Origin of the sequence: Streptomyces sp. NPDC020362, assembly GCF_040642095.1 — a bacterium.
Lineage (GTDB): Bacteria > Actinomycetota > Actinomycetes > Streptomycetales > Streptomycetaceae > Streptomyces.
Window position 1 is genome coordinate 150,968 of the sequence record NZ_JBFAET010000001.1, and the last position, 54,536, is coordinate 205,503.

General features: G+C 71.5%; 57 protein-coding genes and 3 pseudogenes (2 of these 60 running past the window's edge). 33 read left to right on the top strand and 27 right to left on the bottom strand.

Annotated elements, in window-relative coordinates; genetic code table 11:
* On the bottom strand, window positions 1–391 hold the 5' end (the start) of the coding sequence (locus tag AB0H32_RS00615) for a TerD family protein (RefSeq protein WP_361111870.1). The gene continues 920 nt to the left of window position 1, outside the view; 391 of the gene's 1,311 nt are visible here — the first part of the coding sequence; the start codon lies at window positions 389–391; its stop codon lies off the left edge, out of view.
* 278 nt (window positions 392–669) lie between these two features.
* Between AB0H32_RS00615 and AB0H32_RS00620 the strand changes: the two genes are divergently transcribed.
* From AB0H32_RS00620 to AB0H32_RS00640, 5 genes are all read left to right on the top strand, one after another.
* The gene (locus AB0H32_RS00620) at window positions 670–1,113 is read left to right on the top strand and encodes a DUF6643 family protein (RefSeq protein WP_361111873.1); all 444 of its coding nucleotides are present in this window, start codon (window positions 670–672) and stop codon (window positions 1,111–1,113) included.
* A 43-nt stretch (window positions 1,114–1,156) separates the two neighbouring features.
* On the top strand, window positions 1,157–1,981 hold the full coding sequence (locus tag AB0H32_RS00625; protein ID WP_361111876.1) for an MOSC N-terminal beta barrel domain-containing protein: 825 nt from the start codon (window positions 1,157–1,159) through the stop codon (window positions 1,979–1,981).
* Between the two features lie 180 nt (window positions 1,982–2,161).
* Entirely contained in the window at window positions 2,162–2,767 is a 606-nt protein-coding gene (locus tag AB0H32_RS00630; RefSeq protein ID WP_361111879.1) for a hypothetical protein, read from the top strand.
* A gap of 111 nt (window positions 2,768–2,878) precedes the next feature.
* Window positions 2,879–5,317, top strand: a complete 2,439-nt coding sequence (locus AB0H32_RS00635) for a right-handed parallel beta-helix repeat-containing protein (protein WP_361111882.1) — start codon at window positions 2,879–2,881, stop codon at window positions 5,315–5,317.
* 202 nt (window positions 5,318–5,519) lie between these two features.
* The gene (locus AB0H32_RS00640) at window positions 5,520–5,837 is read left to right on the top strand and encodes a VOC family protein (protein WP_361111884.1); all 318 of its coding nucleotides are present in this window, start codon (window positions 5,520–5,522) and stop codon (window positions 5,835–5,837) included.
* Window positions 5,838–5,843: 6 nt separating this feature from the next.
* On the opposite strand, the gene AB0H32_RS00645 is transcribed toward AB0H32_RS00640, so the two are convergent.
* Window positions 5,844–8,108: a hypothetical protein gene (locus tag AB0H32_RS00645; RefSeq protein WP_361112233.1), complete on the bottom strand. Its 2,265-nt coding sequence runs from the start codon at window positions 8,106–8,108 to the stop codon at window positions 5,844–5,846.
* A gap of 384 nt (window positions 8,109–8,492) precedes the next feature.
* Here AB0H32_RS00645 and AB0H32_RS00650 point away from each other — a divergent pair, with 384 nt between their 5' ends.
* Both AB0H32_RS00650 and AB0H32_RS00655 read left to right on the top strand, forming a co-directional pair.
* A complete protein-coding gene (locus AB0H32_RS00650; protein WP_361111887.1) occupies window positions 8,493–9,323 on the top strand; it encodes a DeoR/GlpR family DNA-binding transcription regulator in 831 nt (276 codons plus the stop codon).
* 71 nt (window positions 9,324–9,394) lie between these two features.
* The gene (locus tag AB0H32_RS00655; RefSeq protein WP_361111890.1) at window positions 9,395–9,859 is read left to right on the top strand and encodes an SRPBCC family protein; all 465 of its coding nucleotides are present in this window, start codon (window positions 9,395–9,397) and stop codon (window positions 9,857–9,859) included.
* Between the two features lie 26 nt (window positions 9,860–9,885).
* Here the strand turns inward: AB0H32_RS00655 and AB0H32_RS00660 are convergent, their stop codons facing one another.
* Window positions 9,886–11,010, bottom strand: a complete 1,125-nt coding sequence (locus tag AB0H32_RS00660) for a PLP-dependent cysteine synthase family protein (RefSeq protein WP_361111893.1) — start codon at window positions 11,008–11,010, stop codon at window positions 9,886–9,888.
* Window positions 11,011–11,386: 376 nt separating this feature from the next.
* Between AB0H32_RS00660 and AB0H32_RS00665 the strand changes: the two genes are divergently transcribed.
* A complete protein-coding gene (locus AB0H32_RS00665) occupies window positions 11,387–11,710 on the top strand; it encodes a hypothetical protein (RefSeq protein WP_361111896.1) in 324 nt (107 codons plus the stop codon).
* 205 nt (window positions 11,711–11,915) lie between these two features.
* Window positions 11,916–12,503, top strand: coding sequence for an ATP-binding protein (locus AB0H32_RS00670; protein ID WP_361111899.1), 588 nt, complete (start codon window positions 11,916–11,918; stop codon window positions 12,501–12,503).
* A gap of 41 nt (window positions 12,504–12,544) precedes the next feature.
* Here the strand turns inward: AB0H32_RS00670 and AB0H32_RS00675 are convergent.
* Window positions 12,545–14,284: pseudogene (locus tag AB0H32_RS00675) on the bottom strand (ABC transporter permease); the annotation flags it as partial.
* A 36-nt stretch (window positions 14,285–14,320) separates the two neighbouring features.
* Here AB0H32_RS00675 and AB0H32_RS00680 point away from each other — a divergent pair.
* The 6 genes from AB0H32_RS00680 to AB0H32_RS00705 all read left to right on the top strand — a co-directional run bounded on the left by AB0H32_RS00680 (window position 14,321) and on the right by AB0H32_RS00705 (window position 17,431).
* The gene (locus tag AB0H32_RS00680; RefSeq protein ID WP_361111902.1) at window positions 14,321–14,884 is read left to right on the top strand and encodes a TetR/AcrR family transcriptional regulator; all 564 of its coding nucleotides are present in this window, start codon (window positions 14,321–14,323) and stop codon (window positions 14,882–14,884) included.
* Window positions 14,885–14,901: 17 nt separating this feature from the next.
* The gene (locus AB0H32_RS00685) at window positions 14,902–15,291 is read left to right on the top strand and encodes a cupin domain-containing protein (RefSeq protein ID WP_361111905.1); all 390 of its coding nucleotides are present in this window, start codon (window positions 14,902–14,904) and stop codon (window positions 15,289–15,291) included.
* Between the two features lie 14 nt (window positions 15,292–15,305).
* Window positions 15,306–15,890 carry a DUF4865 family protein gene (locus AB0H32_RS00690; protein WP_361111908.1) on the top strand — a complete coding sequence of 195 codons (585 nt, stop codon included), beginning with the start codon at window positions 15,306–15,308 and terminating at the stop codon, window positions 15,888–15,890.
* Window positions 15,887–16,795: a phosphotriesterase gene (locus AB0H32_RS00695; RefSeq protein ID WP_361111911.1), complete on the top strand. Its 909-nt coding sequence runs from the start codon at window positions 15,887–15,889 to the stop codon at window positions 16,793–16,795. The genes AB0H32_RS00690 and AB0H32_RS00695 overlap by 4 nt, the downstream gene beginning before the upstream one ends.
* Before the next feature lie 119 nt (window positions 16,796–16,914).
* A complete protein-coding gene (locus tag AB0H32_RS00700) occupies window positions 16,915–17,103 on the top strand; it encodes a DUF1272 domain-containing protein (protein WP_361111914.1) in 189 nt (62 codons plus the stop codon).
* Between the two features lie 154 nt (window positions 17,104–17,257).
* The gene (locus AB0H32_RS00705; protein ID WP_361111918.1) at window positions 17,258–17,431 is read left to right on the top strand and encodes a hypothetical protein; all 174 of its coding nucleotides are present in this window, start codon (window positions 17,258–17,260) and stop codon (window positions 17,429–17,431) included.
* 189 nt (window positions 17,432–17,620) lie between these two features.
* On the opposite strand, the gene AB0H32_RS00710 is transcribed toward AB0H32_RS00705, so the two are convergent.
* The gene (locus tag AB0H32_RS00710) at window positions 17,621–18,862 is read right to left on the bottom strand and encodes an ROK family protein (protein ID WP_361111921.1); all 1,242 of its coding nucleotides are present in this window, start codon (window positions 18,860–18,862) and stop codon (window positions 17,621–17,623) included.
* Between the two features lie 47 nt (window positions 18,863–18,909).
* On the bottom strand, window positions 18,910–19,560 hold the full coding sequence (locus AB0H32_RS00715; RefSeq protein WP_361111924.1) for an alpha-ketoglutarate-dependent dioxygenase AlkB: 651 nt from the start codon (window positions 19,558–19,560) through the stop codon (window positions 18,910–18,912).
* 78 nt (window positions 19,561–19,638) lie between these two features.
* Here AB0H32_RS00715 and AB0H32_RS00720 point away from each other — a divergent pair, with 78 nt between their 5' ends.
* The gene (locus AB0H32_RS00720) at window positions 19,639–20,775 is read left to right on the top strand and encodes a methyltransferase (protein ID WP_361112236.1); all 1,137 of its coding nucleotides are present in this window, start codon (window positions 19,639–19,641) and stop codon (window positions 20,773–20,775) included.
* Here AB0H32_RS00720 and AB0H32_RS00725 read toward each other — a convergent pair.
* Together AB0H32_RS00725 and AB0H32_RS00730 are read right to left on the bottom strand one after the other, a co-directional pair.
* Window positions 20,762–21,634 carry a class II fructose-bisphosphate aldolase gene (locus AB0H32_RS00725; RefSeq protein ID WP_361111927.1) on the bottom strand — a complete coding sequence of 291 codons (873 nt, stop codon included), beginning with the start codon at window positions 21,632–21,634 and terminating at the stop codon, window positions 20,762–20,764. The two genes, AB0H32_RS00720 and AB0H32_RS00725, sit on opposite strands and share 14 nt — an antisense overlap.
* 50 nt (window positions 21,635–21,684) lie before the next feature.
* A complete protein-coding gene (locus AB0H32_RS00730) occupies window positions 21,685–22,566 on the bottom strand; it encodes an SIS domain-containing protein (protein WP_361111930.1) in 882 nt (293 codons plus the stop codon).
* Between the two features lie 122 nt (window positions 22,567–22,688).
* Here AB0H32_RS00730 and AB0H32_RS00735 point away from each other — a divergent pair, with 122 nt between their 5' ends.
* A complete protein-coding gene (locus tag AB0H32_RS00735; RefSeq protein ID WP_361111933.1) occupies window positions 22,689–23,468 on the top strand; it encodes a DeoR/GlpR family DNA-binding transcription regulator in 780 nt (259 codons plus the stop codon).
* Between the two features lie 2 nt (window positions 23,469–23,470).
* Here the strand turns inward: AB0H32_RS00735 and AB0H32_RS00740 are convergent, their stop codons facing one another.
* The 3 genes from AB0H32_RS00740 to AB0H32_RS00750 all read right to left on the bottom strand — a co-directional run bounded on the left by AB0H32_RS00740 (window position 23,471) and on the right by AB0H32_RS00750 (window position 25,941).
* On the bottom strand, window positions 23,471–23,866 hold the full coding sequence (locus AB0H32_RS00740) for a luciferase family protein (protein ID WP_361111936.1): 396 nt from the start codon (window positions 23,864–23,866) through the stop codon (window positions 23,471–23,473).
* A gap of 292 nt (window positions 23,867–24,158) precedes the next feature.
* Window positions 24,159–24,884: a DUF899 domain-containing protein gene (locus tag AB0H32_RS00745; RefSeq protein WP_361111939.1), complete on the bottom strand. Its 726-nt coding sequence runs from the start codon at window positions 24,882–24,884 to the stop codon at window positions 24,159–24,161.
* Window positions 24,885–24,915: 31 nt separating this feature from the next.
* On the bottom strand, window positions 24,916–25,941 hold the full coding sequence (locus tag AB0H32_RS00750; RefSeq protein ID WP_361111943.1) for a sigma-70 family RNA polymerase sigma factor: 1,026 nt from the start codon (window positions 25,939–25,941) through the stop codon (window positions 24,916–24,918).
* 250 nt (window positions 25,942–26,191) lie between these two features.
* Between AB0H32_RS00750 and AB0H32_RS00755 the strand changes: the two genes are divergently transcribed.
* From AB0H32_RS00755 to AB0H32_RS00765, 3 genes are all read left to right on the top strand, one after another.
* Window positions 26,192–26,941 (top strand): DUF2182 domain-containing protein, encoded by a 750-nt coding sequence (locus AB0H32_RS00755; RefSeq protein WP_361111946.1) that lies wholly within the window; start codon window positions 26,192–26,194, stop codon window positions 26,939–26,941.
* Window positions 26,942–26,963: 22 nt separating this feature from the next.
* A complete protein-coding gene (locus AB0H32_RS00760; RefSeq protein WP_361111949.1) occupies window positions 26,964–27,650 on the top strand; it encodes an SDR family oxidoreductase in 687 nt (228 codons plus the stop codon).
* Window positions 27,651–27,894: 244 nt separating this feature from the next.
* On the top strand, window positions 27,895–29,061 hold the full coding sequence (locus tag AB0H32_RS00765) for an MFS transporter (RefSeq protein ID WP_361112239.1): 1,167 nt from the start codon (window positions 27,895–27,897) through the stop codon (window positions 29,059–29,061).
* A gap of 142 nt (window positions 29,062–29,203) precedes the next feature.
* Here AB0H32_RS00765 and AB0H32_RS00770 read toward each other — a convergent pair whose 3' ends face one another.
* Window positions 29,204–29,851, bottom strand: a complete 648-nt coding sequence (locus tag AB0H32_RS00770; protein WP_361112242.1) for a class I SAM-dependent methyltransferase — start codon at window positions 29,849–29,851, stop codon at window positions 29,204–29,206.
* A 33-nt stretch (window positions 29,852–29,884) separates the two neighbouring features.
* A pseudogene (locus tag AB0H32_RS00775) lies at window positions 29,885–30,151 on the bottom strand (DUF2218 domain-containing protein); the annotation flags it as partial.
* A 121-nt stretch (window positions 30,152–30,272) separates the two neighbouring features.
* On the opposite strand from AB0H32_RS00775, the gene AB0H32_RS00780 reads away from it, so the two are divergent.
* A complete protein-coding gene (locus tag AB0H32_RS00780; protein WP_361111953.1) occupies window positions 30,273–30,860 on the top strand; it encodes a winged helix-turn-helix domain-containing protein in 588 nt (195 codons plus the stop codon).
* 130 nt (window positions 30,861–30,990) lie between these two features.
* Window positions 30,991–31,260, top strand: a complete 270-nt coding sequence (locus AB0H32_RS00785; RefSeq protein ID WP_361111957.1) for a glutaredoxin domain-containing protein — start codon at window positions 30,991–30,993, stop codon at window positions 31,258–31,260.
* A gap of 221 nt (window positions 31,261–31,481) precedes the next feature.
* On the opposite strand, the gene AB0H32_RS00790 is transcribed toward AB0H32_RS00785, so the two are convergent.
* From AB0H32_RS00790 to AB0H32_RS00825, 8 genes are all read right to left on the bottom strand, one after another.
* Window positions 31,482–33,515, bottom strand: a complete 2,034-nt coding sequence (locus AB0H32_RS00790; protein ID WP_361111960.1) for a nitrate- and nitrite sensing domain-containing protein — start codon at window positions 33,513–33,515, stop codon at window positions 31,482–31,484.
* 466 nt (window positions 33,516–33,981) lie between these two features.
* Window positions 33,982–34,635 (bottom strand): dihydroxyacetone kinase subunit DhaL, encoded by a 654-nt coding sequence (gene dhaL / locus AB0H32_RS00795; protein WP_361111963.1) that lies wholly within the window; start codon window positions 34,633–34,635, stop codon window positions 33,982–33,984.
* Between the two features lie 57 nt (window positions 34,636–34,692).
* Window positions 34,693–35,685 carry a dihydroxyacetone kinase subunit DhaK gene (dhaK, locus tag AB0H32_RS00800; RefSeq protein ID WP_361111966.1) on the bottom strand — a complete coding sequence of 331 codons (993 nt, stop codon included), beginning with the start codon at window positions 35,683–35,685 and terminating at the stop codon, window positions 34,693–34,695.
* A 17-nt stretch (window positions 35,686–35,702) separates the two neighbouring features.
* Window positions 35,703–37,388, bottom strand: coding sequence for a putative PEP-binding protein (locus AB0H32_RS00805; protein ID WP_361111970.1), 1,686 nt, complete (start codon window positions 37,386–37,388; stop codon window positions 35,703–35,705).
* The gene (gene dhaL / locus AB0H32_RS00810; RefSeq protein WP_361111973.1) at window positions 37,385–38,026 is read right to left on the bottom strand and encodes a dihydroxyacetone kinase subunit DhaL; all 642 of its coding nucleotides are present in this window, start codon (window positions 38,024–38,026) and stop codon (window positions 37,385–37,387) included. The genes AB0H32_RS00805 and dhaL (AB0H32_RS00810) overlap by 4 nt, the downstream gene beginning before the upstream one ends.
* Before the next feature lie 136 nt (window positions 38,027–38,162).
* On the bottom strand, window positions 38,163–39,161 hold the full coding sequence (gene dhaK / locus AB0H32_RS00815) for a dihydroxyacetone kinase subunit DhaK (protein WP_361111976.1): 999 nt from the start codon (window positions 39,159–39,161) through the stop codon (window positions 38,163–38,165).
* A complete protein-coding gene (locus AB0H32_RS00820) occupies window positions 39,158–39,928 on the bottom strand; it encodes an aquaporin (protein WP_361111979.1) in 771 nt (256 codons plus the stop codon). Before AB0H32_RS00820 ends, dhaK (AB0H32_RS00815) begins: the two co-directional genes overlap by 4 nt.
* A 336-nt stretch (window positions 39,929–40,264) precedes the next feature.
* A complete protein-coding gene (locus AB0H32_RS00825) occupies window positions 40,265–41,044 on the bottom strand; it encodes an IclR family transcriptional regulator (protein WP_361111982.1) in 780 nt (259 codons plus the stop codon).
* Window positions 41,045–41,105: 61 nt separating this feature from the next.
* Between AB0H32_RS00825 and dhaM the strand changes: the two genes are divergently transcribed.
* From dhaM to AB0H32_RS00845, 4 genes are all read left to right on the top strand, one after another.
* Window positions 41,106–41,498 carry a dihydroxyacetone kinase phosphoryl donor subunit DhaM gene (gene dhaM / locus AB0H32_RS00830; RefSeq protein WP_361111986.1) on the top strand — a complete coding sequence of 131 codons (393 nt, stop codon included), beginning with the start codon at window positions 41,106–41,108 and terminating at the stop codon, window positions 41,496–41,498.
* Window positions 41,482–41,811, top strand: a complete 330-nt coding sequence (locus tag AB0H32_RS00835; protein ID WP_361111989.1) for an HPr family phosphocarrier protein — start codon at window positions 41,482–41,484, stop codon at window positions 41,809–41,811. Before dhaM ends, AB0H32_RS00835 begins: the two co-directional genes overlap by 17 nt.
* Before the next feature lie 97 nt (window positions 41,812–41,908).
* Window positions 41,909–42,343 (top strand): ATP-binding protein, encoded by a 435-nt coding sequence (locus AB0H32_RS00840; RefSeq protein ID WP_361111992.1) that lies wholly within the window; start codon window positions 41,909–41,911, stop codon window positions 42,341–42,343.
* A 462-nt stretch (window positions 42,344–42,805) separates the two neighbouring features.
* Entirely contained in the window at window positions 42,806–43,309 is a 504-nt protein-coding gene (locus tag AB0H32_RS00845; protein ID WP_361111995.1) for a histidine phosphatase family protein, read from the top strand.
* A gap of 663 nt (window positions 43,310–43,972) precedes the next feature.
* Here the strand turns inward: AB0H32_RS00845 and AB0H32_RS00850 are convergent.
* Window positions 43,973–44,581 carry an AAA family ATPase gene (locus AB0H32_RS00850; protein WP_361111998.1) on the bottom strand — a complete coding sequence of 203 codons (609 nt, stop codon included), beginning with the start codon at window positions 44,579–44,581 and terminating at the stop codon, window positions 43,973–43,975.
* Window positions 44,582–45,091: 510 nt separating this feature from the next.
* On the opposite strand from AB0H32_RS00850, the gene AB0H32_RS00855 reads away from it, so the two are divergent.
* Window positions 45,092–45,580, top strand: coding sequence for a hypothetical protein (locus AB0H32_RS00855; RefSeq protein ID WP_361112000.1), 489 nt, complete (start codon window positions 45,092–45,094; stop codon window positions 45,578–45,580).
* A gap of 366 nt (window positions 45,581–45,946) precedes the next feature.
* Here AB0H32_RS00855 and AB0H32_RS00860 read toward each other — a convergent pair whose 3' ends face one another.
* Entirely contained in the window at window positions 45,947–46,540 is a 594-nt protein-coding gene (locus tag AB0H32_RS00860) for a TetR/AcrR family transcriptional regulator (protein WP_361112004.1), read from the bottom strand.
* A gap of 235 nt (window positions 46,541–46,775) precedes the next feature.
* On the opposite strand from AB0H32_RS00860, the gene AB0H32_RS00865 reads away from it, so the two are divergent.
* Window positions 46,776–47,921, top strand: a complete 1,146-nt coding sequence (locus AB0H32_RS00865) for an NAD(P)/FAD-dependent oxidoreductase (RefSeq protein WP_361112007.1) — start codon at window positions 46,776–46,778, stop codon at window positions 47,919–47,921.
* On the opposite strand, the pseudogene AB0H32_RS00870 reads toward AB0H32_RS00865, so the two are convergent.
* Both AB0H32_RS00870 and AB0H32_RS00875 read right to left on the bottom strand, forming a co-directional pair.
* Window positions 47,918–48,757: pseudogene (locus AB0H32_RS00870) on the bottom strand (IS5 family transposase). The gene AB0H32_RS00865 and the pseudogene AB0H32_RS00870 overlap by 4 nt on opposite strands.
* 354 nt (window positions 48,758–49,111) lie before the next feature.
* Window positions 49,112–49,477 (bottom strand): MerR family transcriptional regulator, encoded by a 366-nt coding sequence (locus tag AB0H32_RS00875; protein ID WP_361112010.1) that lies wholly within the window; start codon window positions 49,475–49,477, stop codon window positions 49,112–49,114.
* A gap of 90 nt (window positions 49,478–49,567) precedes the next feature.
* Between AB0H32_RS00875 and AB0H32_RS00880 the strand changes: the two genes are divergently transcribed.
* The 3 genes from AB0H32_RS00880 (at window position 49,568) to AB0H32_RS00890 (ending at window position 51,711) form a co-directional block, all read left to right on the top strand.
* On the top strand, window positions 49,568–50,047 hold the full coding sequence (locus AB0H32_RS00880; protein ID WP_361112013.1) for a hypothetical protein: 480 nt from the start codon (window positions 49,568–49,570) through the stop codon (window positions 50,045–50,047).
* A gap of 270 nt (window positions 50,048–50,317) precedes the next feature.
* Entirely contained in the window at window positions 50,318–50,761 is a 444-nt protein-coding gene (locus tag AB0H32_RS00885; protein ID WP_361112016.1) for a cupin domain-containing protein, read from the top strand.
* A 209-nt stretch (window positions 50,762–50,970) separates the two neighbouring features.
* A complete protein-coding gene (locus AB0H32_RS00890; RefSeq protein ID WP_361112019.1) occupies window positions 50,971–51,711 on the top strand; it encodes a maleylpyruvate isomerase family mycothiol-dependent enzyme in 741 nt (246 codons plus the stop codon).
* A 7-nt stretch (window positions 51,712–51,718) separates the two neighbouring features.
* Here AB0H32_RS00890 and AB0H32_RS00895 read toward each other — a convergent pair whose 3' ends face one another.
* Window positions 51,719–52,117 (bottom strand): MarR family transcriptional regulator, encoded by a 399-nt coding sequence (locus AB0H32_RS00895; protein WP_361112022.1) that lies wholly within the window; start codon window positions 52,115–52,117, stop codon window positions 51,719–51,721.
* Window positions 52,118–52,202: 85 nt separating this feature from the next.
* Here AB0H32_RS00895 and AB0H32_RS00900 point away from each other — a divergent pair, with 85 nt between their 5' ends.
* Both AB0H32_RS00900 and AB0H32_RS00905 read left to right on the top strand, forming a co-directional pair.
* Window positions 52,203–53,693 (top strand): MFS transporter, encoded by a 1,491-nt coding sequence (locus AB0H32_RS00900; RefSeq protein ID WP_361112025.1) that lies wholly within the window; start codon window positions 52,203–52,205, stop codon window positions 53,691–53,693.
* A gap of 77 nt (window positions 53,694–53,770) precedes the next feature.
* Entirely contained in the window at window positions 53,771–54,055 is a 285-nt protein-coding gene (locus tag AB0H32_RS00905) for a DUF6332 family protein (RefSeq protein ID WP_361112028.1), read from the top strand.
* On the opposite strand, the gene AB0H32_RS00910 is transcribed toward AB0H32_RS00905, so the two are convergent.
* A protein-coding gene (locus tag AB0H32_RS00910; RefSeq protein ID WP_361112031.1) for a response regulator transcription factor crosses the window boundary here: on the bottom strand, window positions 54,016–54,536 show its 3' portion. Its footprint extends 145 nt past the window's final position; only the last 521 of its 666 coding nucleotides appear in the window; its start codon lies beyond the right edge, outside the window — the gene reads right to left on this strand; the stop codon is at window positions 54,016–54,018. The two genes, AB0H32_RS00905 and AB0H32_RS00910, sit on opposite strands and share 40 nt — an antisense overlap.

Here is a 54,536-nt window from a genome sequence, read left to right on the forward strand (position 1 = left end):
GGCTGTCGAAGCGGGCGACCACACCGCCACCGTCCTCGGTCACTTCGATGTAGAGGTCCGGGACCTGCCCGAACGTCCCGCCGTCCGCGGAGGCCGCGAGGACGATCCGCTCGATCCCGCTCTCCACGCGCGCGAGGTCCACGAGCAGGGTGTCGGTGACGCGCTCCCCGGCGCTGCGCTTGCCCTCGTGGCGGACCGCTCCGGAGGCATGGGCGGGCTGGTTGTAGAAGACGAAGTCCCCGTCGGAGCGGACCTTGCCGGCCGCCAGCAGCAGCGCCGAGGCGTCCGCGTCGGGCACGCCGGGTCCGGAGCGCCAGCCCAATTCGACGCGCAGGGCCGTGACCGGCACCGGCGCATTCGATCCTTTCGGCATTGACATGTACGCCCCCATCACGTGTCGACAGCCCGGACATCCCCGGGCTCCCTGATCTTCCCTACCCGCCCAACCTATTCCCGGGGGGCGGCGAACTCCCATGAGCGGCACAGGAACCCTGCCGGTCTACGGCCGGTAACCCCCCAGGAACTCGGCCTTTACACGATTCATGCGTCGGTTCGCGTCCACTTTTGCCAAGTTCGCTCGGATTGGGGATCCCGAGTCACTGCGGACACGGAAAACAACCCTCTTATCGGTCTCCCCAACCAGCACATCGTGGGCTTAACTTATGTGCCATGACCTCCCCCCGCTCCACCTATGGCGGCGGCTACTACTCCGCCTCCTTCCCGGACACCCCGATCTACGACTCGCTCGTGGCCGAACGGGGCACCCCGCAGATCGCCCCGATCCGGGTCCCCGCCGCGTACGACATGGGCAGCAACCTGCCCGCGCTGCCGTCGGCACTGCCCGCCCTCCCGGCGGCCCCCTCCCCGCAGGCCCCCGCCTACGGCTACGGCTACCCACAGGCCCAGCAGCCCGCCCAGCTGCAGCAGGCGCCCACGGCGTACATCCCGCAGCAGGCGAGTGCACCGCGCGGCTATCCCGGCCCGCACGCCCCGCAGCCGCCGCGCCCGATGGCGGCCGGTACGGGGTACGAGGCCATGCGCCCCGCCGCGCCGCGGCCCGCACCGGCTCCCTACCAGGACCCGTACAACAACCAGCAGTACCGCGGCTACTGACCGGCGAGCCCCCGCTGTCGGTGCCGGCTGGCACCATGGCGACATGGGGAACGCAGAACTGCAGTCGATTCACGTCTACCCGGTCAAGGCGTTCCGGGGCCTTGCGCCCCGGGAGGCCGCGGTCGAGCCCTGGGGCCTGGCCGGAGACCGGCGCTGGGTGCTGATCGACGACGAGGGGAAGATCGTCACGCAGCGCGAGCTGCCGCGTCTCGCGCTGGCCGCCGCCGAGCCGATGCCCGGCGGCGGTGTGCGTCTCACCGCGCCCGGGCTCGAGCCCGTGACGGTGGCCGTCCCGGAGCCCGTGGCGACGGTGCCGGCGAACGTCTTCGGCACGAAGGTGGAGGCGGTCCCGGCGTCCGACGCGGCTCATGACTGGTGCACGTCCTGCCTGGGCGCCGAGGTCCGCCTGGTCCACATGGACGATCCGGCCACGCGCCGACCGGTCGATCCCGAGTACGCGCTGCCGGGCGAGACCGTGAGCTTCGCCGACGGCTATCCCCTGCTGGTCACCACCGTCGCGTCCCTCGACGCCCTGAACTCCCTCATAGCCGAGGGTGATCGCGCCGCCGAAGGTCCGCTGCCCATGAACCGCTTCCGGCCGAACGTGGTCGTCGCGGGCACCGAGCCCTGGGCCGAGGACCACTGGTCGCGGATCTCCATCGGCGAGGTCGAGTTCCGGGTCGCCAAGCCGTCCGGGCGATGCGTCGTGACCACGGTCGACCAGGACTCGGGTGCGCGGGGACGCGAACCCCTGCGCACACTGGCGCGGCACCGCAAGATCGACGGCCGGCTGGTCTTCGGCCAGAACCTCGTCCCTCTGTCGCCCGGAAACATCCGGGTCGGCGACCCCGTTCGGGTACTCGCGTAGCGCGAAGTCACCGTCGGGAGCGGCCCGCGGGCGGGGAACCCGGGGGCGGGTCCCGGTCGTTGAAGCGACATGAGATTTCCGTGAAAGGCCCGGCGGGAGTGATCTCGCTCTCTCTTGGCCGGGGCCGGGGGCGAGCGACTCCGCCGGGGGTTATCACGGAGCGGAAGGGGGTGGGGGGACGTGCGAGCAATCCATGGTCTGTGGCGCTGGCGGCACAATCCACTGTGCCGCGCGACCGATCTGGCCGAGGCGTGGGTGGCCCTCGTGGCACTGGTGCTGATCACCGTGGCCGCGCCCGTGATCGGTTCCCTGGTGGGCGTCGCCGCCCAGGATTCCCTGCAGCGGTCCGTCCGGGAGCAGCAGCACTCCCGCCATCTCGTCACGGCCACCGTGGTGCGCGGCCTGGGCGGCGCCCTGCTGGAGACCGACCCCGACACCAGCGCCGCACACGACACCCGCAGCCGCGTGCTCGCGGACTGGACGGCACCGGACGGCACACGGCAGCACGGACCGGTCCTGGCGGACCTCAAGTCCCCGCACCGGGGCGACCGCTTCAGGCTCTGGACGGATCCGCACGGCCGAATAACGACCCGGCCGCTGGACGCCCCCACGGCGACGACACACGCGGTGCTCGCCGGGTTCGGCGCGGCTCTGGTGACCGCGGGCCTGGTCGACAGCGGCCGGCGCCTGATCGTCTGGCGCATGGTTCGCCACCGGTACGCGCGTTGGGACCAGGCCTGGGACCGTGCGGGCCCGGACTGGGGCAAGGCGGGCACCGGCATCTGACGGCCTTCCGGCTCTGGTCAACCCACCACCCGCGCGCACGCTACGGTGGACCGGCCGACTCGCGTTCGGCATCAAAACCCGCGTACTACGAGGTGGGGGCACAGCAACGCCATGGCACAGGGCACGGTCCAGGTGACGCACACCGGTACATCGCGGTGGCGGCGCCGCACGGGTGAGTACGCTTCGCTCGCCGCCGCCCTGGAGGCCGCCGCCGACGGTGACGTCCTCACCATCGCCCCCGGCACCTACCGGGAGAACCTCGTCGTCCAGCGGTCGGTGACGCTGCGTGGGCCCGAGGGCTCCCCCGGCTCGGTGCGCATCGCGCCCGTGGACGGGGTGCCGCTGACCGTGCGGGCCTCGGCCGTGGTGCAGGACCTGCACGTGGAGGGCCAGGACGCGGCGGCTCCCGCGCTGCTGGTCGAGGAGGGCACCCCCGAGCTGATGGACGTGCGGATCGTCACGCGGTCCGCCGCGGGCATCGAGGTGCGGGGCGGGGCACGCCCGACCGTGCGGCGCTGCACCGTGGACAACCCGGCCGGTATCGGCATCGCCGTCCTCGACGGCGGTGGCGGGGTGTTCGAGGAGTGCGAGGTCGTCGCGGCCGGCCAGGCGGGCGTGGCGGTCCGCGGCGGCGGCCGTCCCCGCCTGGAGCGGTGCCGGGTGCACCACGCCTCCGGCACCGGACTGACCGCGACCGGGGAGAACTCCGCACTGGAGGCGTTCGGTTGCGAGGTGTACGAGGTGCGGGGCTCCGGGGTGCAGGTCACCCAGCGGGCCACCGCGCACCTGACCGACTGCGATGTGCACCGCACCACCGCCGACGGTGTCACGCTCGACACGGACGCGGTGCTCACACTCGCCGACTGCCGTATCCACGACATCCCGGAGAACGCGGTCGACCTGCGCTCCCGTTCCGTACTCACGCTGACCCGGACGACGGTCCGTCAGTTCGGGCGCAACGGCCTGTCGGTGTGGGACCCCGGCACCCGGGTCGACGCGAACCAGTGCGAGATCTTCGACAGCACCGGGGACTACCCGGCGGTGTGGGTGAGCGACGGCGCCACCGCGGTCCTCGACTCGTGCCGGGTGCACGACGTGCCGGACGCGCTGTTCGTCCTGGACCGCGGCTCGCGCGCGGACGTGGTGGACAGTGATCTGTCCCAGGTGCGCAACACGGCCGTGTCGGTGAGCGACGGCGCGACCGCGCAGCTCGACGACTGCCGGATCCGGGAAGCGGCCACCGGTGCCTGGTTCCGGGACCACGGCAGCGGGGGCACGCTCAACAACTGCACCCTGGACGGCACCCAGACCGGAGTGATCGTCACCAAGGGCGCCGACCCGACCATCGAGCGGTGCACGGTCGACTCCCCCGCCGAGGCCGGCTTCTACGTGTCCGCGGGCGGCCGGGGCAGCTTCCTGAACTGCCGGGTGAGCGGCAGCTCCGGCTACGGCTTCCATGTGATCGACGGCTGCCGCACGACCCTGCAGAAGTGCCGCACGGAGCGGTGCGCGCGTGGAGGCTACGAGTTCGCCGACGCGGGACCGGACGCGGGCTCCGGGACGGGACCGGTCGTGGAGGACTGCACCAGCGACGAGAGCAGCAGTCTGCGCCCGCCCGCGCTCCGCGAGTCGGCCGTGCAGACCACGTCCTCCTCGCCCGGACTGCTCGGCGCGATCCCCGGGCAGCGCACCACGGAGCAGGAGCCGCTCGTCGCCGCGTCGGAACCGGAGAAGCCCACCCGGACGTCCAAGGCCGTGCTCGGCGAACTGGACGCGCTGGTGGGCCTGGAGAGCGTCAAGCGCGAGGTGCGGGCGCTGACCGACATGATCGAGGTGGGCCGGCGCCGGCAGCAGGCGGGCCTGAAGGCGGCCTCGGTCAAACGGCATCTGGTCTTCACCGGCTCCCCCGGCACGGGCAAGACGACGGTCGCCCGGCTGTACGGCGAGATCCTCGCCTCCCTCGGGGTGCTGGAGAAGGGCCACCTGGTCGAGGTGTCCCGGGTCGACCTGGTCGGCGAGCACATCGGCTCGACCGCCATCCGTACCCAGGAGGCCTTCCAACGGGCGCGAGGCGGCGTGCTGTTCATCGACGAGGCGTATGCGCTCTCCCCGGAGGACGCCGGACGGGACTTCGGCAAAGAGGCCATCGACACGCTCGTGAAGCTGATGGAGGACCATCGGGACGCGGTGGTGGTCATCGTCGCCGGCTACACGGCCGAGATGGAGCGCTTCCTCTCGGTCAACCCCGGTGTGGCCTCCCGCTTCTCACGGACGATCACCTTCAGTGACTACGGCCCCGAGGAGCTGCTCCGGATCGTGGAGCAGCAGGCGGACGAGCACGAGTACCGGCTGGCGCAGGGGACTTCGGAGGCGCTGCTGAAGTACTTCACGGCGTTGCCGAAAGGCCCCGCGTTCGGCAACGGCCGTACGGCGCGGCAGACCTTCGAGGCGATGGTGGAACGGCACGCGAGCCGTGTCGCCCAGCTGGAGGACCCCAGCACCGACGACCTGACCCTGCTGTACGCACAGGACCTGCCGGACCTGCCCTGAGCGCCCCGCCCGGCGTCCTCGCCCGACGGCTTCCCGGTGGCTTCGCCGTGGCCTCCCGACGTCTTGCGGTCAGCTTTCCGACCACTACCGACGGCTTACCGATGGCTTCTGACGGCTCACCGTTGGCTTTCCGACGGCTGGACGAGGCCCCGGCTCCTGGAGATCGCGCGATGAAGGTGCTGAGACGCTCGCCCGGCTGTACGTGGACGACCTCGACGCGGCGCTGCCGGCACTGCGCGCCCTCACCGGCGAGGACGTCCGCATGCGGTTCCTTTGCGCCGGTGTCGAGGTGGCGGGGATAGGCGGCTTCCTGCTCGTCGCGGGCGACGAGCAGGCCCTCGCCCCGTTCCGGAACGTCCAGAGCACCGTGCTCGTCGACGATCTGGACGGGCTGCACGCAATCGTGCAGGAGCACGGCGGAGAGATCATCGACGGCCCGAACCAGGTGCCCACCGGCCGCAACGCCACCGTGCGGCACCCCGGCGGCGTCGTCCTGGAGTACGTCGAGCACATGGCGTAGACCGCCTCACACCGGCGTCCCCGGCTGCGGGCGCTGCCCCGGCACTTCCGCGTGCAAGCGGGCCAGCAGGTGGGCTCTTTCCCGTGCGAAGGCCGGGTCTGCCTGGTAGTCGGAATGGGCGAGGATCGGGGCTGGGAGGGGCTGTTCGGGGGTGCGTCCGTAGGCCAGCGGGTCCCGCAGCGGCTTGGGGTCCACGTCCGGGCCGCAGTCGCCGGGCAGACGGACCGGGCCGCCGATGGGGTCGGTGCGGCGGTGGAGGTTGCGCCAGCAGGCGACGTCACGGTGCAGGGCGCTCAGTGCGTGGGGCCCGAAGTGGGCGGGGAACCAGCGGCCGTACAGACGCTCCAGGGGAGATCCGTACGTGAGCAGGGCGACCCTCCCGCGGACGGACGGGGTCAGCTGCCAGGCCGCCGCTGCGACCAGGACACTGCCCTGGGAGTGGCCGGAGAGGACCAGGCGGCCGCCGGTGCTCCGGGTCCAGGTCGCCGCCCGCCAGGTCAGGTCCGGCACCGCGCGCTCGGCGTAGCAGGGCGGGGCGAAGGGATGGGCGGCGCGCGGCCAGAACGTGCCGACGTCCCACAGGATGCCGACGGTGCGCCGGGCGGAGGCGTCCTTGTAGGCGCGCCGGCCCCAGGTGACCAGCAGCAGAAAGCCGAACCCGACCAGCCAGGAGCCGAACGTCTGCGAGATCTCGGCCACCGTCCGGACGACGTCGTTCGTCCGCCGGGCCGCCGCCTCGGGGGTCTCTCCGCTCACCAGGGCGCCGGTGAGCGCGGCGGTGCCGAGCAGCAGGGTGGCCGTGGCGAGCACGGCGACGGCCAGGGGTGCCCGGTCGGTGAGGGTGGCCATGGCTCGCGCGTGGGCGATGCCGCGGGTGCGGGACGCGTCCTCGGGCTCGCCGGGATGCTCCTGGCGTACCCGGTGGCGTTCGGCGCGGGCGAGCCGTGCGGTGCGCAGGGCCAGCAGGGCGGCCAGGGCGAGCAGCGCCACGAGGACGGGCGGGATGGTGGAGGCCTGCCAGGTCAGCAGCACCGGGGGCCCGTCGAGCAGGGCCCGGGTGCCGTCCAGCCAGTCGGCGACTCGCTGTGCGACCCCGCCGGAGATGACACCGCCCAGCGCGCAGGCGAGCAGCGCGACCGCCGGCCCGCCGAGTCCGTGCATCGCGGCACGCGGGTCGGGCTGCCGGCGGTACAGGTCGTGGGCGACGGCGGCGAGGAGCAGGACGAGCAGGCCCTGGGCCAGCATGAGGCCGCCGAAGGCCGCGTCGCCCGGCAGCTGCCCGGCGGACCGCCAGCCGGGCCGCGACCAGCCCGTGTACAACAGGGTGAGCAGCAGCAGACCGAGGGCGCCCAGCGGCAGGGCGCGCACGAGGTGACCGTCGAGGGTGTCGTCGAGGCGGATCTCCGAGCGGCCCCGGCTGCAGACCACGCCCACGGCGGCGGCCGCGCAGCCGAGCAGGGCCGCGGCCAGGAGCCAGCTGAGGGCGTCCAGCGCCGCGGAGCCTCCCGAGCGGTGGTCGAAGCGGGCCGCGGGCGTGGCGACTGCGGCGGCGACGGTGAGCAGGCCCGCCGCGGTGTGGGCGGCGCGCAGCCGGGCCACCAGGCGCCGCCCGTACCAGAAGCCGGGGCGGGCCAGGGCGCTGTCGTCGGTGTCCGGCTCGGGGTCGCGTGACATCGGCTGATGGGACTCGTACGCACTCCAGGTGCGGTGCGAGAGGTACCAGAGCAGGACGGTGATGGCGGCCGGGCCCAGGGCCGCGAGTGCCAGCCGGCGGCCGGGCAGGCTCCACCAGCCGTCGCCGGAGGCGGTGGGAGAGAGGAAGCCGAGCCAGGAATGGCGCCGGGCGCAGTCGGCGACACCCGCGCACTGCCAGGCCACCAGGTCGAGGGCGACCTCGCAGGCGGCGGCGACCAGCAGCACCGTCAGGGTGAGGGCGGCGAGGCGCACCAGGAGGCCGTAGAGGCGGACGGCGTGTCGGCCGCCGTGGGCGCTGGGGCGCATCCAGTGGGCGAGGTTGACCACCATGAAGGGCAGTAACAGGAGCCACAGGGCGCGGCTGCCGTCGCCGGAGGTGAGGTTGCACCAGACGTACGCCTCCTGCACCGGCTCGTTCCGGGCCCCCTCGCCGGCCGGGGTGTCGTCCGCGCGGTCGGTGTGGTCGGCGCGCCGGAAGACCGCTGCGGTGTCGTCACCGGTGACCCGGACCGTTCGCGGGTCGCCGAGCATCTTCTCCGGTGTGGTGCCGCCGACTCCGTGCACCAGGAGTTCCAGCTCGGTCTCCGCCTGTGGGTGCCGGGCGGCGGGGACGTCCGTCTCCTGCCCGGCGCTGCGTTCGTGTGCACGTTCCACTGTTCTCGCACTTCCCCCGTGACGCGTTCCAAGGCCTGTGTCCGTGCGCCGACCAGGATCTCCTTTTCCGGGGCGGCATGCACCTCTCGTCATGGAATCTCCCCGATCCGGGTGATGGCGGAGGGGAAGCCCGGCGCCCGGGGCGAGCCGAATGGCATGTGCGCGTCGTGACAAGCAGTGGCGCAAGCCGTGCCGACCCGTGAAAGGATGGGACGCCCGCACACCCCGACGCCGGATGGAACATCCAGGTCGGAGTAGGTGCGGCGGGGTGCTCGGACGGACGGCGGCGAAAGGACCGGAGCGTACGTGAGTGAGAATCAGAGCCTCCTCGCTGAGCAGCGCCGCGCCCTGATCGTGGACGAGGTCCGGCGCCGGGGCGGGGTCCGCGTCAACGAACTGACCCGCAAGCTCGGCGTCTCCGACATGACCGTGCGCCGCGACCTGGACGCGCTGGCCCGTCAGGGCGTGCTGGAGAAGGTGCACGGCGGTGCGGTCCCGGTGGTCGAGGCGAGCACCCACGAGCCGGGCTTCGAGGCCAAGTCCGGCCTGGAGCTGAGCGCCAAGGAGGACATCGCGCGGGCCGCCGCCCGGCTGGTCACACCGGGTACGGCGATCGCCCTGTCCGGCGGTACGACGACCTACGCACTCGCGCAGCACCTGCTGGAGGTGCCCGATCTGACGGTGGTGACGAACTCGGTGCGGGTCGCCGACGTCTTCCACGCGGCGCAGCGCACGTCGGGGCAGCGGCAGGGTTCGGCCACGGTGGTGCTGACCGGCGGCGTGCGCACCCCGTCCGACTCGCTGGTGGGGCCGGTCGCCGACCAGGCGATCGCCGCCCTCCACTTCGATCTGCTCTTCCTCGGCGTGCACGGCATATCGGTCGAGGCCGGCCTGTCCACGCCGAACCTCGCGGAGGCCGAGACCAACCGGCGCCTGGTGCAGTCGGCCCGCCGTGTCGTGGTGGTCGCCGACCACACCAAGTGGGGGACGGTGGGCCTCAGTTCGTTCGCCGCGCTGGAGCAGGTGGACACGCTGGTCACCGATGCGGGCCTGCCGACCGGGGCGCGGTCGGAGATCGCGGAGCATCTGCGGCGCCTGGTGGTGGCGGGCGAACCGGACGAGGACGAGGACATCTGACGGAGCGTCAGTTAGGCTGACGGTTCAACACCCCGCATTCCCGAGGGACTTCACTAGGGGGTTTTGCCGCCATGGCTCACCGTCTGCGCCCGGTGGGGATCGACTTCACCGAGACCGCCCCCGTACGGCTGGTCTTCACCGGGGATCTCACCGCCGCTCCCGACGCGGTCTTCCACGCGCTCGCCGAGGACGTGTCCGGCTGGCCGCAGTGGTTCTCGTCGGTGGCATCGGTCCGGCCGACCGAGGGCGGGCGCGAGGTACGGCTGCGGGGCGGTATCCGCTTCACCGAGTCGGTGCTGGTCGCGAAGGCGCCCGAGGTGTACGCCTACCGCGTCGACGTGACCAACGCCCCCGGGGCCCGCGGCTGGATCGAGGAGTGGCGGCTGACCCCGGCAGGGGGTGGGACCCGGATCCGGATGACCTTCGCCCTCGACGGTACGGCCGCGTTCCGGCTCATGTGGCGCCTGGCGCGGCCGGGCGTGGGACGTGCCGTGCGCCAGGCGATCGGCGCGCTGGACCGGCGCCTCGGCGGGTAGCGCGCCGGCGGTCCGGGCCGGGCCGCTCAGTCCGGCCAGACGCCCGTCGCCAGCAGGGACTCGATCGCCGCCGTGTACGGGGCGATGTCCAGGCCCTGTTCCGCGAGCCAGGCGTCGGAGTAGTACTTGTCGAGGTAGCGGTCCCCCGGGTCGCACAGCAGGGTGACCACGCTGCCGGTGCGGCCCTCGGCCACCATCTCGGAGACGATCTTCAGCGCGCTCCACAGGCCGGTGCCCGTCGACCCCCCCGCCTTGCGGCCGATGGCCCGCTCCAGGGCGCGTACGGCGGCGACGCTGGCCGCGTCCGGGACCTTCATCATCCGGTCGATCGCGCCGGGCACGAAGCTGGGCTCCATGCGCGGCCGGCCGATGCCCTCGATACGGGAGCCGCAGTCGCAGGTGACGTCCGGATCGCCGGTGGTCCAGCCCTCGAAGAAGCAGGAGTTGTCCGGGTCGGCGACACAGATGCGGGTGTCGTACTGCATGTAGTGGACGTAACGCGCGAGGGTCGCCGAGGTACCGCCGGTGCCGGCCGTCGCGACGATCCAGGCGGGTTCCGGGAACCGCTCCAACTCCAGCTGGCGGAAGATGGATTCGGCGATGTTGTTGTTGCCGCGCCAGTCGGTGGCCCGCTCGGCGTAGGTGAACTGGTCCATGTAGTGGCCGCCGGTCTCCACCGCGAGGCGGGCGGACTCCTCGTACATCTTCCGGGAGTCGTCCACGAAGTGGCACTGTCCGCCGTGGAACTCGATCAGGCGGCACTTCTCGGCGCTCGTCGTGCGGGGCATGACCGCGATGAAGGGCACGCCGATCAGCTTGGCGAAGTAGGCCTCGGAGACGGCCGTCGAGCCACTGGACGCCTCGATCACCGGGCGGCCCGGGCGGATCCAGCCATTGCACAGACCGTACAGGAACAGGGAGCGGGCGAGCCGGTGCTTGAGGCTGCCGGTCGGGTGCGTCGACTCGTCCTTCAGGTACAGGTCGATGCGCCAGTCCTCGGGCAGCGGGAAGCGCAGCAGGTGGGTGTCCGCCGAGCGGTTCGCGTCGGCCTGGACCTTGCGGACGGCCTCTTTCAGCCAGTCGCGGTAGGCGGCGTCGCTGCGGTCGACATCGAGGGTGGCGCCGGTCCGGGTCTGTGGGGTGGTGCTCACGGCGGGGCTCCTTACGCTGGGCACCGACGGCGCCTCGCGCGGCCGGCACCTCGATCATAAGCACCTTCCGCACCGCTTCCCACCTGCATAAACGCATCTTTGGGCCACCCAAAGGCAGGCTGGGGCACACCCGTGCGGGGCGCGCGGGGGCGCATTGGCGCGAGTGCTCCGGGCGCCCGGCGCATCCGGCCCGTGCGTACTGGTGCTCCCGGCCGCATCGGGGCAGACTGCACCGCACGGGACGATCGTCCCGAACGGGGGCGCACACTGGACCACCAGAGCCGGTACGGCCTGAGGCGGTACGACCGGACACGGGCAGGATCCCGATCCCAGCGGGCCGGGGTCCGGCGAGCGACGCGCAAGGGGGCGGCGAAGGATGGCGGAGCCGGAGTTCACGGCCACGGGCGTGCGGATAGGAAAGCGGCTGCGCTCGCTCACCCGGGCCGGGCAGGTCCGGATCAGCGACGGCAGGCTGGAGTTGCTCACCAGCTACGGCAGTGAGATCGACAGCGCGCCGGTGCAGGCGGTCCGTGCCTCCAAGCCCTGGTTCGTCCCGGACGACCGGGCGCTGGCCGACCTCAACGGCAACCGGTACCTGCTGCGGCTGGGCGACCACGACCCCGCTCCGGGCGAGCCGGGGCCACCCGCGGCACGGCGGTTCGTCGAGGCGGTGCGGCGGGCGGCCGGCCGGGGCGGCTGAGCGGCGTCCGGTCGCGGCGAGTTGCGAGAGTGCATCCGCTGCGTCACGCTGTTCTCACGTCACTCTGGGTTTACCGGCGATAACGCTGCGAACCAGCCCGCCGGCCACGACAGCAGGCGGACGTTTGGACGCAAGCACCCTGCTGGATCCGTTGTTCTCCGTGTTCTTCCGGTTCCTCCGGACCTCACATCGGGGAGTCGCAGCCGTGATCAGTCACCCAAGCAGGCACTGCACGGTGGAGCTCCAAGCCCTGCCGTCGCGGATCGGCCAGGTCCGCAGAATCGTATCTGCGCAGTTGCGTTACTGGCATATGGACCCGTTGATAGACCGGGCGGCGCTCGGCGTGACCGAGTTGCTGAGCAACGTCCACCGGCACGCCCGCCCCGACAAGTCGTGCACCGTCGAGCTGGAACTGGTCGTCGACCGGCTCACGGTCTCGGTGCGCGACCACGATCCGCGCCTTCCGGTGGTCGCCGACGTCGCGGACACGCCGGAGGCCGCCCCGCTGGCCACGTGCGGGCGGGGCCTGGCGATGGTGGCCGCGGTGAGCGAGAGCTGGGGAGCCCGCCCGGACGGCGACGACGGAAAGGTCGTCTGGTTCACGTTGCCCGCACCGCCCGCGGCACACCGGCAGCCCGCCCATGTGCCCCGCAGGACGGCCGAGCCGCAGCCCGCGCCCCGGATCACCGAGGTGGCGCCGGCCCCGTCCCCCGTCGCCGCGGCTCCACGACCCGTGGCGGCCCGTGCCGCCGCGGCGGCGCCCGCTCCCGCCCGGTCGGCCGTTCCCGGCTGACCGGGCGGTGGCGGCCGCCCCTGCCGTACGGCGGCGGCGCCTCACTCCGTGCCGATGGCCCGCAGCACGTCCAGGCGTGCCGCGCGCCGGGCCGGGCGCAGGCCCGCGAGGGCGCCGGCCACGAGGCCGGCCAGGGCGACCACGGCGAGCCGGCCGGGCGCGAGGGCGAAGGCGAACGCGGTGTCGCTCGCGCCGTCGGAGGCCCGCACCGGCACCCAGCCGAGGAAGCCGCCGAGACCGAGCCCGCCGACCGTGCCGAAGGCGGCGAGCAGGACCGATTCCCAGCGGACCATGGCCCGCAGCTGGGCACGGGTCTGGCCGACGGCCCGCAGCAGCCCCAGCTCCCGGGTGCGTTCGTGCAGCGCCAGGGTCAGCGTGTTGGCGATGCCGAGCAGGGCGATGACGACCGCAGGGGCGAGCAGCGCGTGGACGAGCGTCAGCATCATGTCGATCCCGCCCGCGGAGGACTGTGCGTACTCGTCGCGTGTCTGCACCTGCGGGTTTCCGTAGCGGGCGGCTGTCGTCCGCACCGCCGCCCTGCCCGCGTCCGCGCTCACACAGTGCTTGAACGTGACGGCGACCAGCCCGTCGGAGTCCTGGGTGCGGTGCGGGGCCCAGGCCGCGCGGGTGATGACGTAGTCCCCGGCGAGTTCGGACTGGCCGTAGACGGCCTTGACGGTGAAGTCCTCCGTCCGCCCGTCGGTGAAGGTGAGCCGTGCGGTGTCGCCGGTGTGCAGCCCCTGGCGGCCGGCCTCCGCGCGGGTCGGCGCGAGGCCGTGGCGGCCGAGGTCGTGCAGGGAGCCGGTGACCGTGCCGAGGTCGAAGGTGCGGGCGAGCGCGGCCGGATCGGTCACGGTCAGCGCCCTCCCCTTGCCGTCGACTTCGGCGACGCCGCGGCCGAGCCCCACCGCGGTGTCCGCCTCGGGCAGCCGCTCGAGGGCCGGGGCGAGCCGGGGGCTGAGCCCGCTGCCGCCCGCTCCGAAGGACGGGGCGCTGACCGCGACGTCGCCCGCGAAGGACCGTGACACCGTCCGGTCCATGGTGGCCTTCAGGGACGCACCGAACACGGTGAACGGCGACACGACGGCCACACCGATCATCAGCGCGCTCGCCGTGGCGGCCGTCCGCTTCGGGCTGCGCAGGGCGTTGCGCCGGGCGAGGCCGCCGGTGACCCGCGCAGCCCGTCCAGCGGTGCGCCGAGCAGTCGTACGGCCGGGGTGGCGGCGACCTGGCCGAGGACCACGAAGGACGCCGGCGCGAGCAGTGCGCCGAGGCCCGCGAGCCACACCGAGGGGGGCACCAGGACGCCGGTGAGGGCAGCGGCCGGCGCAGCCGCGCCGAGAAAGCGTGCCGGCGGCCGCGCGGATGCGGGAGGCCCCGGAGTGGTCGACGGCCGTCTCGCGCAGCGCGGCCAGCGGGACGGTGCGTCCGGCGCGTACGGCGGGCAGCAGGGCCGAGCCCAGGCAGACCACGACGCCCACCGCGAGCGGCAGGACCATCGACAGGACCTTGACCACCAAGTGGCCTTCGGGGAACGGGAATCCGATCGCCGGGAACAGCGCCTGCAGTCCGGCGGCGATGCCGATCCCGCCGGCCGGCCCCGCACCCGAGGCCGCGACGGCGACGAACGAGGCCTCGGCGAGGGCGGCGGCGGTCACCTGGCGGCGGGTGGCGCCCACGGCGCACAGCAGGGCGTTCTCGCGGGTGCGCTGGGCGACGACGATCGCGAAGGTGTTGTGGATGGAGAACGTGGCGACGAGCAGGGCGACATCGGAGAAGAGCTGGCGACTGTAACTACTAGTATGTACAGTGCTCTCATGAGCACCTCGGAACGGCTGATCGAGTCCACCCGCGAGCTGCTGTGGGAGCGCGGCTACGTGGGCACGAGCCCCAAGGCGATCCTGGAGCGCGCCGGGGCCGGCCAGGGCAGCATGTACCACCACTTCAACGGCAAGCCGGACCTGGCCCTGGCGGCGATCCGGCGGACCGCCGAGCAGCTGCGGGCCACCGCCGAGGGCGTACTCGACGGCCCGGGCACCCCGTACGAGCGCATCGAGGCGTATCTGCTGCGCGAGCGCGACGTGCTGCGCGGGTGTCCGATCGGCCGGCTGACCATGGATCCCGAGGTGATCGCGAGCGACGAGCTGCGCGCCCCGGTGGACGAGACGATCGCGTGGATCCGCGGGCGGATCGCCCACCTCGTAGAAGAGGGCAAGCAGCAGGGGCAGTTCGCGCCCGGCCTGGACGGCGAGGAGATCGGCGCGGCCGTCCTCGCGACCGTGCAGGGCGGGTACGTCCTCGCGCGCGCCTCCGGCTCCCCCGCCGCCTTCGATGCCGGTGTCCGCGGTCTGCTCTCCCTTCTTACACCCCGAACTCCCTGACTGGAGAACCGATTTCCGTGCACATCACCAGACGGCGTCCCGAGAGCCTCCAGGGTCCGGCGGAGCAGTTCACCGGCTCCGTCTGGCTGGACGAGATCGCCGCTCCCGCCGCCCCGTCCCGGCTGCGCATGTTCAACGTCCACTTCGCGCCCGGCGCGCACACCGCCTGGCACCGGCATCCGCACGGCCAGGTGCTGCACGTCCTTGAGGGCGAGGGGCTGGTGCAGCGCAGGGGCGGCGACGTTGCGGAGATCCGCGCCGGCGACACGGTGTGGATCGAGCCGGGCGAATGGCACTGGCACGGTGCCGCGCCGCGCACCTTCATGACCCACCTCGCGGTCGTGGAGGCCGCCGCGGACGGGACCACCACCGAGTGGCACGAGCACGTCGACGACTATCCGGCCTGAGGAAGGATCCCGAAGTGCACGCCATGCAGTACGAGCTGACACTCCCCGCCGACTACGACATGGGCATCGTCCGCGGCCGCGTCTCCCGCATCGGCCACCTGCTCGACGACTGGGACGGCCTCGGCTTCAAGACCTACCTGCTGCGCGAGCGCGGGGTGCACGGCTCGCCGGTCAACCAGTACGCGCCGTTCTACCTCTGGAACACCGTGGAGGGCATGAACAGCTTCCTGTGGGGAGGCGCCTTCCAACGGCTCGTCGGCGACTTCGGGAGGCCCGCGGTGCACCAGTGGACGGGGCTGGCGTACGAGGAAGGTGGCGCCGCGGGCTCCCCCGCGGCGGTGGCCGTCCGGCGGCGGCAACCGGTCCCGGAGGGCGTGGAGTTGTCCGCCGTGATGGAGGACGCGGCACGGGAGGCGGGACGGCTGGCGGCCGAGGACGGTGCCGTGCTCGCGGCGGCGGCCGTGGACCCGTACCGCTGGGAGCTGGTCCACTTCTCCCTCTGGGAACACGACGCACCCAAGGCCGGCGGGGACGTCTTCCAGGTGCTGCACGTGTCGGCACCCGGCCGGGACCGGCTCCCGCGCGGCAGGCAGTGGTGAGCCGCGTCCGCACGGTCGTCGGTGACGTCCGCCCCGAGGAGCTGGGCGTGTGCGACGCGCACGACCACCTCTTCCTGCGCAGCCCGCAGCTGCCGGGCCAGGAGCTGAGCGACGCGTCCGCCGCGCGGGCCGAGCTGACGGCGTTCCGGGAGGCGGGCGGAGGAGCCGTCGTGCAGTGGACGCCGTACGGCATGGGCCGGCGGGCGGCGGACCTGCCGGGGCTGTCCCGGGCCACGGGTGTGCACCTGGTCTGCGCGACGGGGCTGCATCAGGCGGCCCACTACGACCCGGAGGTGCTCGACGGCCTGCGGGGCAGGCTCGCCGAGGTGTTCGTCTCCGAGCTGACCGAGGGCATCGGCACCTCGGGGGTGCGGGCAGGTCTGATCAAGGTGGCGGGCGGCTTCCACGCCCTGGACGCGCACGCCCGCTGGACGATGACCGCGGCGGCCGAGGCCCACCGTGCCACCGGTGCGCCGATCGCCGTCCATCTGGAGCTGGGGACCGGCGCCCTGGACGTACTCGACCTGTTGTGCGGCGCGTTGGGTGTGCCCGGGCACCGGGTGATCCTCGGGCACCTCAACCGCTTCCCCGATCCCGTGGTGCAGCGGCAGGCCGCGGAGTCGGGCTGCTGGCTGGCCTTCGACGGGCCCTCGCGCGCGCACCACGCCACCGACTGGCGGATGCCTCGGGCGGTGCGGGACCTGGCCGAGGCCGGGTACGGGGACCGGCTGCTGCTCGGCGGGGACACGGTGGTCGCCGGGGCACGGTCGGTGGACGGCGGGCCCGGGATGCCGTACCTGCTGCGCCGGGTGCGGCAGCGGCTCGCGGCGGCGGTGGGTGCGGAGCTGGTGGACCGTGTCCTCACGGTCCACCCGGGGCAGGCGTTCGCGGTCGACTGGACGTGACCGGGGCGTGGCCCGATCGTACGGGTCTGTGTCCCTGGAGCGGGTTTCGGCCCGGGCGGCCGTCCGGAGGATGGGAGTCGGAACACCACCGGCCCCTTCCCCGAGGAGACGAGACTGCGATGGCCCTGGAGATGCGCGACCGCTGCGAGCGCTGTGGAACCGCCGAGTTGCCCGCGGACGGTCCGGCTCGCATCTGCTCGTACGAGTGCACGTTCTGCGTGGCGTGCGGCGAAGCCATGGGGCAGATCTGTCCCAACTGCGGTGGGGAGCTGGTCGCCCGGCCCCGGCGCGCGGCCGCGGGCGTGTAGGCCTCGGCGGGCGGCGGCAGGCGTGCAAGTCCCGGCGTGCGGCTGCAAACGTGCAGGCCCTGGCGAGCGGCTGCACGGGGTCCGAGGGCGGGATCGGCGTCGTCGCCGCGATCTGCCGGACCTCCTGAGGGTCCTGGCCGACGGGGTCGGCCCCTTGGAGGCTGTCGACCCCTACGACCTGGGTCCCACGTCCCGCCCGAACGCCGAACTGACGGCGGTGGCCGAGCAGTTCGCGCGCGAGCGCCGGCAGTCGGCCGCGACGCCGACAAGGCCGGCCCGCGAGGACTTCGCAGACTTCGAGGGCCTGACAGCGCAGCTGTGCCGCTGAAACGGTCGGGGGTTCAAGGCGTGGTCGGCTCCCGGCCCTTGGGCGGGCGCATCCGGCGTCGCCCCTGGCGGCGTGCGTGCACGTGGCCGCCCTCGAACGCGTCCGCGTCGCAGCCGTCGACGCACACGCAGTCGACGTCGCCTTCCCGGCCGGGGAAGGCACCTGCCCCTGTGGGAGGGGGCGTGCCCCTCAGGCCAGCGCCCCCAGCGGATCGTCCAGCACCGGCTGCCACGCCAGCTCCGCCGCGCCGACCAGACTGTTGTGGTCCAGTGTGCAGGGCAGGATCGGCACACCGCCGCTCTGGCCCCACAGGCTGCGGTCGGCGACGACCGCGCGCAGCCGCTGGGGATCGGCGTCGATGAGGGTGCGGTGCAGGCCGCCGAGGATGATGCGGTCGGGGTTGAGGATGTTGACCAGACCGGCGAGGCCCAGGCCGAGGCGGTCGATCAGGGCCTCGGCGGCGGTGCGCACGGCCGGGTCGGTGTACTGGGTGCGCAGCAGGTCGTTGGCCTGCTGGAGCAGGGAGACCTCGGGGCCCGGGGTGCGGCCCGCCTCGATGAGCAGGGCCAGCGGGTCGGCCTCGACGTCCAGGCAGCCCCGGCTGCCGCAGTGGCAGGGGCGGCCCTCCGGGTTGACGGTGAGGTGGCCGACCTCCAGGGCCAGTCCCGAACTGCCGGTGTGCAGACGGCCGTCGAGGACCAGGGCGCCGCCGACGCCCCGGTGCCCGGTGGCCACGCACAGCAGGTCCCGGGCGCCCCGGCCGGCGCCGTGCCGGTGTTCGGCGAGCGCGGCGAGGTTGACGTCGTTGCCCGCGAAGGCGGGGCCGGTGATGCCGGCGGCGCGCACGCACTCGGCGAAGATCCGGCGCACCGGTGCGCCCACCGGCCACGCCAGGTGGAGCGGGTTGAGGGCGAGGCCCTCGGGTTCGGCGACCGCGGACGGTACGGCCAGTCCCGCTCCGACGCAGCGGCGGCCCGTCGTACGCAGGAGCTCGGCGCCCGCCTCGACGACCGAGCCCAGCACCTTGGCGGGGTCGGCGTCGACGGCCTCACGGGTCGGCGCGGTCGCCACGATGCGACCGCCGAGACCGACCAGCGCGGCACGGAAGCCGTCGGCGTGGACCTGCGCGGCGAGCGCCACCGGACCGTCCTCGGCGACCTCCAGCCGGTGCGAGGGGCGTCCCTGGGAGCCTGCCGCCGCGCCCGGCCGGGCATCCACCCGGATCAGCCCGAGCGCCTCCAGCTCGGCGGCGACCGCCCCGGCCGTCGCCCGGGTGACCCCGAGCTCGGAGGTGAGCACCGCCCGGGTCGGCGCCCGCCCGGTGTGCACGAGCTCCAGCGCGGGCCCGAGCGCACCGCGCCCCCGGTCCAGCCGCGCCCTCGAGGTGGTGGTCCCTTCCCCCGCCGTCCGGGGGTCCGCCTTGCCGCTCATGAGGGCGAGTCTCCCATGATCCGCAGTCGTCGTGGCCGTGCCGCGATCTACAGCCCGCTCACCCGCAGGGTGATGTTCAGCCGCCCGTTCAGCCCGAGCGCGGGCGGCGCCGTTCCGGGGTGGACGCGGGGCACACCGTGGAAGGCGAACCGGGCGGGGCCCCCGAAGACGAACAGGTCGCCACTGCGCAGCTCCACGTCCGTGTACGGCCTGGTGCGGGTCCGGGTGTTGCCGAAGCGGAAGACGCACGTGTCGCCGAGGCTCAGCGACACCACCGGCGCGGCCGACTTCTCGTCGCTGTCGCGGTGCATGCCCATGCGGGCGTCGCCGTCGTAGAAGTTGATCAGCGCGATGTCGTACGGCTCCGCCGGGGCAGCCTGCGGGCCGAGCGCGTCGGTCACGGCGCGGCGGGCCAGCTCGCCCAGCCAGGCCGGGAAGGGCTTCACGGGGGCGCCGTCGCCGTCGGCGACCGTGCGGGCGTAGGCGTACGGGTACCAGTGCCAGCCGAGACAGACCTGCCTGGCGGTCATCGTGCCGCCTCCAGGGGTGCGGACCGTGCGCAGTCCGGCAGGGGGCCGCGCCCAGGTGCGGCAGGCGCCGAGGAGCGCGCGCTGCCGCTCGGCGTCCAGCCAGTGCGGGACGTGCACGGCGCCCGGTGCGACCTCGGCACGCGCCCTCGGAAACAGCTCCGCGTCCATGCGCCCATCCTGCCCGAGGCCCGGGCGGACGGGCCCTGAACTGCGGCTCGGCTAGCCTGGAGCACGATGAACGACCGTATGACGACGCCGTGGGGCGAGTTCGAGCTGTCCCGTTTCCCCGAGGATCCCCGCGACCGGCTGCGCGCCTGGGACGCCTCCGACGCGTACCTGCTGCGGCACCTGGCCGAGGAGCGGGTGCCGCTCTCGGGCACGGTCGTGGTGGCCGGCGACCGCTGGGGCGCGCTGGTGACGGCGCTCGCCGAGTACCGGCCGGCCCAGATCACCGACTCCTTCCTGAGCCAGGAGGCGACCCGGGCGAACCTGGCGCGGGCCGGGGTCGAGCCGGGTGCCGTGGCCCTGCTCACCACCCAGGACCCGCCGCCGGAGCGGGTGGACGTGCTGCTGGTGCGGGTGCCGAAGAGTCTGGCGCTGCTGGAGGACCAGCTGCTGCGGCTCGCCCCCGCCGTCCACGCGGGCACCGTGGTCGTGGGCACCGGGATGGTGAAGGAGATCCACACCTCGACGCTGCGCCTGTTCGAGCGGATCCTCGGGCCGACCCGCACCTCGCTGGCGCAGCAGAAGGCCCGGCTGATCTTCTGCGCCCCGGACCCGTCGCTGGAGCGCCCGGCGAACCCGTGGCCGTACAGCTATGCCCTCCCGAACGGCGTCGGTGCGGTCTCCGGGCGTACGGTCGTCAACCACGCGGGCGTCTTCTGTGCCGACCGGCTCGACATCGGCACCCGGTTCCTCCTCCAGCACCTGCCGGCCGGGACGGGCGCCGGGCGGGTGGTGGATCTCGGCTGCGGCAACGGCGTGGTCGGGACGGCGGTGGCGCTGGCCGATCCGACGGCCGAAGTGCTGTTCGTGGACGAGTCGTTCCAGGCCGTCGCCGCGGCCGAGGCGACGTACAAGGCGAACGGGGTGCCCGGGCACGCCGAGTTCCGGGTCGGCGACGGGATGGCCGGGGTGGCGCCGGGCAGTGTGGACCTCGTCCTGAACAACCCGCCGTTCCACTCCCACCAGGCGACCACCGACGCGACGGCGTGGCGGATGTTCGCCGGGGCGAAGCGCGCGCTGCGCCCCGGCGGCGAGCTGTGGGTGATCGGCAACCGGCACCTGGGCTACCACATCACGCTCCGGCGGCTGTTCGGCAACAGCACGCTGGTGGCGAGCGACCCGAAGTTCGTGGTGCTGAAGGCGGTCAAGAAGAGCTAGCGCACCGCTCCCGGCCCAGGACGCCGATGATGCGGGCCACTTCCCGGGCCATCGCCTCCCTGCCCACGCTGAGGTACTTGCGTGAGTCGACGGCTTCCGGGTGGGCGGCGAGGAAGTCCCTTATCGCGCTGGTCATGGCCACGTTGAGGGCGGTGCCGACGTTGACCTTGGCGATGCCGCCCGCGACCGCCGCGACGAGGCCGTCGTCCGGTACGCCGGAGGACCCGTGCAGGACCAGCGGGACGGACAGGACGGCGGAGAGCCGGTTGAGGAGGCCGTGGTCGAGGGCGGCGGTGCGCGTGGTCATGGCGTGGACGCTGCCGACGGCCACGGCCAGGGCGTCGACCTCGGTGCCGGCGACGTAGTCGTGCGCCTGGTCCGGATCGGTGCGGGCACCGGGCGCGTGGGCGTCCAGCGGGGGCCGGCCGTCCTTCCCGCCGACCTGCCCCAACTCGGCCTCGATCCACAGGTTTTGGGCGTGCGCCCAGTCGGCGGCGGCCCGGGTCGCGGCGAGGTTCTCGGCGTAGGGCAGACGGGCGGCGTCGTACATCACCGAGCTGAATCCGGCATCGGGTGCCTGGCGCAGCAGGTCGTCGCTCTGCACATGGTCGAGGTGCAGGGCGACGGGTACCTCGGCGCGTTCGGCGGCGGCCGCGGCGGCGCGGGCCAGGGGCAGGAGCCGTCCGTAGCGGAACTTGACGGCGTTCTCGCTGACCTGGAGGACGACGGGCGCACCGACGGTCTCGGCGCCGGCGATGACGGCCTCTACGTGTTCCAGGGTGATGATGTTGAAGGCGGCGACGGCGGAGCGGGTCTGAGCTGCGCGGGTGACCAGCTCGCCGGTGGTCGCGAGGGGCACGGCTTGGTTCCCTTCCGGAGCACGGGCAGGGGGTGTCCTGAAGACACCCCCTAGGGGGCGAGGATCACCGAGCGGGTGAGGTGGCGCGGCCGGTCGGGGTCGAGGCCGCGGCGGGCGGCGACGGCGACCGCGAGGCGCTGGATGCGGACGAGTTCGGCGAGCGGGTCGAGCGTGCCCCCGATCCACGAGCCGCCGGTGGCGCGCACCTGCTCGGCGAGGCCGGCGGGCGCCGCGCCGAGCATCCAGGTCGCGGTGCCCTCGGTGGTGATGCTGATCGGTCCGTGCCGGTACTCCATCGCCGGGTAGGCCTCGGTCCAGGACAGGGAGGCCTCCCGCATCTTCAGGCCGGCCTCGTTGGCGAGTCCCACGGTCCAGCCGCGCCCCAGGAAGGTGAACTGGGTGCAGTCCACCAGCCGTTCGGGCAAGGGAGTGGAGAGGGCCTTGCGGGCGTCGGCGACGACGGCGTCCATGTGCAGGCCGAAGTGGGCACGCAGGAGGGTGAGCACGGTGGTCGCGAACCGGGTCTGGACGACGGAGCGTTCATCGGCGAAGTCCAGGACGACGAGGTCGTCGGCGGCCGTCGCCACGGGCGTGGCCGGGTCGGCGGTCAGGGCCGTCGTCGGAGTGCCGCCCCTCAACTTCCCGAGCAGATCGAGCACTTCGGTGGTGGTACCGGAGCGGGTGAGGGCGACGACCCGGTCGTACGACCGCCCGCGCGGGAACTCGGAGGCGGCGAACGCGTCCGTCTCGCCCTGTCCGGCGGCCTCGCGCAGCGCCGCGGCCGCCTGCGCCATGAAGTACGACGTCCCGCACCCGACGATCGCGATCCGTTCCCCCGGCGCCGGCAGCGCGGCGCCGTACCGCCCCGCCTCCTCGGCCGCCCGTGTCCAGCACTCGGGCTGGCTTTTCAGCTCGTCCTCGACATGGCTCATGCCACACCCTCCCCTTGCTGATTGTTCCTGCAAGATATAGCGAGGTTTCGAGCACAATCAAGCATGATGCGCAGAGTGCAGTGCGCTAGGGTCGCCGGGAAGACGGAGAACGGAGGCTGCGGATGTCCCGAGACGCCCGCTGGAAGGCGCTGCTCGAACTGCTCGTCGAGCGCGGCCGGCTGGAGGTCGAGGAGGCGGCGGCCGAACTGGAGGTGTCCGCGGCGACGATCCGCCGGGACTTCGACCAGCTCGCCGAGCAGCAGATGCTGGTGCGCACCCGCGGCGGGGCGGTCGTGCACGGGGTGTCCTACGAGCTGCCGCTGCGCTACAAGACCGCCCGGCACGCCTCCGAGAAACAGCGCATCGCCAAGGCGGTGGCGGACCTCGTGGCGCCGGGCGAAGCGGTGGGGCTGACCGGAGGCACGACCACCACGGAGGTGGCGCGCGCCCTGGCCGTGCGCGGCGACCTCAGCACCGGCTCACCCGCGCTCACCATCGTCACGAACGCGCTCAACATCGCCAACGAGCTGGCGGTACGGCCCCAGTTCAAGATCGTGGTGACCGGCGGGGTGGCGCGGGCGCAGTCGTACGAGCTCATCGGGCCGCTCGCCGACGGGGTGCTCGGGCAGATCACCCTCGACGTGGCCGTGCTCGGGGTGGTCGCCTTCGACGTCACGCACGGCGCGGCGGCGCACGACGAGGCGGAGGCGGCGATCAACCGGCTGCTGTGCGAGCGCGCCGAGCGGGTCGTCGTGGCCGCCGACTCCAGCAAGCTGGGTCAGCGCTCGTTCGCCCGCATCTGCGCCGCCGAGCTGGTGGACACGCTCGTCACGGACACGGCGGTGGGGCAGGACACCGTGCACCGGTTCGAGGAGGCGGGCATCCGGGTCCTGGCCGTGTGAGGTCAGAATCCGCTGAGGTCGGCCCTCACGAACCCCGCCCCTCGCTGGTCGTTGCAGCCGGTCACCACCCGCCCGACCGGATCGGGCCACACCTGCTGGGCCTGGAGTGCCACGCTCACCAGGGTGAGCAGCAGGTCGACGTCGCTCGCGGCGTCGAGCCGGAGGGTGACCCACGGCGAGCCCGGCACGATCCGGATGACGCCCGAGCCTTTCATGTCCTTGGCGAACCGCCGGATGGCCCGGTCGGTCAGCCGCAGATCGACATCATGGTCCGAGTGGAAGTGGGCGATCTCGCCCTGGGCCGAACTCACGGCCTGCCCCAGACCGCAGCTCGGGACCGCCGGAGTCAGGTCCGGCCAGGTCGCCAGTTGCGCCAGCGCGCGCAAGGCCAACGTCATGGGCCCATCATGGCCTGCTCACCCGCTCGCAACCAGCTCGTGAGCAAGCATTAACCGACCTGTTTCCAGAACCGGCTCAAACACCTCCCTCCTCGCCCGCACCCCGAACAGGGCTGGAACGGGGGGCCGTTGACCCCGCGGGCACGCCGGACACAGCAGATCTCCGCTGGTCGAAGGCGGGACGTGGACACACTTCGCCCATCGAACTCCGTATGACAAACACCCTCACGCGTGACGAACTCGGGCGTTCGTTCGCATATGGCGTGAAGGACTCACGAAACATGTGAGGGGTTCACGCAGACCGGTCTCCGGCGTCCGGGTGGATCCGGGCCAGCCACTCCGGTGCCGGCTCGGCCTCGTCGTACGCGTCGTGCCAGTTCCACCATGCGTACGGCGCGGTTTGGGGATACCCCTCGGGCGAGTCCTCCCAGGTCTCCTGGCGCCCGAGCGCGGTCATGTCGAGGTAGCTCCAGGTGCTCCCCATCGCCTCGTCACCACGGCTGTTGACGAAGTAGGTACGGAACACGCTGTTGCCTTCGCGGATGAACGCGTTCGTGCCGTGCCACTCGTCCACACCGAAGTCGGTGTCGAAGTCGTCGGTGATCGTGTACCAGGGCATCGCCCAGCCCATCCGCGCCTTCACCCGCTCGATGTCCGCCTGCGGTGCGCGCGAGGCGAAGACGAGGGTGGTGTCGCGGGCGTTCAGATGCGCGAGGTTGCCGACGTGGTCGGCCAGCATGGAGCAGCCACGGCACGCGTGGTCGGGCCAGCCGAACACGCCGGGCTCGAAGAAGGCGCGGTAGACGACCAGCTGCCGACGCCCCTGGAACAGGTCGAGCAGACTCGACGTGCCGTCGGGCCCCTCGAACTCGTACGGCTTCTCCACCGCCAGCCACGGCATCCGCCGGCGCCGGGCGGCCAGTGCGTCACGGGCGCGGGTCAGCTGTTTCTCCTCCACCAGCAGCTGCCGGCGGGCAGCCTCCCACTCCTGCGGCGAGACGATCGCGGGGGTCTTCATGGTGATCTTCTCCTTTCGGTCCGGTCCGAACTCAGCACGAGGGACCGGGGTCGCGGAGTGTTCGGGGCAGCCCGAACACGGGGAAGAGGCTGTCGTCTCCGAAGCGGGTGATGGCGCGGATCCGGTCGCCGTCCAGGGTGAGCACCACCAGCCCGTAGGCGTGCGCGATGGGGCTGGTGGGATCGCGGAGGTAGGAGCCGAACGCGGGCTGGCCGTTCGCCCGCGTGGGGACCATGCGCAGCTCTCGGCCGCCCCACCAGGTGCGGCTCTCGTAGAACCGGGCGATCGCCGGGGGTCCCTGGTATGCGAGGGGCTCGGGCGGCATCGTCAGCCATGCGTCGTCGGTCAGCAGCGCGACGAGCCCGTCGATGTCCGAGTTCTCCAGCGCGTCCACGAACCGCTCGGCCAGCGCGCGTTCACGCGGCGAGCGCGGCAGCGGCGCCCGGTCGCGCGCGGGCCGCCCGCCCTCCAGGGCCGTACGCGCCCTCTGCAGGGCGCTGTTCACCGAGACGCCGCTGCTGTCGAGCAGGTCGGCCACCTCGGCCGCACGGAAGCCGAGCACGTCGCGCAGCACCAGTACCGCGCGCTGCCGCGGCGGCAGCTTCTGGAGTCCGGCGACGAACGACAGCGCCAGCGCCTCCCGCGTTTCATAGCGGGCCTCCGGTCCCGGGGCGGTGTCCGGCAGGTCCTCCAGCAGGGCGTCCGGGTAGGGCTCGAACCAGGTCGGCTCCGGACGGCGCGTGGGCTCGGGCACGTCGAGCGGGCGGCGGGCCGGCTGCCGCGGCTGTGGCCTGCGGCTGGTGTCGCGCAGCGCGTTCAGGCAGCGATTGGTCGCGATGCGGTACAGCCATGCGCGCACGGGGGCCCGGCCCTGGTATCCCCGGAGCCCGCGCCAGGCGGCCAGGAGGGTCTCCTGGACCGTGTCCTCCGCGTCCTGCACGGAGCCGAGGATCCGGTAGCAGTGCAGCTGGAGCTCACGCCGGTGGGGCTCGGTCAGTTCGCGGAACGCCTCCCCGTCGCCCGCACGCGCACGGTCCAGGACCGATTCGATCACCACGACGACCTCGCCTCTCCTCATCCACTCGCTCGCAAGGACCTCGCCCGCTCCCTGGCCAGAGCCTCATCGACGTACTTGCCAGGACCTCGTCGACCGCCGGCCAGAGCCTCATCCGTTCACTTGCCAGAGCCTCGTCGACCCGCTCTCCAGTAAGGACACCGCCCGGGGCTGAAAGTCATCGGTGAGTTCCCGGGCGCTGTCGTGTCTCAACAAGTGACCGCGTTCCACGGGCAACGAGGAGTTCACCACCATGCCGGACACCACGAGCAGTACGGTTCTGGTCACCGGGAGGCAGTCGCCGTGCCGGCCGGGCAGCGGCGGCGCCTTCACCCGCACGACGAGAACGACGACGTCCGCGACGGTGGTCGCGCTGACGGCGACGCTCGGGCCCGCGGCCGCGGGCTGGGTCGCCACGGTCCGGCAGACGGCCGGGGCGATGGACATGGGCGCCGCGACCCGGCTCGGTTCGTTCGGGTCCTTCGCCGCCCTGTGGGTGCCGATGACGGCGGCGATGATGCTGCCCGGCGCGGCTCCGACGGCTCTGGGGCACGCCCGTGCCGGGGGCGGCCGCCGTGTGCGTGCCGTCCTGCTGTTCGTCGGGTCGTACCTCGCCGTCCGGGCCCTCGCGGGCGTCGCCGTGTACGCGGTGTACGGACCGCACGGAACCCTGGCCGCCGGCGTGGTGGTGATCGCGGCCGGTGCCTACGAGTTCACACCAATCGGGCGGCGCTTCCGCCGGCGATGCCGCGAAGGCGTCCGCTCCGGCTTCGTGTTCGGACTCTCCTGCGTCGGCACCTGCATCGGTCCGATGCTGATGGTGATGGCGCTGGGCGTCATGAGCGTCACCTGGATGTCCCTGGCCGCCGGCTTCGTCCTCGCACAGAGGCTGCTGCCCGCGAAGGCCGGCCGCGATGTGCCCCTCGCGCTGGCGATCGTCGGACTCGGCCTCCTGATCGTCGTCGCGCCGCCGTCCGCTCCCGGTCTGATCCCGTCGATGTGAGCGAACCCCCTGGAGGAACACCATGACCCTGCACCGAGCCCTCGTCATCGGCGCCGGCAGCGGTGTCGGCCGCGCCACCGCCCACGCCCTCACCGCGGCCGGGATCCGCGTCCTGGCCACGGGCCACGAGCGGGACGCAACGGATCCCGCGCAGGTCGCCGCACTTCTCGCCGAGGCAGATCCGGACCTCGTCGTGGTCGCCGCGGGTACGCGCCCTCGCATGGCGCCGGTCGAGGAGCAGACCTGGGAGTCGTTCTCGGCGCCGTGGAACGTCGACGTCAAGATCGCCTTCGAGGTCGGCCGCGCCGCCCTGGCACGGCCCCTGCGCGCCGGCTCGACCGTGGTGATCGTGTCGAGCGGAGCCGGTCTCGGCGGTTCGCCGCTGTCGGGCGGTTACGCGGGCGCCAAGCGGACGCAGATGTTCCTGGCCGGCTATCTGCAGTCCGCCGCGGATGCCCGCGCACGCGGGATCCGGTTCGTCGCGCTGGTGCCGCGCCAGTTGCTGGTCGGCACCCCGATCGGTGAGGCTGCGGCCGCGGCGTACGGCGCGCAGACCGGCCAGTCGGCCGAGGCCTATCTGAAGGAGCACTACCCGGTCCCGCTCGGCCCCGGGGGGGTCGCCCGCGCCGTCCTCACGATCGCCTCCGGCGAGGAACACCGCGACAGGACCGTGCTGGCCGTGACGGGCAAGGGGCTCGAGGCCATCTGACCGGTCCGTCCACGCACAGGCGAAGCCCGGCCGGCCGCTGCCCCGAAGGAGAACCGGCCGGGCACACCCCGGAGGAAGAGCGGCCAGGCGCGCCCCGAAGGAGAGCCGACCGGGCGCGCCACCGAGGGGAACCGGGCCGGGCATGGCTCCCGAGGGGAACCGGCCGGGCTCTCTTGCCCCGATCCGGCGGCCCACCTAGCCTCACTTTGTGCCGCAAATAAACAAAACCCGATCGCACACCGTCGTGCCGGGCGCCGGACTGACCCGGCTCAGGCTCGCGATCACCGTCTTCTTCGCCCTGGACGGATTCGTCTTCGCGGGCTGGGTCGTGCGCATCCCCGACATCAAGCAGCAGACCCACGCCTCCGCGAGCGCGCTCGGCCTCGCGCTGCTCGGGGTCTCCGCCGGAGCCGTCATCACCATGACCCTCACCGGACGCCTCTGCAGCCGCTACGGCAGCCACCCGGTCACCGTGGTCTGCGCGGCCCTCCTCTCCCTCAGCGTGCTCCTGCCCCCGCTCACCCACTCCGCCGCCGCCCTCGGCGCCGTACTCCTCCTCTTCGGCGCCGCATACGGCGGGCTCAACGTGGCGTTCAACAGCGCCGCCGTCGACCTGGTGGCCGCCCTGCGCAGGCCGGTCATGCCCAGTTTCCACGCGGCCTTCAGCCTGGGCGGGATGGCCGGCGCGGGCCTCGGCGGCCTGGTGGCCGGTGTCCTCTCCCCCACGCGCCACCTGCTCGGCATCACGCTGGTCGGGCTTGTGGTGACCGCCGTCGCCGGACGGGCCCTTCTGCGGCACGAGGCGCCGGCGACACAGGACCGCCGGCATCCGGAGCAGGAGGGCAGCGCACGGCGAGCGGACGGCCGTACCCGCGGTCTGGTCGTCGTCTTCGGCCTGGTCGCCCTGTGCACCGCCTACGGCGAGGGGGCCATGGCCGACTGGGGTGCCCTGCATCTCCAGCAGAACCTGGCGGCGTCCTCGGGCACGGCGGCCGCCGGGTACGCGTGTTTCGCGCTCGCGATGACCGTCGGCCGGCTGAGCGGGACGGCGCTGCTGGAGCGCCTCGGGCGCGCTCGCACCGTGATCGCGGGCGGCACCACCGCGGCGGCCGGCATGCTGGTCGGGTCGCTCGCACCCTCCGTGTGGGCGGCGCTGATCGGGTTCGCGGTCACCGGACTCGGGCTGGCCAACCTCTTCCCCGTCGCCGTGGAACGGGCCGGCGCGCTGGCCGGTCCGTCCGGTGTCGCCGTCGCCTCCACCTTCGGCTACGGCGGCATGCTGCTCGGGCCGCCCGCGATCGGCTTCATGGCCGACTGGTTCTCCCTGCCCACCGCGCTCACGAGCGTCGCCGCACTGGCTGCCGTCGCCGCGCTCATCGGCCTGACGACACGGCGGGTGATGAGCTCCTGACGTTGTGCCGGAGGACAGACCGGCTTCGCCTCCGGCGCCTGAGCCGACACGAGAGCGCAGCGCTCGGTGCGCCGACCGGAGCCGGACCGTGCGCCTTCCCCGGCTCGCGCGGCGGAATCCCGTGGTCGGGTGGGGCAGCGCGTCAGCGGCGCCGGGCGATGGTCACCCCGTCGCGCACCGGCAGCATCACCGAGTCCACCCGCTCGTCGGCGGTGATCAGGTCGTTCAGCCGGCGCATCGCCAGGTGGTGCTCCTCCTGGTAGGCGGGGTCGAGGACGCGGCCGCCGAGGAAGACGTTGTCAAGCACCACCAGACCGCCGGGACGCAGCCGGCGCACGATCTCCTCGTAGTACGCGGGGTAGTTGGCCTTGTCGGCGTCGATGAACGCGATGTCGACGACCGGCTCGGCGTCGAGCGCGCGCAGCGTCTCCAGCGCAGGGGCGATGCGCAGGTCGATCCGGTCGGCGACGCCCGCACGTTCCCAGTACGGCCGGCCGATCGCGGCCCACTCCTCGCTGACGTCGCAGGCGAGCAGCCGGCCGCCGTCCGCCAGACCGCGGGCGATGCACAGGGTCGAGTAGCCGGTGAAGACGCCGACCTCGACCGCGAAGCGGGCGCCGGTCAGCCGGGTCAGCAGGGTGAGCAGCGCCCCCTCGTCGGAGGAGACCTGCATGTGTGCGGCATCGGCGGCGGTCTCGCGGGTGGCGGCGGCCAGCTCCCCGAGGATGTCGTCGGCCGGTGTGTGGTGGGTGAGCAGGTACTCGCCGACGACGGGAGCGGTGGGCTCCAGCTCGCCGCCGTCGATCGGGGCGGTCCATTCGACGATGAGCTGCTCCTGGGTGGCGAAGCGCACCAGGTGACGGGTGATCACATCCTGGACCCGGGCCAGCGACTCGGCGTCGACCGCGGCGGCGGTCAGCTCCAGCCGGTCCGGGGCGGGTGTGAGGCTGCACGTTCCGGCGGCAACCGTGATCGTGCCGCGGCCGTCGGGGGTGAGGGCGGTGGTGGCCTTGTGGCCCATGTGCGAGACGAGCTGCTTGAGATAGCGAGCGGGGCGGGCGGTGGCGACACGGGCCGTGGCGAGGGGCATCTGGCTCCTTGGGATCTCCGGGTTAAGTGACGAGAATCCTCGCCACTTTCTCGATGCGGGGATTCTGGGGTCGGCGCAGTGGAGTTGTCAAAAGCATTTAGATTCCTAGACACTTCCGTCCATGGCAGAAGAACAGCCGCCCTCGCTCGGGAGCAGCGCCGAACGGGACCAGCAACCCCGCGACAAGCAGGACCACCTCGTGCTGCGCTCGCCCGAGCAGTTCAAGTCCCTCGGGCACCCGGCGCGGCACCGCATGGTCAACGTGTTGCGCCAGCGCCCCGCGACACTGCGCCAGCTCGCCGACGCGCTGGGGATGAGCAAGGGCACCATCGGCTACCACGTGCGCGTACTGCGCGAGGCCGGACTGGTCCGGCTGGCCGAGAGCCGCCGGGTGCGCGGCGGCACCGAGCAGTACTTCGCGCTGGCCAGCCAGAGCTTCAGGCTGCACGAGGACGCGGCGGTCGGCCCGGAGTTCCTGATCAACGCCGCACTCGACGAGATGCTGCCGGGCGAACCCGGCCAGGCGTCCCACACCGCGCTGCGCCACCTGTGGCTCACCGACGCCGAGGCGCACGCACTGGAGGCCCGGCTGCGCGCGATGGCCGCCGAGCCGCAACCGGCGAATCCCGCGAGCGGCGAGCCGTACGGGCTGCTGGTCAGCCTCTTCCGCGCGGACGTGCCCATCCTGCCGCCGGACGACGAGCACTGATGGCCCGCCGGGGCCGGCGGCGGCCGGCCCCGTACCCCCCTGAACACCTCCCCACCGCCGCAAACAGGGCGAACGTTGCCCGATGCGGTACTAGGCTCTGCACATCACCGCATGACCGAGGGGGAGTTCGGTGAACCAGGACCAAGTCGGCGTGGTCGTCTACTGGGGGCCCATGTGCCCGTTCTGCATGAAACTCCGTCTGCGCCTGCGCTTCACGCGACTGCGGTACACCGAGGTCAACATCTGGAGTGACCCCGAGGCAGCGGCGTTCGTCCGCTCCGTCGCGGACGGGAACGAGACGGTGCCGACCGTGACCGTGGCCGGCCGAGCCATGGTGAACCCGTCCATGAGGGAACTGACGGAAGCGGTCACGGCCTATGCACCGCACCTGCTCTCCTGAAGCGGGTGTCGCAGGTTCGAATCCTCCGGGGACACAACACATTACGCCGCTGACCTGGGGTTTCTCCCTCAAGAAGGCGCTCCGTTCGGCCTCGGACTCCTCGTCCGGGGCCGTATGCGTGAGCGGACAGGGTGGTGCCATGAGGCGAATGAGCCACCGCCCCTGCGCCGACGCTCCGGTCCTGACGGCGGCAGCCGCCCGTGTCCCACAGCCGACACCGCTTACTCCTTGGTGACCGAGCGGGCGCCATGACGGCGTGTCCGGTGTGCACGTCTGGCCGGCTCACTCTCGGCGAGTTGCTCGCTCGTGTCGTAGTTGCGCCAGCCGGTGAGGCGTCCGTCCGCGTTGTACCTGGCTGACAGTCCGGGAGGATCCATGTGATCTTCGTGTTCCCGGACAAGTTTCTGAGGCAGCATGACCACTGCTGTGACGCCGTGGGGCGATGCCCCACGGAGCTGGACGCGGATGTCGTGGCGGCCGGAGAGCCGGCCGACGACGAACATGCCCATGCGTCGTGCCACCGCGACATCGACGACCGGCGGGTTCAGGAGCCTCTCGTTGGCCTCCGCAAGGTCCTCGGTGGACATGCCGATGCCGCTGTCCTGGATCTCGGCCTTCGCGCCGCCGCCGGGCAGCAGCTGGCACGTGACGCCCACTTCGGTGTCCGGCGAGGAGAACGCGGTCGCGTTCTCCAGCAGCTCCGCGATGAGATGAACGACGTCGTTCACCGCCCGGCCGTCGACATCCGCGGTGACCAGCCCGCGCAGTTGCACCCGCTGGTACTGCTCGATCTCGCTGATGGCGGCCCGGAGGACATCCACGAGCCGGACCGGGGCGCTCCAGCGGCGGCCCGCCTTCTCGCCCGCGAGGACCAGGAGGTTCTCACCGTTGCGGCGCATGCGGGTGGCCAAGTGGTCGACCTTGAAGAGGCCGGCGAGCAGGTCGGGGTCCTGTTCGCCGTTCTCCAGGTGGTCGATCAGCTCCAGCTGCCGTTCCACGAGGCCCTGGTTGCGCTGCGAAAGGTTGACGAACATCGTATTGATGCGGCCGCGCAGTTGCGCTTGCTCGAACGCCAGCCGTACGGAGTCGCGATGGACGTCGTCGAACGCGCGGGCGACACCGCCGATCTCGTCGGTCGAGTCGACGGCCGTGGGCTCGACCTCCACGGACTTCAGTTGCGCGCCGCTGGACTCCCGCAGCAACCGGACCTTCTCGGGCAGGCGGCGTTGCGCAATATCGAGGGTGGAGGCACGCAGGGTGCGCAGCGGGGCGACGATCGACTGCACCAGGACGTGCGTCACACCGAGCACGAGCAGGACGATCAACAGCTCGACGAGCGAGGCTGTGAACAGTGAGCGCTCGGCCTGGCGCTGCTCGCGCGAGCTCTCGTCCTCGACCGATCCGACGAGCCGCTGCTCGACCCGTCGCATCAGGTCCAGCTTGCTCGTCATGGTGTCGAACCACGCGTCGGCGTCGAGGCCGGGGCTGCTGGTTCCCTGCAGGGCGAGCGCCTGCTTCTGGAAAGTGTCGGCCTTGTGGACGTCCCTCCCCGTGACAGTACGCTCGTAGAACGCACGCTGGACGGCCGGCACACTGGACAGGAACTGGTCGATCAATGCCTGTTGCTGGCGACTGGCGAGGGCCACGTTCTGGGCCTCGTCCGAATCGAAGTGCCCCTCGGCCAGTGCGCCGCCGAGCAGTGCGCGTTGCCGAGACGCTTTCTCCGTGGCCCGAGCGAAGTTCTCGAGTGTGCCGGCCCTCGTGACAAGAGCCTGGCCGGCGATGTCCGGCGCGAGCAGGTCGAGGTCGTCGGTGAACTCGGTGATCAAGGCCGTGTATGCGTTGACCACGGTCGGCCAGTGCATCGTCGACTGGGGCACCAGGTGGCGCAGTGACGCCACCTTCCGGCCGAAGGCGTCGAGCAACGCGAGCTGGGCGGCCAGGGCAGAGTTCGTCTTGCGGCGGACACGAGCGGTCTCGGCACGTACCCGGGCCAGCGCCGCGTCCACCTTGGAGCGCTGCGTGTCGAGTCGGCTGGTGCCACCTGTATGCCCTGCGGCAACGTAGAGGGCGGTGAGATCGCGTTCGTCCTCGATCTCCTGCAACAGCGCCATGTCCTGGGCGACGACACGGACGAGCTGACCGGCGTCGTCGATGTCCTGTGCGTTCTGCACGGCGGATCCGACCCGCAGACCGCCCAGTACGAGCGCGGTGACGATCGGAATGACCACCACGGCCAGCAGCTGGCTGCGCACGCTCCAGTTACCCGGGGCGAACCGCCTCTGGTTGCTGCCCCCTTGCACTTGCCCTTGCACTTGCCCTCGCACTTTCTCCCCGCCCTTGCACGTGCGCGACTCGGAGGCGCGTCCACGCGTCGCGGACACTCCGCTCATCGCGCGAGTGCGCTTGTCGTGTCGTGTCGTGTCGTGTCGTGTCGTGTCGTGTCGTGATGAACGTGACGTCGATGAATGAGGCCATGGCCTCGGGCGTCCTCTGGCGGGTGCCTGCGGACGCGGACCACGCGGCGGTCTCGGAGTTGTTCGAGACCTCGACGACTTCTTCGGCGGCGGTCGCTGTGGCGATCCGCTCAGTGCCAGGGCTCGGCCGCCCGTCGTCTGCGCCCGGCGGGGTGGGGCCTGGCATCGACGTCAGGGGTCGGCCGTGACTGTGCTGGCGGCGAGGCCGCCCTCGCCGCCATGGGCCAACCAAACGTGCAGGGGGTTACCGATGACCGTCCGCACGCCGCTCGCCCGCCGAACTGACGGTCGCGAGGGCGGACAGAATGAGGACGGTCGACGCAGCGCCGGGGTCCTCGTGGCCGATGGTGCGGGCGCCAAGATAGCTGGCGCGTCCCTTCCGCGCCTGCATACCAACAGTGTGCTTCAAGCCCCGCACGGCGGCGTCGGACGCCGCGCGGGTGGCGCCCGCCAGGTCGCCGCCGGTGTCGATGACGGCCTGGTAGGCGGTCACGGCCGGGCCGAGAGCGTCAATCATCGTCTTGTCTCCCTCCAGCGCCGCGCCGATCCGCTGGATGCCGGTGAGAGCGGCCGCCAACGCCGCACCGAGTTGTGCGGCGGAGACGTCCGGATCCTGGCCCAGGACCCGTGCGGCCTGCCGGAACCCGGTTCCGTACAGCGGTCCTGAGGCCCCGCCGGTCTTGCTGATCAACGCCCGGCCGACGGTGGCGAGCACCGCACCAGGAGTGGACGGGTCGGTTTCGTCCAGCATCGCCACCGCCGCCTGCAGGCCACGGCGCATGTTGATGCCGTGGTCGGCGTCGCCGACAGCGGAGTCGAGACGGGTCAGATGATCGGCGTTCTCGGCTACCGATCGGGCGGCCTCATGGATCCAGGCCCGGAACATGCTCGCGTCCATCGTCGTCCCTCTCCCTCGTACGATCCCGTACGGTCCGGCGTCGATGGCCCCGGCCGCTCAGCGTCCCCAGCGCAGCGCGGGGGTCACGACCGGGGCATCCCACAGATGGGTGAGCCGGGGCGTAAGCCGGCACACGGTGATCGTGCAACCGGCCATGTCGAGGCTGGTGATGTAGTTGCCGACCAGGTTGCGGGTGATCCACACGCCGTGGTCGGCGAGCCACTCGGCGACCGCGGCATACACCACGTACAGCTCGATCAGCGGGGTGCCGCCCAGGCCGTTGACCATCACGAGCACGTCGCCCGAGAGCGGCATGTCGGCGTGGATGGCGTCCAGTGCGACACCGGCGATCTCCCTGGCGGAGGTCAGCCTGCCGCGGGCGCGACCGGGCTCGCCGTGGATGCCGACACCCAGCTCGACCTCGTCTTCGCCCAGCTCGAAACCGGGTTTGCCCGACGCGGGCACCGTGCACGGCGTGAGCGCCACCCCGAAGGATCGGGACCGGTCGTTGACCTCCCGGGCCAAAGCCGCGGTCGTGCCCAGGTCCGCGCCGAGTTCGGCGGCCGCACCGACGATCTTCTCCACGAACACGGTCGCCCCGGTGCCCCGTCGGCCCGCCGTCCACGTGCTGTTCTCCACAGCGACGTCGTCGTTGACCACGACGCCTTCCACCGGCACGCCGTCGTCGGCGGCCAGCTCGGCGGCCATCTGGAAGTTCAGTACGTCGCCGGTGTAGTTCTTCACGATGTGCAGCACTCCCGCACCGCTGTCAACGGCGCGCGTGGCGGCGAGGATCTGGTCCGGCACGGGAGAGGTGAACACCTCACCGGGACAGGCCGCATCGAGCATCCCGTATCCGACGAAGCCGCCGTGCAGCGGCTCGTGCCCGGATCCGCCGCCGGACACCAGGCCGACCTTCCCAGGGGTCGGCCCGCCGGCGCGGGTGATGTAGCGGTCGGGCGTGTTGACCGTCAGCGACGGGTGTGCGGCGGCCACACCGACGAGGGCATCGGCTAGCACCTCATCGGGCGAGTTGACGAGTTTCTTCACGGTTCAGCCCCTTCTTCTCAGGGCAGCGACGGCCGGTGGCACTGCTCGACGAGTTGCCAGACCTCTTCGGGGGTTTCGCGAGTGAGGGCGACGGCGGCCAGGGAGGCGCAGGTGTCGTGGCGGAGCCGGCGGATGCGGGCCCGGACCTCGTCCAGGGCGGCTGGGCCGACCGAGAGGCTGTCGCAGCCGAGGCCGATGAGGAGGGGTGTCACGAGCGGGTGCGCGGCGGCGTCACCACAGACGGAGACCTGACGATCATGACGGTGGGCCGCGGTGACGATCCGTGAGATGGCGTCGAGTACGGCGGGGTGTGCCGCCATCGCGGGTGTAGCGGTGGGGTCGCGCCGGTCCAGGCCCAGGATCTGGCAGGTGAGGTCATTGCTGCCGATGGAGAAGAAGGAGGCTTCGCGGGCGAGGTCGTCGGCTACGGCGACCGCTTCGGGGAGTTCCACCATGATGCCCAGGGGTGGCACCGGTACTCCGGCCTCGGTGGCCGCGGCCTCAAGGAGGTGCCGGCAGGCGCGCAGTTCGTCGACGCTCGCGACCATGGGGATCATGATGCGCAGGTCGGTGTCGGCTCCGGCGCTGAGCAGGCTGCGGAACTGGTCGGCGAAGGCGTCGGGTTGGGCGAGCATCAGGGGGAGACCGCGGCCGATCCGCGCGCCCTGGAGGCGGGCGAGGAACGGCGGCAGTTTGTCGTCGGCGAAGTCGAGCGTGCGGGCCGTGACGACCTGCCCGGTGAGAGCGCGCAGGACGGGGACGAGGGTGGCCGCGTGCTGAGCGCGGGTGGGCCAGGCGGGATGGTTGAGGAAGGGCAGCTCCGTGCGGAGCAGGCCGACACCTTGGGCACCCGTGGTCACGGCCGCGCGGGCCTCGGCCGGGGTGGCCACGTTGGCCCGGAGGACGATGCGGTGCTGGTCGAGTGTCTCGGCGGGCAGGTGACGCTCTTCGGCGAGGGCGAGCCTGCGCGCTCGGGCGGTCTCCATGGCTCGCAGGGCCGTGATGCGTTCCGCGTCGTCGGGGTGGGCGACCGTGCTGGCCTGGTCGGCGTCGAGCAGGATCTCGTGCCCGTCCGGCAGTTCGAGCAGCCGGGGATCGACGCCCAGGAGGAGCGGGATGCCCAGCGAGCGGGCGACGATCGCGGCGTGCGAATTCGGGCCGCCCGTGACGGAGATGGCTGCGGTCACCGTCAGGCCCGGTTCCAGCAGGTCGGCGGCCCCGATCTCGTGAGCGACCAGGACGAGCGGCTGGTCAGGGGTGGGACCGGTCTCGCCGTGGAGGTGGGCCAGGACGCGGCGTCCGACCTGCCGGACGTCCGCGGCGCGTTCGGCGAGGGTGGGATCGTCCAGGGCGGCGATGGTTCCGGCGTAGGTGTCGATGGCCTGGCGGACGGCAACGGGTACCGGCTGGCCGTCGTTCGCTCTCTTGACGGCCCGGTCGCGCAGATCCTGGTCCTGGGCGATGTAGCTGTTGACCTCCATGATGTCGGCCTGTTCGTCCTTGCCCTGTTCGCGCAGCGAGGTGGACAGGTCGAGCAGGCGGGCGGCGACGGCGTCGAAGGCGTCGTTGATCTGCTGCGTGGGGTCGCCGCCGGCGCGGTGGGGCAGCGCCGTTCTGGTGAGTGGCCGGTCGGTCCGGTGGACGACGCCGAGGGCTATGCCGGGTGCGGCGGCGTGCCCGGCGTAGGTGCGACGGTCGGTCATCGGGCCCCCAGCGTCTCGGCGAGGGCGCGAAAGACCAGGGCGGTGGAGGTGGCGCCCGGGTCCTGATGGCCGATGCTACGGGCGCCGAGGTAGGAGGCACGGCCCTTGCGGGCCTGCATCGGCGTGGTGGCGCGCATGCCCTCCTCGGCGGCGTCGGCGGCGGCCACGGCCGCGGCGGCCAAGTCGGCTCCTGCGTCGGCCTGCTGCTGGAAGGCGGCCAGTGCGGGGGCGTAGGCGTCGATCATGGTCTTGTCGCCGGGTGCGGCCGCGCCGAGCTTCTCGATGCTCGCGAGGCCGGCAGCCAGCGCGGCGGCGAACTGCTCTGTGTCGGCGGCGGGGGCCTCCAGAGCCTTGCCCATGGCACGGAAGGCACCGCCGTAGAGCGGTCCGGAGGCGCCGCCGACGGTGGAGATGAGGGTGGTGCCGGTCTTGACCAGTACGGCCCCGACGGTGTCCGGCTCGTAGTCGGCCAGGGCCGTGACGGCGGCGGAGAAGCCGCGGTGCATGTTGGTGCCGTGGTCGGCGTCGCCGATGGCGGAGTCGAGCTGGGTGAGGTGGTCCTTGTGCTTGTCCACGGCGGCTGCGATGGCCTGCACCCACGTGCGTGCGAGGTCGGTGTCCACGGAGTCTCCGTTCATGGTCGGTACGGGGCTGGTCGGCGGTTGGGTGAGCCGGGGGCGGGGGGAAGACGCGGGGGTGCGGTCCGGGCTGGCTGGCAGCGGGAAGGCTCCGGCCCGGCCCTCGCGTCGCGCGTGGCCCCGCCCCCGGCTCGGTTCAGATGCCCCAGCGCAGCGCCGGGGTGTTCACGGGCGCGTCCCACAGGGACAGCATGTCGGCATCGGCCTTGCACACGGTGAGAGAAACGCCCGCCATGTCCAGGCTGGTCACGTAGTTGCCGACGAGGCTGCGGGCGACGACCACGCCCTTGTCCGCGAGTGCGGCGGCAACATCGTTGAAGACCACGTACAGCTCGATGAGCGGGGTGCCGCCCAACCCGTTGACCATGACGATGGTCTCGTCGCCTGCCGTCAGTGGCTGGTCGGCGAGGATCGCGTCCAGCGCGGTCGCCACGATGTCCTTGGCGGGGCGGAGCTTCTCACGTCGGCGGCCGGGTTCGCCGTGGATGCCGACGCCGACCTCCATCTCGTCCTCGGGCAGGTCGAAACCGGGCTTGCCGGAGGCGGGGGTGGTACAGGCGGTCAGTGCCACCGCGAACGACCGGGAGGCGGCGTTCACCCTCTTGGCCATCTCCGCCACTGCGGCGAGGTCGGCGCCCTGCTCGGCGAGCGCGCCGGCGATCTTCTCGACGAAGACGGTGGCTCCGGTGCCGCGGCGCCCTGCGGTCCAGGTGGAGTCCTGGACCGCGACGTCGTCGTCGACCAGGACGGTCTCCACCGTGCTGCCCTCCTCGGTGGCCAGTTCGGCGGCCATCTGGAAGTTGAGGACGTCGCCGGTGTAGTTCTTCACGATGAACAGCACGCCCGCGCCGCCGTCGACGGCCTGGGCCGCGGCCAGCATCTGACCGGGGACGGGTGAGGTGAACACCTCACCGGGACAGGCGGCATCCAGCATGCCCGGTCCCACGAAGCCGCCGTGCAGGGGTTCGTGCCCGGATCCGCCGCCGGAGACGAGGGCGACCTTGCCCGGCTTGGTGCCCGCGGTGCGGGAGATCACCTTGTTCTCCGTGTCCACCTTCAGTTCGGGGTGGGCGGCGGCGATCCCGGACAGCGCCTCGGCCAGCACCGCTTCAGGGGCGTTGATGAACTTCTTCATGACAGGGCTCCTTCAGCGGCGGCGACCGGCTCGGCCGTCGCATCGGTGGTGGCGGCGGTGGCGCGGCGGGCGTTCAGGGCGACGTACAGGAAACCGGCGGCAACCGCGCCCACGACGTCGCCGATCAGGTAGACCGGCAGCTGGTTCCAGTGGACCGTGCCGTTGAACACCTGGCCGACCAGCATGGGGCCGACGACGCGAGCCGGGTTGATCGCGGAGCTGGTGGCGGGTCCGACCACCATGATGACGGCGAACACCGCCAGGCCGATGGCGAGTCCGGCGAAGCCGCCGGCCGAGCGGCGGTCGATGGCGCCGAAGACGACGAAGGCGAGGATGGCGGTGCCGACGGCTTCGGCGAAGAAGGCTTGGCCGGCACTGACCTGGGGGCCGTACGAGGCGATGCCCAGACCGACGGTCACGGCCTGGTGGCCGAGCACCCCGATGATCGCGAGGGCTCCTAGGACCGCGCCGGCGACCTGGGCGGCCATGTAACCGGGGACGTCCCGCCAGGGCATCTTCCGTGTCGCGGCAAGTGCGAGGGTGATGGCCGGGTTGATCTGGCAGCCGGAGATGTGGCCGATCGCGTAGATCATCGCAATGACCACCGTGGCGAACGCCAGCGAGATCATGCCCAGGTCGGCGAAGGTGAACGGGGCCTTGCCGTTGACGATGAGCGTTGCGGGGACCGAACCGACGCCGATGAACACCAGCATCGCGGTGCCCAGCACCTCGGCCAGAAGCTTCTGTGGGTAGGTGTTTTCTTCCATGAAAGGCGCCCAGCGCCGGAGCGGCGGCTTGGGCGTCTCACCTCCTCCGCGGGGAGCGGGCTGTGAAGGGAGGTGGCCGCCAGGTTGATCAGGGTCGGGGCAACCTGGCGGCCGCTCAGGGGAAGCCGGGCGGATTTGAGCATCCGGCTGGCAATGCGTTCATCATGGATGAACGTTGTTCCGAAAATTAAGCCTGCGTTTCCGGCCTGTCAAGAGGTTCCGCAGACGCCCGGGTTCCGCCGATACGAAGAAGGCCCCACGGCGGCGTGCCGAGGGGCCTGGAGCAGGGACGGGGTGCAGAAAGGAGGACGGCTGCCACCCGGCCGCGGGGCGGGGTCAGGTCATCGTGGTGCGTGCGGCTGCTCCACGGGGGGCACCCAGGTCGCGGGACAGGTTGCGGGCAGTCTCCCGGACGGCGACCGCAAGCTCCTGACGTGCCGATTCGGCCAGCACGCGCTCGACGGGGCCGACGATGCCGAGAGCGCCGACCACGTCGCCGGAGCGGTCGAAGACGGGAGAGGCGATGCCCGCGTCGCCGATGGCGGATTCCTGCTCCTCGATCGCATAGCCCGTCCTGAGGGCCTCCTTCAGCTGCCCGGCCAGCTCCTCCGGGTCGGTGATGCTGGCGCCGGTGAGCACCGCCGGCTCGCCCGCGAGCATCCGCTCACGTTCGCCGGCCGGGAGGAAGGCCACGATGGCCTTGCCCAGGGCACACGTGCTCCACGGGATGCTGGCGCCCACCTCGAGGATCTGCACAGCCCCCTCGGGCCGGAAGGCGTGGTGCACCACCATGACGTGGTCACCGGTGAGCACGGCCACCCAGACCGCCTCGTTCGTCCGGTTCGCGAGCTGGTCGGCCCAGGTCAGCGAGCGCGTGCGCAGCTCCTGGGTGTCCAGGTAGGCGTTGCCCAGCTGCACCAGGTCCGGGCCGAGCTGGTACTTCGAGCTGTCCCGGTCCTGCACCACCAGCCCCTCGGCCTCCAGCGTGCGCAGCAGCGCATGCACGGTCGGCTTGGCCACGCCCAGGCGGTCGGCCAGCTCGGTCACTCCGAGCCGGGGCCCGGTGGACGCGAGCTCCCGCAGGATCTGCACCGCCCGCTGTACCGCCTGCACCATCGAAAATTTCTCCCTGGTTCACTATTGATGAACAGCGTTCCGAGATTTACTGTAACTGTTCATGAGCGCATCTGTCGGCATCGTACTCGTGTCCCACAGCGCCGAGCTCGCCGCGGGCCTTCGCCTGCTGGTGCAGCAGATCGGCTCCGACACGGTTCCCCTCGCCGCCGCGGGAGGCACCGGCGACGGCCGGATCGGCACCAGCTACGACCTCGTCCTCGACGCCATCCGCAGCGTCGACCGCGGCGAGGGCGTCGTCGTCCTGCCCGACCTCGGCAGCTCCGTCCTGACCGCCCGCACCGTCCTGGAAGACCATCCCCGCACCGACGTGCTGATCGTCGACGCACCCTTCGTCGAAGGAGCCGTCGCAGCCGTCGTCACCGCCGCGTCCGGCGCCGACCTGAAGACCGTCGCCGACGCCGCCAAGGAGGCCCGCAATGTCCACAAGCTCTGACACCACGACCACGAGCGCGACGACCACCACGACCGCCACGACCGCCACGACGACCGCATCCAAGCACGAGACCGCCGTCGTCCTGCCCGCCAATCTCCACGCCCGCCCTGCCGGCCGACTCGCCCGGGCCGCAGCCGGATTCACCAGCGCCATACAGTTGGAGTACGCCGACCGGACGGTCAATCCGACCGGTGTCCTCGCCGTCATGGGCCTGGGCGCGACTGCCGGAAGCACCGTGACCGTACGCGCCGAAGGCCACGACGCCGAACAGGCCGTCTCGACGTTGACCGAGATCCTGGCCACCGCCGAGTAGGCCGACCGCCGCAAGCGGTACGGAATCCGCCGCCGCTTCCGACGTGGAAGGCAAAGACCAGTGGAGGTGGCCGAGGGTGAGCGCCCCTGCCATTCGCATGTCTGACGCCCCTGTGGACCCGCCGCCGCGGGTCGCGCATCTCTGCGCGCTGGCGCACCTCCCCGAGGCCGTCTGCGCCGTACGCCGACGGGCACGCACCGTCCTCGCCCAATGGCGCGTGCCCATCCCGACAGTCGACGATGCCCTCCTGGTGATCTCGGAGCTGACCACCAACGCGATCGTCCACGCACTGCCACCAGCAGTACTGCGGTTGTCCCTGCCCGGTGCCAGCAGCACCCGCACCCTCCGCATCGAGGTCACCGACGCGGGACCGGCGCTTCAACGATGCCCATCGCAGGACGGCCCCCACCCCGCCGAACACAGGGAAAACGGTCGCGGGACCGACATCGTCGCGGCCATCTCCGCACGACACGGAATATCCCGCCACCCCGAGAGAACCACCCGATGGGCCGATCTCCCCATGCGGGCTTGACCACCCGCAGTCCAGCAGCCGTGACGTCTCTGCGGGACGCTACGGCCGGCATGAGCCCCAGCAGTGCACTATTACGGCCTTGCGCCACCCCGAGCCAGCCGTAGATACGCCACCCACTGTGGGCGTGATCGGTAAGCCGGTGCAGACCAGGTGGCTGCCTCGGCGCGGTGTGGCCGCGCCGATGTTCCTGGTTGTGCCGTCGGGTCCCGATCCCGTCGGACCTAGGGAAGTACAGCAACCACAGCAACCGCCCGCGCCCGGCAACGTCTTCATGGAGCCATAGCGCGACCGGTATGGCCTTCACCGACCGATCCACATAGAGCTACGGACCACAAGGCTGCGGGCTGCACTGCCCAGCAGCCGGGCCGTCCCGGGGCCGTCGATGAACTCTGTGGCCCATGTGGCTGAAGCCGACCACATGGCCCTCCGCCGCAGGCCGACCTGCTGCAAAGAGCCGAAGCCATGAGCGTTGATGCCCCCCGTCGACTGGTTCTTCTGCGAAATGGCAAGGCTGATGGGTCTGACGAAGGCGATCACGAGCGCCCTCTCGCGGAACGCGGCCGCAAGGATGCCCCCGTCGCTGGACGGTGGCTCGCAGGAGCTGGCGTCACTCCGAACCCGGCTCTGTGCTCGACGGCGTCGCGATGTCGCGAAACCTGGAAGCTCGTGGCTGGTGAGCTGCCGCAGAAGCCCAAGACGGAATACGACGAACGCCTCTACGAGGCTTCACTTGGCGAGCTCATCGCAATTCTCAACGAGGCGTCCGACGATCTGGACGACCTGCTACTTGTAGGGCACGACCCTGGTGTCCACGCGCTGGCCGACGCCCTCGCGGGCGAGGCCGAGGGTGACCTCTTGGCCCGCATGAACCGAAGCGGCTTCCCGACGTCCTCCCTGGCAGTCCTTACCTTCAATGGCCCATGGCGTGCCATTGAACACGGCGTCGGCCGGCTGGTTGCCCACTGATCCCCGCACGCGTAACTGAGCTTTTCCCCCCGCTGCGGTCGGCCATGGCCATGTGCAGGCGAGCGACGGTGGTTGCTGTACAGCAGCGGCATAAGGCAACCACCGCAACCAGCCCCGACCACCACCGGCCCTGAGTGACCTTCTGACGCGCCCGGCAGGCCTCAGCGACCACCACGCCCATGGTTCGCATCGAGAGGGTAGGTCGGTCGAGCACCCTAGCTCGCCCTTGAAGCGCTCCACCGATCGCGCGAGCATGGGGTACACGCCAACTACGACCGATGGGTCAGCCTCGCCATGGTGGAACTGCCCGCCAAAGACGTCCCAGAGGCCTTCAGGTGGCGTGTGACGAGGCTCCCGACCCGATCTCCCATCCCCGCCGACATCGTGGCCGTACGGGTCCGCGGAATCGATCCATTGCCGGGCGAACCCGTGGTGCCGGCTCACAGCATGATGTGCGTCCCCGAGTGGGGTGAGCCGTAGGTCACGCAGCAGCGAGCGGTGAGCATGCACCGCGTCTCCCACGTGCCCGATCGGGCGGCGAGCGGCGGGGAGTAGCGGGGGACACCGGAGAGCGGCCCGAGAAACCGCAGGTCAGCGAATTGCCAGTTCAGACCGGATCCGCATGCACGATCTTCCGAACTGGGTACCTTCGAGCGCCCTCGGTCACCGGATCAGGGCGACGACTGCCGCCTCGATGGAGTCGGTGTCCGGATCACCATCAGCTGAGGTATCGACTTCAACGACGGCATCGACACCACCCGGCGGATCGAAAATCGACCGCTTCATCTCGCCTCGCCGGAACTGAGATGAGAGCTGCCGGTCGACTGCCCCGCCTTCGGCCGCCCGGGTGCGGAGGCGCTCGCCGATGACCGATTCGCGAGCGACGACGTGAACAGCGAGCACTCGGGCCTCACATGCGAGTAGCGCGTCCAGCAGCTTGCGCGACAACACGGAGGACTCCACGACGAAGCTCACCCCTGAGGAGGCGAGCAGCCGGGCCGCGTCGACCATCACGGCCTCAGCGCGGAGGCTCAAAGGACCGCCGGCGATGTGGAAGTCCGGGTTGAGCTGGACACCGCCGTCCTTGGCGATGGAAGCGGAGGAAAGCCCGAGACCAACCTTGATCTCGTCCCGGGTCAGGAACAGCACACCAAGGCGGCGCGCCGTTGCGCAGGCAACGGTGGTCTTTCCAGCCCCCGGGGACCCGCATACGGCGACCACTACCGGCCGTTGCCACCTCAACATCCGCCGATCCTGCCGGATCTTGACCATGCTGTCTACGAGCGGACACTGCCTTGCTTGTCGGGGTTCCGACGGAGCTTCGGTACAACAGCGAAGTACAGCAACCACCCTGGCCGCAGCCGGCCTTCACCGACGACAGGCACACGAATGGTCAGCCGAGCAGCCCTCAGCGACCGCACCGCCTGTAGTTCGCATCGTAGGGATAGGCGAGCGGGAGTGCCTCGACTCGGTCATCGAGACCTCACCGGCCGCGCGATGCGGTGCGATGCGCGTCACGAGTGCTAGCGATCTAGATCCGCACTAACTCTATGATCCTCCCGATGAGTTGATCTCTACAGGGGGAGACGGACCGTGACAGGGACGAACCAGGCGACGCGACGCCTCACGCTGTCGGCGGCCGTTGTGGCCGGTGTGCTGTGCGCCACTCTCACAGCGTGCAGTGGCGGGGATGCCGACGACTCCGGGCGAGGTGGCCGGCGTACCGGTGCGAGCAACAGCCCAGCGCCGGAGCAGCCGTCCGCCGTACCGGACTCCAGCACGGTGCTGAGCCAGAAGGCCCAGGTCAAGAACGCACTTCCGGACCTTGGAGCGATGGGTGGCCTTCAGGGCGTGAGCGGTGACGTCGGCACCGCCGACGGGCATCTCAACTGTCCCAGTGCGCAGGAGTGCAAAGGCACGTGGTACGGCCACGACAAGTTCGCTTTGTCCGGCGACACGCACTACGTCAATTTCGAGATCACGACATACACCAGCAGGCAGGACGCCAAGGACGGGCTGAAGGCCGAGGTCGGTGACAATCCTCCTCTGTCGAAGCCCACCTTCGGGAACGAGAGCCGGGCCTACACCAAGGAAGGCGGAGGGTTGACGGGCGAGTACATCACCATGCGCGTAGGTACGGTGGTCGCCACCACCTGCGTAGAAGGTGGTGAGAGCGAGCCGATGCTGACACAGGGTGCAACGATGTTCGCGGAGCGGATCGCACAGGTCCAGGCCGGAAAGAAGGCCACGGCAACGCTGCCTCAGTACTGATCCGGCGATTCGCAGCGTCCGTGTACGGGCGTGACCCGGCCGATATGTCCGCCGCCGACCGATCCGCATAGAGCTGCGGATCAGAAATTCCCGGTGCCACACCCCTGCCAGATCCTGCGGGGAGTCAGGGGGAACGGCAGTGGCCGGCGGGCGGCTGACCCTCGGTCCGCCCATGTGGACGTTCCACAGGTCGGAGCCGCACCCGCCTCACCTCGCTCCCAAGGGCTGGGATCAGAATGAGGTGCTTGCCGTTTGGGAATGACGGGATGTCAGTTCTCGTTGCCAGGCAGGAGGTGAGTGCGACCGAAACGCGTAGTGGGGCAAGCCGAGGCTGGTCGAGGACGGGCCCAGGAAACGGCCCAGGCGCTACTGCGCGGGCGGCTTGCTTGGCGGCTCCCAGCCGTGGGTGAGGATGTCGAAGATTGCCTCGACGGCGGCCCGGCGGTCCTGCCGGCCGCGAGCGAGCACCGGGATCTCGAGGACGAATCGGGCAAGAGCCACACATGCGAGGTTGTCGTGGTCCACGTCGAACTCGTCGGCGATGACTGCGCTGAGGCTGTCGGTATACCGGGTCCACATGCGTTCGGCGTAGGCGCGCAGCACCGGCGTGGAGTTCACCAAGTTGGTGAACTCGGCCGCCTGAGGATGTGCATCGATCGACGGCCAGGTGTCCAGGACGTGCTGTCGAAGGGCATCGAGGATGCTCTGACCGGAGGGCCGCTGCCGCACCGCGGCGATCAATTGTGACTCTCGGTCTTCGTCCTGGTCGAATACCAGCGCTTCCTTGCCGCTGAAGTGCTTGAACACCGTAGCGGTCGACACATCGGCGGCGTCGGCGATGTCACGGATGCTCACCTGATCGTAGCCGCGCTCCAAGAAGAGTTGCAGTGCGGCGTCGGCGATCGCCTGCCGGGTGGCCGCCTTCTTGCGGTCGCGGCGGCTGGCAGGGGGCACGGTCATGGCTAGAGCGTACCCGATAGTCGAATCAGTCACTAAGTAGAGTCGTTGCACTTTTCTACTCGCTCTGATTTTATGGGCATTGCGAGTACCCGAGCGGCACATCCTCGTCGGCCTGGTCATCGTCTGCACCGCGCCGACCTGTTCATCTGAGAAGCCCCTCCGCGTGGCACACCCGGCGCCGAGGCCGACAACGCCCGGCCTGCTCGCCTCTCTTCGCCGACCGAAAGGGACAACCGTGAACTCCCCAGAACCCGCCCGGGCACACATCAGCATCATCGGTGCCGGCCCCGGCGGACTGACCTGCGCCCGCATCCTTCAGCAGCGCGGCATAGCGGTCACCGTCCACGACCGCGACCGGGGCCCCGACGCGCGCAACCAGGGCGGCACCCTCGACCTGCACGCCGACAACGGCCAGCTCGCCCTGCGCGAAGCCGGTCTGCTCGACGAGTTCTTCAAGCTCGCCCGCCCCGAAGGGCAGGAAATGCGCCAGATGGACCCGGCCGGCACGATCACGTCCCATCAAGTCCCGGCGGCCGACGAACTCTTCAAGCCGGAAATCGACCGTGGCCAGCTGCGTAACCTGTTGCTCGACTCCCTGCAACCGGGAACCGTGCACTGGGGCCGCACCCTCGACACGATCAGTGGACCCGACGACGGGCCACGGCAATTGCACTTCACCGACGGCACGACCATCCAGACCGATCTGGTCATCGGCGCCGACGGCGCCTCCTCCCGGGTACGCTCGGCCGTGTCCCGAGCCGTCCCCGAGTACACCGGGGTGAGCTTCCTGGAAGCATGGTTCTCAGACGTCGAGAACCGGCACTCGGACATGGCCGAGCTGGTCGGCCAGGGCAGCGCCCACGCAGCCGACGGCGAGCGCGGCCTGTTCGCCCAGCGCAATAGCGGAAACCACATCCGCGTCTACATCATCCAACGCGTCCCGGTCGACTGGATCAGCACGAGCGGCCTGACGGTCGAGGACACCGACGGCATCCGCGCCCTGCTCCTGGGCGAGTACGCCCACTGGTCGCCCCGCATGCGCCGGATGATCACCGAAAATGACGGCCCCTACGTCGAGCGCCCGATCTTCGCCCTCCCGGTCCCGCATACCTGGGAGCACAACCCGACGGTGACCCTGCTCGGAGATGCCGCCCACCTCATGCCCCCGCTCGGCGTCGGCGTCAACCTGGCCATGCTCGACGCCAGCGAAATAGCCCTCGCTCTCGCGAACGCCGCCACCGTCGCCGACGCCATCCGCACCTACGAGAAGACCATGCTCCCCCGCTCCACCGAGACGGCCAAAGCCCTCGAAGGCGGCGCCGAACACCTGCTGTCCGCCGACGTACCCGACCTCGGCAGCAACAACGACGCCCAGCATTAAGGACTGACTGACGTCTTCAGCCGTCGCCAGCAGATGATGGCGCAGCCGAGGGTGATGAAGGCTTGGTGGATGTCGTCGCGGATCTCCCGGCGGATGCGCAGGCGCCGGAACCAGTGCAGCAGCGCGATGGCGCCCTCCACGACCCAGCGGTGGACTCCGAGGCCGGAGCCGTGTTCGGCGCCACGTCGGGCGATGACCGGGGTGATCTCGAGTCGGCGGACCTTGTCGCGCTAGACGTCGTGGTCATAGCCACGGTCGGCGTGGACCCGGCGGGGGCGGCGCAGTGGCCGACCGCTCCTGCCGCGGATCGGCGGAACGGCCTGGATCAGCAGGATCAGCTGGGTCACGTCGTTGCGGTTCCCACCGGTCAGGGTCACCGCCAGAGGGAGGCCGTGCGCCTCGACAAACACGTGGTGTTTGCTGCCGGCCTTGCCCCGGTCCACCGGGGAGCGCCCGGTAGCCGGCCCGCACTTCATCGCGCGCACGTGCGAAGAGTCGATGGCGGCCCTGGAGAAGTCCAGCATCCCGGCCGCCCGCAGCTCGCCGAGCAGCAGCTCGTGCAGGCGCTGCCACACCCCGGCCTCGTTCCAGTCCCGCAGCCGCCGCCAGCAGGTCATCCCCGATCCGAAGCCGAGCTCCTGCGGCAGGTGCCGCCACGGGATGCCCGTCTACAGCACGAACAGGATCCCGCACAGCACCCGACGGTCATCGATCCGCCGACGCCCCGGATACCGGAAACGCCGCTCGATAACCGGCAGCAGCGGCTCGATCCGCTCCCACAGAGCGTCCTCGACCACCCATGGCTTGCTCCCACCACGCGTCTCGGCCGGACCCACCCCCTGTCCGGCAGGTACCAAGGCGAACTGACAGCCCGTCATTCCCGAGTGACGAACGGCTCCTTCTGATCCCAGCCCTAAAGCGGGTGTCGCAGGTTCGAATCCTGCCGAGGGCACTATGCCTGACCAGAAATTACGTATCGAACAGCCCCTCGGAGTGATCTCGGAGGGGACTGTTTCGTGCCCCGGGACACAACGGGAGACAGCGCGGCAAGCGGCGTTCGGCCGTTTCCGGGCGACCAAAGGCAAGACAGGGTAGATGGCGGCCCGTCTTCGACATCTTGATCAGGCTCGGAGGGCTTGGGCGCCTGCACAAACCGGGGCGGCACTCGGCCCGGTCGGAAGAACCCCCGCTCAACCTGCCTGGCCGGCCACTCGCAAAGGGCATCCGGTGCCGACGCGCGCTGCGAGGTCGGCCCGCAGAGCGGCAAGTTCGGCCATGCGCGCGTCGATGAGCCGGATCTTCTCCTCGAACAGCGCGGACAAGGCCTCGGCCGTGTCCGGCGCGTCGCTCAGTTCCGTGAAGTGCTGCGCGATCTCGGCCAGCGAGAAGCCGAGTGCCTGCGCGGTGCGGACATAGTGCAGCCAGATCACCGTCCCCGCCGGGAAGTCGCGATAGCCGTTGGCCAGCCGTCGACCCGTGACGAGGCCGATCTTCTCGTAGAAGCGAATGGTGTCCTTGGTCATACCCACTTGCGCGGCCAGCTCTCCGATACGCATGACCCTCCGCCCAACGGGGACTTGACCTTGGAGAGTACTCCACTGTTTAGCGTGAGGCGTCGCTGTCAGGAGACCAGCAGGAGCCTCGTCGTGAGCCGTCTTTCCGCCCCTTCCCGCCACGCCTATCTGCACCTCGTCCGTGCCAGTGCCTGGTACGACCTCGTCGTCACGGCGGGCTTTGCAACACCCTGGACCTACGCCCTGGTGCACGACGCGCTGTCTTCGGTGGGTGGCGCGCTCGGGCTGGGCGTCCTGCCCGCCCTCGACCCGATGCAGACCCTGTACGCGAATCTGATGGGCTCCGTCGTGGTCGTCTGGGCGCTCCTGCGGATCGTCAGGCCGCTGCCGGCGCACGGACTGTTCGACGGGGTGGCACGCGCCCTGTTCGCCACGTGGCAGGCGTATGCGCTGGGCCATGGCGCAACGCGGTTGCTGTGGCTCTTCTTCGTGGTGGAGGTGGCATTCGGTCTCGCCCAGCTGTGGCCGTGGTGGCTGGATCGGCGCGCCGGCCTCGCGGACGACCCTTTCGGCCCTGCCGCCGCGGGCACGGCCGGTGCCGAGGCTCGGTGAGATCCCGACCCGAGCCGAAGGTGCCGAAAGGCATGGCTGTCTGGGCGCCGGCCTCTCGTGGGGCGGGGGTGAGGTACCCCGGCTGCGCACGGCCCCGCGTGCGCCCCACCCCAAGCCGTCGCACCCTGGACGCATGACCAGTCGGTGTGCGACGAAAGGTGACCCGTGAAGTGCGCAGTCATCGGTGGTACCGGCCTGATCGGGTCGCAGGTCGTGGAGAAGCCGAACCGGCTCTCCCGACCCGGCCCGCCCACCACTGGAGGCCTTGCCATGTCGAACGATGAAGTGGCCGGGGGCAGCGCCGAGGACCCGCAGCGCTCGGAGGCGTGGAAGACGGCGCTCACCGTGCTGCAGTCGGCGAAACCGCCGTTCGTTCCTGAAGGGGCCGAGGCGATGACCGTTGTCGTCGCGTTCCCTCCCGGTGATCCCGGCACCCCTCCGCACCGGCACTCGGGACCCGCCTTCGGCTACATGCTGGAGGGGGAGATGCTCTTCGAGCTGGAAGGCGAGCCGGAGCGGGTGATCAGGGCCGGGGAGACGTTCTGGGAGCCGGGCGGCGATGTCATCCATTACCAGGACGGGAACAACCGGACGGACTCCTGGAGCCGATTCCTCGTCACCATGCTGTGTGCGCCTGGTCAGCCCATGCTCACCCTGGTGGACGACGAGGAGCTGGCCCAGCGCCGACACCTGCGAGCGCCCCGGCCGGCATGAGGTGTGGCGGCGGGCCGCTCCACGGCCGCCCGGACCGCGTGTCGCGCCTGGTCGGTGCGCATGCGCGGGAAGATCGACGAGTACCTTGCCGCGCAGCCCCGCTACCCGGCGGGGGCTGAAGTACGCGGCATATGTGCCGGGTGGGCCGCCACGGCCGGCGCGGAAACCAAGTTGCCTGCGAGCGGGCTCCATCCGGCACACTCGCCCCCATGGAGACTGCCGAATTCCTTCAGACCCTGGACCGGGAGGGCCGGCTGCTGGCCGCGGCCGCCGCTCGGGCGGGGACCGACGCCAAGCTGCCGACCTGCCCCGAGTGGCAGGTCGGGGACCTGCTGCGGCACACGGGCGCGGTGCACCGGTGGGCCGCAGCGTTCGTCGCCGACGGACACACCGCACCGCGCCCGCTCGGCGACGCCCCGGACCTGGACGGAGCCGAGCTGGTGGCCTGGTACCGGGACAGCCACCGCCTGCTCGTCGACACACTGGACGCGGCACCCGCCGATGTGGAGTGCTGGACCTTCCATCCGGCGCCCTGCCCCTCACCGCTGGCGTTCTGGACCCGGCGGCAGGCGCACGAGACCACCGTCCACCGATACGACGCCGAGGCGGCGCGGGGCGGGGCGGCGTCCCCGATCGCCACGGACTTCGCGGCGGACGGCATCGACGAGCTGCTGCGCGGCTTCCACGCCCGGTCCAGGAGCAGGGTCCGCACGGAGCGGCCGCGCGTGCTGCGGGTGCGAGCGGTTGACGGGGGTGTGGACGCGGTGTGGACCGTACGGCTGTCGGCGGAGCCGCCCGTGGCCCTGCGGGACGGATCCGGGGAGGCGGAAGCGGAACTGGCGGGCCCGGCGGACCGGTTGTACCTGGCGCTGTGGAACCGGGTGCCGGTGCCGAGCGTGACGGGTGATCCCTCTCTCGCGACGCTGTGGCAGGAGAAGGCCGGGATCTGACTCCTCGTCAGCCGACGTCGGCCAGCATCCGGGCCAGCACCGCGCGCTGCACCGGCCGCACCTCACCGTGCAGCGCGCGCCCCTTCACCGTGAGGGCCACCCGCACACCGCGCCGGTCCTCCGCACACATGGCCCGCTCGACGAGGCCGTCCTTCTCCAGGCGGCCGATGAGCCGGGACAGCGCGCTCTGGCTGAGATGGACCCGCTCCGAGATCTCCTGGACGCGGTAGGCGCAGCCGCCGCCCGCCGACACGCCCTCGGCGAGCAGATCGAGCACTTCGAAGTCGCTGGCGCACAGGCCGTGTCCGTGCAGGGCCCGGTCCAGCTCGCACTGGGTACGGGCGTGCAGGGCCAGGATGTCCCGCCACTGCTCCACGAGCGCCTGCTCGGCCTTGTTCGCCGCCATGAGCGCACCGTAGCAGAGAAAAGAATTTGTTGCATCGGAATTAAATGCATTTACATTCGATGCATGCGCATGTAGTGTCGCCGTCATGACCTCTCCGCTCACCACCCCCGCGGCCCCGCCCTCGGCGGTTCGCTGGACTCCCCGGCTGTGGGGCACCCTCCTGGTGCTGTGCGCCGCGATGTTCCTGGACGCGCTCGACGTGTCGATGGTCGGCGTCGCGCTGCCGTCCATCGGTTCCGATCTCCATCTGTCGACGTCGACGCTGCAGTGGATCGTCAGCGGCTACATCCTGGGTTACGGCGGACTGCTCCTCCTCGGCGGCCGCACCGCGGACCTGCTCGGCCGGCGCCAGGTGTTCCTGGTGGCCCTCGGCGTCTTCGCGCTCGCCTCGCTGCTCGGCGGGCTCGTGGACTCGGGCCCGCTGCTGATCGCCAGCCGCTTCATCAAGGGCCTGAGCGCGGCCTTCACCGCCCCGGCGGGCCTGTCCATCATCACCACGACGTTCCCGGAGGGCCCGCTGCGCAACCGTGCCCTCTCCATCTACACCACCTGCGCCGCCACCGGCTTCTCGATGGGCCTCGTCCTCTCCGGGCTTCTCACCGAGGCCAGTTGGCGCTTCACCATGCTGCTGCCCGCGCCCATCGCGCTGATCGCGCTCGCCGCCGGCCTCAGGCTGCTGCCGCGCAGTGCCCGCGAGGAGAACCACGCCGGCTACGACATCCCCGGTGCCGTCATCGGGACCGCCTCGATGCTGCTGCTGGTCTTCACCGTCGTCCAGGCGCCCGAGGCCGGCTGGACCTCGGCGCGCACCCTGCTGTCCTTCCTGGCCGTCGCCGTCCTGCTGACCGCGTTCGTGCTGGTCGAGCGGCGCTCGCCGAGCCCTCTGATCAGGCTCGGTGTGCTGCGCTCGGGCAGCCAGGTCCGAGCCCAGCTCGGCGCAGTCGCCTTCTTCGGCTCCTACGTCGGCTTCCAGTTCCTGACCACCCTGTACATGCAGTCCCTGCTCGGCTGGTCGGCGCTGCACACGGCGCTCGCCTTCCTGCCCGCCGGGGCGCTGGTGGCGGTGTCGTCCACGAAGGTCGGCGCGATCGTCGACCGGTTCGGCACCCCGCGGCTGATCGCGGCCGGCTTCGCCTTGATGGTCGCCGGGTACGCGCTGTTCCTGCGCGTGGACCTCGACCCGGTGTACGCGGCCGTCGTCCTGCCCTCGATGCTGCTGATCGGCGCGGCCTGCGCGCTGGTCTTCCCCTCGCTCAACATCCAGGCCACCAACGGGGTCGAGGACCACGAGCAGGGCATGGTCTCCGGGCTGCTGAACACGTCGGTGCAGGTGGGCGGGGCCATCTTCCTGGCCGTCGTGACGGCCGTGGTGACTGCGGCCGCACCGGCGCACGCCACCCCACAGGCCGTCCTCGACAGCTACCGGCCGGGCTTCATGGTGGTCACGGGCGTCGCCCTGGCCGGCCTGCTGATCACCCTCACCGGACTGCGCGGCCGGCCCGCCCGGCCGTCGATCGTGGTCACCGCGTCCACCGTGAAGGAGGCGGAAGCGGAGCGCGTGGCCGTCCGCGACTGAGAAGGGGGAACGCCTCCATGAGTGCGCCCGGCGGGGGTTGGATTGCCCTGCGGGCGCACTCCTGTGAGACTGACGGTATGTACACATACGGGGGACGACGCACGAGGGCCGAACACGACGCGGCCACGGTCGAGATCGGCTACGCGCTGGCCAGCGCCGCCTTCGCGGCGGCCGTCCTGTTCGGGGCCGTCGCCGGGCCTGCCCTGCTCTTCCCGCTGCCGCAGCTGCTGTCGACGGTGCTGCTGCGGCTCGGTCTGGCCCTGGCGCCGGTGGTCTTCTTCGCCCGGGTGGTCAGCGTGCTGGTCCGCTTCCGACGGGAGGCTCAGCCGAGCCAGCCGGGCCGCACCAATCCCGACTCGTAGGCGAGGACGACGAGTTGGGCGCGGTCCCGGGCGCCCAGCTTCACCATCGTGCGGCTGACATGGGTCTTCGCCGTGAGCGGGCTGACCACCAGCCGACGGGCGATCTCCTCGTTGGACAGGCCGATGCCGACCAGCGCCATCACCTCCCGTTCCCGCTCGGTGAGCCGGCCGAGGGCGCCGGCGGCCGCGGGCTCCTTGGAGCGGGCCGCGAACTCGGCGATCAGCCGGCGGGTGACGCCCGGGGACAGCAGTGCGTCACCCTCGACCACCGCCCGCACCGCGCGCACGAGTTCGTCCGGCTCGGTGTCCTTCACCAGGAATCCCGAGGCTCCCGACCGGATCGCCTCGAAGACGTACTCGTCGAGTTCGAACGTGGTCAGCATGACCACCCTCACGTCCTTCAGCTCCGCGTCGCCGGTGATGCGCCGGGTTGCGCCCAGCCCGTCCAGCAGGGGCATGCGGATGTCCATCAGGACGACGT

Excerpts from the sequence above, each read along its gene's own strand:
- AB0H32_RS00620 (WP_361111873.1), top strand. The coding sequence starts at position 670 with ATGACCTCCCCCCGCTCCACCTATGGCGGCGGCTACTACTCCGCCTCC.
- AB0H32_RS00625 (WP_361111876.1), top strand. The coding sequence starts at position 1,157 with ATGGGGAACGCAGAACTGCAGTCGATTCACGTCTACCCGGTCAAGGCG.
- AB0H32_RS00635 (WP_361111882.1), top strand. The coding sequence starts at position 2,879 with ATGGCACAGGGCACGGTCCAGGTGACGCACACCGGTACATCGCGGTGG.
- AB0H32_RS00655 (WP_361111890.1), top strand. The coding sequence starts at position 9,395 with ATGGCTCACCGTCTGCGCCCGGTGGGGATCGACTTCACCGAGACCGCC.
- AB0H32_RS00665 (WP_361111896.1), top strand. The coding sequence starts at position 11,387 with ATGGCGGAGCCGGAGTTCACGGCCACGGGCGTGCGGATAGGAAAGCGG.
- AB0H32_RS00680 (WP_361111902.1), top strand. The coding sequence starts at position 14,321 with ATGAGCACCTCGGAACGGCTGATCGAGTCCACCCGCGAGCTGCTGTGG.
- AB0H32_RS00700 (WP_361111914.1), top strand. The coding sequence starts at position 16,915 with ATGGCCCTGGAGATGCGCGACCGCTGCGAGCGCTGTGGAACCGCCGAG.
- AB0H32_RS00710 (WP_361111921.1), bottom strand. The coding sequence starts at position 18,862 with ATGAGCGGCAAGGCGGACCCCCGGACGGCGGGGGAAGGGACCACCACC.
- AB0H32_RS00715 (WP_361111924.1), bottom strand. The coding sequence starts at position 19,560 with ATGGACGCGGAGCTGTTTCCGAGGGCGCGTGCCGAGGTCGCACCGGGC.
- AB0H32_RS00720 (WP_361112236.1), top strand. The coding sequence starts at position 19,639 with ATGACGACGCCGTGGGGCGAGTTCGAGCTGTCCCGTTTCCCCGAGGAT.
- AB0H32_RS00730 (WP_361111930.1), bottom strand. The coding sequence starts at position 22,566 with ATGAGCCATGTCGAGGACGAGCTGAAAAGCCAGCCCGAGTGCTGGACA.
- AB0H32_RS00735 (WP_361111933.1), top strand. The coding sequence starts at position 22,689 with ATGTCCCGAGACGCCCGCTGGAAGGCGCTGCTCGAACTGCTCGTCGAG.
- AB0H32_RS00740 (WP_361111936.1), bottom strand. The coding sequence starts at position 23,866 with ATGACGTTGGCCTTGCGCGCGCTGGCGCAACTGGCGACCTGGCCGGAC.
- AB0H32_RS00745 (WP_361111939.1), bottom strand. The coding sequence starts at position 24,884 with ATGAAGACCCCCGCGATCGTCTCGCCGCAGGAGTGGGAGGCTGCCCGC.
- AB0H32_RS00755 (WP_361111946.1), top strand. The coding sequence starts at position 26,192 with ATGCCGGACACCACGAGCAGTACGGTTCTGGTCACCGGGAGGCAGTCG.
- AB0H32_RS00760 (WP_361111949.1), top strand. The coding sequence starts at position 26,964 with ATGACCCTGCACCGAGCCCTCGTCATCGGCGCCGGCAGCGGTGTCGGC.
- AB0H32_RS00780 (WP_361111953.1), top strand. The coding sequence starts at position 30,273 with ATGGCAGAAGAACAGCCGCCCTCGCTCGGGAGCAGCGCCGAACGGGAC.
- dhaL (WP_361111963.1), bottom strand. The coding sequence starts at position 34,635 with ATGGACGCGAGCATGTTCCGGGCCTGGATCCATGAGGCCGCCCGATCG.
- AB0H32_RS00805 (WP_361111970.1), bottom strand. The coding sequence starts at position 37,388 with ATGACCGACCGTCGCACCTACGCCGGGCACGCCGCCGCACCCGGCATA.
- dhaL (WP_361111973.1), bottom strand. The coding sequence starts at position 38,026 with ATGAACGGAGACTCCGTGGACACCGACCTCGCACGCACGTGGGTGCAG.
- dhaK (WP_361111976.1), bottom strand. The coding sequence starts at position 39,161 with ATGAAGAAGTTCATCAACGCCCCTGAAGCGGTGCTGGCCGAGGCGCTG.
- AB0H32_RS00820 (WP_361111979.1), bottom strand. The coding sequence starts at position 39,928 with ATGGAAGAAAACACCTACCCACAGAAGCTTCTGGCCGAGGTGCTGGGC.
- AB0H32_RS00825 (WP_361111982.1), bottom strand. The coding sequence starts at position 41,044 with ATGGTGCAGGCGGTACAGCGGGCGGTGCAGATCCTGCGGGAGCTCGCG.
- dhaM (WP_361111986.1), top strand. The coding sequence starts at position 41,106 with ATGAGCGCATCTGTCGGCATCGTACTCGTGTCCCACAGCGCCGAGCTC.
- AB0H32_RS00835 (WP_361111989.1), top strand. The coding sequence starts at position 41,482 with ATGTCCACAAGCTCTGACACCACGACCACGAGCGCGACGACCACCACG.
- AB0H32_RS00840 (WP_361111992.1), top strand. The coding sequence starts at position 41,909 with ATGTCTGACGCCCCTGTGGACCCGCCGCCGCGGGTCGCGCATCTCTGC.
- AB0H32_RS00845 (WP_361111995.1), top strand. The coding sequence starts at position 42,806 with ATGAGCGTTGATGCCCCCCGTCGACTGGTTCTTCTGCGAAATGGCAAG.
- AB0H32_RS00850 (WP_361111998.1), bottom strand. The coding sequence starts at position 44,581 with ATGGTCAAGATCCGGCAGGATCGGCGGATGTTGAGGTGGCAACGGCCG.
- AB0H32_RS00860 (WP_361112004.1), bottom strand. The coding sequence starts at position 46,540 with ATGACCGTGCCCCCTGCCAGCCGCCGCGACCGCAAGAAGGCGGCCACC.
- AB0H32_RS00875 (WP_361112010.1), bottom strand. The coding sequence starts at position 49,477 with ATGCGTATCGGAGAGCTGGCCGCGCAAGTGGGTATGACCAAGGACACC.
- AB0H32_RS00885 (WP_361112016.1), top strand. The coding sequence starts at position 50,318 with ATGTCGAACGATGAAGTGGCCGGGGGCAGCGCCGAGGACCCGCAGCGC.
- AB0H32_RS00890 (WP_361112019.1), top strand. The coding sequence starts at position 50,971 with ATGGAGACTGCCGAATTCCTTCAGACCCTGGACCGGGAGGGCCGGCTG.
- AB0H32_RS00895 (WP_361112022.1), bottom strand. The coding sequence starts at position 52,117 with ATGGCGGCGAACAAGGCCGAGCAGGCGCTCGTGGAGCAGTGGCGGGAC.
- AB0H32_RS00900 (WP_361112025.1), top strand. The coding sequence starts at position 52,203 with ATGACCTCTCCGCTCACCACCCCCGCGGCCCCGCCCTCGGCGGTTCGC.
- AB0H32_RS00905 (WP_361112028.1), top strand. The coding sequence starts at position 53,771 with ATGTACACATACGGGGGACGACGCACGAGGGCCGAACACGACGCGGCC.